Annotated in this window: 43 protein-coding genes and 1 pseudogene (2 of these 44 running past the window's edge); 32 read left to right on the forward strand and 12 right to left on the reverse strand. The window is 70.2% G+C overall.

Annotated features, from left to right (window positions below):
* The 9 genes and pseudogenes from AB0I28_RS10590 to AB0I28_RS10630 form a co-directional block, all read left to right on the forward strand.
* On the forward strand, positions 1 to 601 hold the 3' portion of the coding sequence (locus AB0I28_RS10590) for a tetratricopeptide repeat protein (RefSeq protein WP_357491756.1). It extends 299 nt beyond the left edge of the window; the window shows 601 of its 900 coding nt (coding positions 300-900); its start codon lies off the left edge, out of view; the stop codon is at positions 599 to 601.
* 5 nt (positions 602 to 606) lie between these two features.
* Positions 607 to 1,491 (forward strand): annotated as a pseudogene (locus AB0I28_RS10595) (arginase family protein); the annotation flags it as partial.
* 108 nt (positions 1,492 to 1,599) lie between these two features.
* Positions 1,600 to 6,474, forward strand: coding sequence for an NAD-glutamate dehydrogenase (locus AB0I28_RS10600; protein ID WP_357491758.1), 4,875 nt, complete (start codon positions 1,600 to 1,602; stop codon positions 6,472 to 6,474).
* A 386-nt stretch (positions 6,475 to 6,860) separates the two neighbouring features.
* A complete protein-coding gene (locus AB0I28_RS10605; RefSeq protein ID WP_357491760.1) occupies positions 6,861 to 7,919 on the forward strand; it encodes an N-acetylmuramoyl-L-alanine amidase in 1,059 nt (352 codons plus the stop codon).
* A gap of 146 nt (positions 7,920 to 8,065) precedes the next feature.
* Positions 8,066 to 9,136 (forward strand): glycerophosphodiester phosphodiesterase family protein, encoded by a 1,071-nt coding sequence (locus AB0I28_RS10610; protein WP_357491762.1) that lies wholly within the window; start codon positions 8,066 to 8,068, stop codon positions 9,134 to 9,136.
* Positions 9,137 to 9,429: 293 nt separating this feature from the next.
* Positions 9,430 to 10,299 (forward strand): SCO2525 family SAM-dependent methyltransferase, encoded by an 870-nt coding sequence (locus AB0I28_RS10615; protein ID WP_357491764.1) that lies wholly within the window; start codon positions 9,430 to 9,432, stop codon positions 10,297 to 10,299.
* 18 nt (positions 10,300 to 10,317) lie between these two features.
* Positions 10,318 to 12,165 (forward strand): SCO2524 family protein, encoded by a 1,848-nt coding sequence (locus tag AB0I28_RS10620; RefSeq protein WP_357491766.1) that lies wholly within the window; start codon positions 10,318 to 10,320, stop codon positions 12,163 to 12,165.
* A gap of 3 nt (positions 12,166 to 12,168) precedes the next feature.
* Positions 12,169 to 13,080 (forward strand): SCO2523 family variant P-loop protein, encoded by a 912-nt coding sequence (locus AB0I28_RS10625; RefSeq protein ID WP_357491768.1) that lies wholly within the window; start codon positions 12,169 to 12,171, stop codon positions 13,078 to 13,080.
* The gene (locus AB0I28_RS10630) at positions 13,077 to 14,054 is read left to right on the forward strand and encodes an SCO2522 family protein (protein ID WP_357491770.1); all 978 of its coding nucleotides are present in this window, start codon (positions 13,077 to 13,079) and stop codon (positions 14,052 to 14,054) included. Before AB0I28_RS10625 ends, AB0I28_RS10630 begins: the two co-directional genes overlap by 4 nt.
* Before the next feature lie 6 nt (positions 14,055 to 14,060).
* Here AB0I28_RS10630 and AB0I28_RS10635 read toward each other — a convergent pair whose 3' ends face one another.
* Positions 14,061 to 15,023, reverse strand: coding sequence for a DUF6879 family protein (locus tag AB0I28_RS10635; RefSeq protein ID WP_357491771.1), 963 nt, complete (start codon positions 15,021 to 15,023; stop codon positions 14,061 to 14,063).
* Positions 15,024 to 15,030: 7 nt separating this feature from the next.
* Complete coding sequence (locus AB0I28_RS10640; protein ID WP_357491773.1) at positions 15,031 to 15,978, reverse strand: SCO2521 family protein; 948 nt, start codon at positions 15,976 to 15,978, stop codon at positions 15,031 to 15,033.
* Between the two features lie 189 nt (positions 15,979 to 16,167).
* On the opposite strand from AB0I28_RS10640, the gene AB0I28_RS10645 reads away from it, so the two are divergent.
* On the forward strand, positions 16,168 to 17,268 hold the full coding sequence (locus AB0I28_RS10645) for an FAD-dependent oxidoreductase (protein ID WP_357491775.1): 1,101 nt from the start codon (positions 16,168 to 16,170) through the stop codon (positions 17,266 to 17,268).
* A 9-nt stretch (positions 17,269 to 17,277) separates the two neighbouring features.
* A complete protein-coding gene (locus AB0I28_RS10650) occupies positions 17,278 to 18,264 on the forward strand; it encodes an FAD-dependent oxidoreductase (protein ID WP_357491777.1) in 987 nt (328 codons plus the stop codon).
* Positions 18,265 to 18,308: 44 nt separating this feature from the next.
* Here AB0I28_RS10650 and AB0I28_RS10655 read toward each other — a convergent pair whose 3' ends face one another.
* Positions 18,309 to 19,790 carry a glycoside hydrolase family 3 N-terminal domain-containing protein gene (locus tag AB0I28_RS10655; RefSeq protein WP_357491779.1) on the reverse strand — a complete coding sequence of 494 codons (1,482 nt, stop codon included), beginning with the start codon at positions 19,788 to 19,790 and terminating at the stop codon, positions 18,309 to 18,311.
* Positions 19,791 to 19,935: 145 nt separating this feature from the next.
* Here AB0I28_RS10655 and AB0I28_RS10660 point away from each other — a divergent pair, with 145 nt between their 5' ends.
* Positions 19,936 to 21,111: an ROK family transcriptional regulator gene (locus tag AB0I28_RS10660; protein WP_357491781.1), complete on the forward strand. Its 1,176-nt coding sequence runs from the start codon at positions 19,936 to 19,938 to the stop codon at positions 21,109 to 21,111.
* Between the two features lie 101 nt (positions 21,112 to 21,212).
* A complete protein-coding gene (locus AB0I28_RS10665) occupies positions 21,213 to 22,310 on the forward strand; it encodes an N-acetylmuramoyl-L-alanine amidase (protein ID WP_357491783.1) in 1,098 nt (365 codons plus the stop codon).
* A 52-nt stretch (positions 22,311 to 22,362) separates the two neighbouring features.
* On the opposite strand, the gene AB0I28_RS10670 is transcribed toward AB0I28_RS10665, so the two are convergent.
* Positions 22,363 to 23,379 carry an ABC transporter permease subunit gene (locus AB0I28_RS10670; protein ID WP_357491785.1) on the reverse strand — a complete coding sequence of 339 codons (1,017 nt, stop codon included), beginning with the start codon at positions 23,377 to 23,379 and terminating at the stop codon, positions 22,363 to 22,365.
* Complete coding sequence (locus AB0I28_RS10675) at positions 23,379 to 24,449, reverse strand: ABC transporter ATP-binding protein (RefSeq protein ID WP_357491787.1); 1,071 nt, start codon at positions 24,447 to 24,449, stop codon at positions 23,379 to 23,381. Before AB0I28_RS10675 ends, AB0I28_RS10670 begins: the two co-directional genes overlap by 1 nt.
* An 80-nt stretch (positions 24,450 to 24,529) precedes the next feature.
* Here AB0I28_RS10675 and AB0I28_RS10680 point away from each other — a divergent pair, with 80 nt between their 5' ends.
* Together AB0I28_RS10680 and AB0I28_RS10685 are read left to right on the forward strand one after the other, a co-directional pair.
* Complete coding sequence (locus AB0I28_RS10680; RefSeq protein ID WP_357491789.1) at positions 24,530 to 25,324, forward strand: ABC transporter ATP-binding protein; 795 nt, start codon at positions 24,530 to 24,532, stop codon at positions 25,322 to 25,324.
* 65 nt (positions 25,325 to 25,389) lie between these two features.
* Positions 25,390 to 26,811: an alpha/beta hydrolase gene (locus tag AB0I28_RS10685; protein WP_357491791.1), complete on the forward strand. Its 1,422-nt coding sequence runs from the start codon at positions 25,390 to 25,392 to the stop codon at positions 26,809 to 26,811.
* Positions 26,812 to 26,875: 64 nt separating this feature from the next.
* Here the strand turns inward: AB0I28_RS10685 and asnB are convergent, their stop codons facing one another.
* Entirely contained in the window at positions 26,876 to 28,693 is a 1,818-nt protein-coding gene (asnB, locus tag AB0I28_RS10690) for an asparagine synthase (glutamine-hydrolyzing) (protein WP_357491793.1), read from the reverse strand.
* An 83-nt stretch (positions 28,694 to 28,776) separates the two neighbouring features.
* Here asnB and AB0I28_RS10695 point away from each other — a divergent pair, with 83 nt between their 5' ends.
* The 5 genes from AB0I28_RS10695 to AB0I28_RS10715 are packed head-to-tail and all read left to right on the forward strand — an operon-like array spanning position 28,777 to position 33,290.
* Positions 28,777 to 29,415 carry a helix-turn-helix domain-containing protein gene (locus AB0I28_RS10695; RefSeq protein WP_357491795.1) on the forward strand — a complete coding sequence of 213 codons (639 nt, stop codon included), beginning with the start codon at positions 28,777 to 28,779 and terminating at the stop codon, positions 29,413 to 29,415.
* Positions 29,412 to 30,185 (forward strand): enoyl-CoA hydratase-related protein, encoded by a 774-nt coding sequence (locus tag AB0I28_RS10700; RefSeq protein WP_357491797.1) that lies wholly within the window; start codon positions 29,412 to 29,414, stop codon positions 30,183 to 30,185. Before AB0I28_RS10695 ends, AB0I28_RS10700 begins: the two co-directional genes overlap by 4 nt.
* On the forward strand, positions 30,182 to 31,099 hold the full coding sequence (locus tag AB0I28_RS10705) for a class I SAM-dependent methyltransferase (protein WP_357491799.1): 918 nt from the start codon (positions 30,182 to 30,184) through the stop codon (positions 31,097 to 31,099). The genes AB0I28_RS10700 and AB0I28_RS10705 overlap by 4 nt, the downstream gene beginning before the upstream one ends.
* The gene (locus AB0I28_RS10710; RefSeq protein WP_357491801.1) at positions 31,096 to 31,656 is read left to right on the forward strand and encodes a DapH/DapD/GlmU-related protein; all 561 of its coding nucleotides are present in this window, start codon (positions 31,096 to 31,098) and stop codon (positions 31,654 to 31,656) included. Before AB0I28_RS10705 ends, AB0I28_RS10710 begins: the two co-directional genes overlap by 4 nt.
* Before the next feature lie 23 nt (positions 31,657 to 31,679).
* Positions 31,680 to 33,290, forward strand: coding sequence for an acetolactate synthase (locus tag AB0I28_RS10715; protein WP_357491803.1), 1,611 nt, complete (start codon positions 31,680 to 31,682; stop codon positions 33,288 to 33,290).
* 82 nt (positions 33,291 to 33,372) lie between these two features.
* Here AB0I28_RS10715 and AB0I28_RS10720 read toward each other — a convergent pair whose 3' ends face one another.
* Positions 33,373 to 33,630 (reverse strand): helix-turn-helix transcriptional regulator, encoded by a 258-nt coding sequence (locus AB0I28_RS10720; protein WP_357491805.1) that lies wholly within the window; start codon positions 33,628 to 33,630, stop codon positions 33,373 to 33,375.
* A gap of 78 nt (positions 33,631 to 33,708) precedes the next feature.
* On the opposite strand from AB0I28_RS10720, the gene map reads away from it, so the two are divergent.
* Positions 33,709 to 34,476 (forward strand): type I methionyl aminopeptidase, encoded by a 768-nt coding sequence (gene map, locus AB0I28_RS10725; protein ID WP_357491807.1) that lies wholly within the window; start codon positions 33,709 to 33,711, stop codon positions 34,474 to 34,476.
* Positions 34,473 to 34,982 (forward strand): GNAT family N-acetyltransferase, encoded by a 510-nt coding sequence (locus tag AB0I28_RS10730; protein ID WP_357491809.1) that lies wholly within the window; start codon positions 34,473 to 34,475, stop codon positions 34,980 to 34,982. Before map ends, AB0I28_RS10730 begins: the two co-directional genes overlap by 4 nt.
* On the opposite strand, the gene AB0I28_RS10735 is transcribed toward AB0I28_RS10730, so the two are convergent.
* The 3 genes from AB0I28_RS10735 to AB0I28_RS10745 form a co-directional block, all read right to left on the reverse strand.
* The gene (locus AB0I28_RS10735) at positions 34,942 to 36,018 is read right to left on the reverse strand and encodes a LacI family DNA-binding transcriptional regulator (RefSeq protein WP_357491811.1); all 1,077 of its coding nucleotides are present in this window, start codon (positions 36,016 to 36,018) and stop codon (positions 34,942 to 34,944) included. The genes AB0I28_RS10730 and AB0I28_RS10735 overlap by 41 nt on opposite strands.
* Positions 36,015 to 38,837: a glycoside hydrolase family 3 C-terminal domain-containing protein gene (locus tag AB0I28_RS10740; protein WP_357491813.1), complete on the reverse strand. Its 2,823-nt coding sequence runs from the start codon at positions 38,835 to 38,837 to the stop codon at positions 36,015 to 36,017. Before AB0I28_RS10740 ends, AB0I28_RS10735 begins: the two co-directional genes overlap by 4 nt.
* Positions 38,838 to 39,036: 199 nt before the next feature.
* Positions 39,037 to 40,242: an ROK family transcriptional regulator gene (locus AB0I28_RS10745; protein WP_357491815.1), complete on the reverse strand. Its 1,206-nt coding sequence runs from the start codon at positions 40,240 to 40,242 to the stop codon at positions 39,037 to 39,039.
* A gap of 219 nt (positions 40,243 to 40,461) precedes the next feature.
* Here AB0I28_RS10745 and AB0I28_RS10750 point away from each other — a divergent pair, with 219 nt between their 5' ends.
* The 5 genes from AB0I28_RS10750 to AB0I28_RS10770 all read left to right on the forward strand — a co-directional run bounded on the left by AB0I28_RS10750 (position 40,462) and on the right by AB0I28_RS10770 (position 46,942).
* A complete protein-coding gene (locus AB0I28_RS10750; protein ID WP_357491816.1) occupies positions 40,462 to 42,138 on the forward strand; it encodes an extracellular solute-binding protein in 1,677 nt (558 codons plus the stop codon).
* An 84-nt stretch (positions 42,139 to 42,222) separates the two neighbouring features.
* Entirely contained in the window at positions 42,223 to 43,209 is a 987-nt protein-coding gene (locus tag AB0I28_RS10755; RefSeq protein ID WP_357491818.1) for an ABC transporter permease subunit, read from the forward strand.
* Positions 43,206 to 44,126 (forward strand): carbohydrate ABC transporter permease, encoded by a 921-nt coding sequence (locus AB0I28_RS10760; protein WP_357491820.1) that lies wholly within the window; start codon positions 43,206 to 43,208, stop codon positions 44,124 to 44,126. Before AB0I28_RS10755 ends, AB0I28_RS10760 begins: the two co-directional genes overlap by 4 nt.
* Before the next feature lie 11 nt (positions 44,127 to 44,137).
* Positions 44,138 to 45,115, forward strand: a complete 978-nt coding sequence (locus AB0I28_RS10765; RefSeq protein WP_357491822.1) for an acetylxylan esterase — start codon at positions 44,138 to 44,140, stop codon at positions 45,113 to 45,115.
* 306 nt (positions 45,116 to 45,421) lie between these two features.
* Positions 45,422 to 46,942, forward strand: coding sequence for an MFS transporter (locus AB0I28_RS10770; RefSeq protein WP_357491824.1), 1,521 nt, complete (start codon positions 45,422 to 45,424; stop codon positions 46,940 to 46,942).
* Positions 46,943 to 46,998: 56 nt separating this feature from the next.
* Here the strand turns inward: AB0I28_RS10770 and AB0I28_RS10775 are convergent, their stop codons facing one another.
* Positions 46,999 to 49,350: a TIM-barrel domain-containing protein gene (locus AB0I28_RS10775; RefSeq protein ID WP_357491826.1), complete on the reverse strand. Its 2,352-nt coding sequence runs from the start codon at positions 49,348 to 49,350 to the stop codon at positions 46,999 to 47,001.
* 136 nt (positions 49,351 to 49,486) lie between these two features.
* Between AB0I28_RS10775 and AB0I28_RS10780 the strand changes: the two genes are divergently transcribed.
* From AB0I28_RS10780 to AB0I28_RS10790, 3 genes are all read left to right on the forward strand, one after another.
* Positions 49,487 to 51,475: a beta-galactosidase gene (locus tag AB0I28_RS10780; protein WP_357491828.1), complete on the forward strand. Its 1,989-nt coding sequence runs from the start codon at positions 49,487 to 49,489 to the stop codon at positions 51,473 to 51,475.
* 118 nt (positions 51,476 to 51,593) lie between these two features.
* Entirely contained in the window at positions 51,594 to 52,271 is a 678-nt protein-coding gene (locus AB0I28_RS10785; protein WP_357491830.1) for a hypothetical protein, read from the forward strand.
* 1 nt (position 52,272) lies between these two features.
* Positions 52,273 to 53,688: a cellulose-binding domain-containing protein gene (locus AB0I28_RS10790; protein WP_357491832.1), complete on the forward strand. Its 1,416-nt coding sequence runs from the start codon at positions 52,273 to 52,275 to the stop codon at positions 53,686 to 53,688.
* 60 nt (positions 53,689 to 53,748) lie between these two features.
* On the opposite strand, the gene AB0I28_RS10795 is transcribed toward AB0I28_RS10790, so the two are convergent.
* A complete protein-coding gene (locus tag AB0I28_RS10795; RefSeq protein WP_357491834.1) occupies positions 53,749 to 54,186 on the reverse strand; it encodes a VOC family protein in 438 nt (145 codons plus the stop codon).
* A 218-nt stretch (positions 54,187 to 54,404) separates the two neighbouring features.
* On the opposite strand from AB0I28_RS10795, the gene AB0I28_RS10800 reads away from it, so the two are divergent.
* Both AB0I28_RS10800 and AB0I28_RS10805 read left to right on the forward strand, forming a co-directional pair.
* Entirely contained in the window at positions 54,405 to 56,444 is a 2,040-nt protein-coding gene (locus AB0I28_RS10800) for a BTAD domain-containing putative transcriptional regulator (RefSeq protein WP_357491836.1), read from the forward strand.
* Positions 56,441 to 57,671, forward strand: partial view of a BTAD domain-containing putative transcriptional regulator gene (locus tag AB0I28_RS10805; RefSeq protein WP_357491838.1) — the beginning only. Its footprint extends 1,547 nt past the window's final position; the window shows 1,231 of its 2,778 coding nt (coding positions 1-1,231); it begins with the start codon at positions 56,441 to 56,443; the stop codon falls past the right edge of the window. Before AB0I28_RS10800 ends, AB0I28_RS10805 begins: the two co-directional genes overlap by 4 nt.

Consider the following 57,671-nt stretch of genomic DNA (forward strand, 5'->3'; position numbering starts at 1 on the left):
CGACGTCGACGGCGGGCAGCGGCTCGCCCAGGCGTTCGGTGTTCGCGCCGTCCCGACGGCCATTGCCATCGTCGGCGGCCAGCCTGTCAACGCCTTCGAGGGGCCGCAGCCCGAGCCGGGTCTGCGCCAGTGGATCGCCGAACTCCTCAACGCCGCCGGGGTCGACGCCCCGCAGGCCGAGGTCCCTCTCGACCCGCGCCTGGTCCAGGCCGAGGACAAGCTCGCCGAGGGCGACTACGACGCCGCCGAGGCCGCCTACCGCAAGTACCTCGGTGAGAACCCCGGCGACAGTGAGGCCGAGGCCGGCCTCGCGCAGGTCGGGCTGCTCCGCCGCACCGAGGGCGCCGACATCGAGGCCTCCCTCGCCGCGGCCGAGGCCGCGCCCGGCGACCTGGCGGCCCAGACGCTCGCCGCCGACCTCGAAGTGCTCACCGGCGAGGCCGCCGCGGCCTACGCGCGCCTCATCGCGCTCGTCTCGCGGACCAGCGGCGCCGAACGTGAAATCGTGCGCAAACACCTCGTCGAGCTCTTCGGACTCGCGGCTCCGGACGACCCGGCTGTCGCCAAGGCCCGCAGACAGCTCATGACAGTGCTTTTCTAGTACACATGAGACAGCTCGCCGTGCTCGATGCGCCGTCGAACCTCGGGCTGCGCCCACCGACCCAGACCGCCGTCCCCGGGTGCGCCAAGGCACCCGGGGCGCTGCGCGACCACGGGCTGGTCTCCCGCCTGTCCGCGCACGACGCGGGCTGTCTCACGGCCCCCCGCTACGACCCCGGCGACTGGAAGCCGGGCGACGGCGTCTGCCACGCAGCCGAGATCGCCTGGTACTCCCGGCGGCTCGCCGACCGCGTCAACGCCCTCCTGGACGCCGACTACCGGCCCCTTGTCCTCGGCGGCGACTGCTCGATCCTGCTCGGTACGGCCCTCGCCATGCGCCGGCGCGGCAAGCGCGACGACGCCCGCTACGGCCTGGTCTTCATCGACGGGCACTCCGACTACCGCCACCCCGGCAACTCGCCCTACGTCGGCGCGGCGGCCGGCGAGGACCTGGCGCTGGTGACCGGGCGCGGGCAGCCGGACCTGACCGACGTGGACGGGCTGCGGCCCTATGTGGCCGAGCCCGACGTCGCCGTGCTCGGCATCCGCGACTCCGACGCCCACCGCGTCGAGCTCACCGCCGCCGGCATCGCCTACCGGACCGTTCCGCAGCTGCGGGCGGCCGGCGCCAACCGGACGGTCGAGTGGGTCGGGGAGCAACTCACGCAGGTGGACGGGTTCTGGTTGCACGTGGATGTCGACGTCCTCGATCCGTCGGTCATGCCGGCCGTCGACGGACCCGACCCGGGCGGCATCGCGCACAGCGAACTGGAGCAGCTCGTACGCGAGCTGACCAGCGAGGACAGCTGCCTCGGGCTGGAGGTCACGGTGTTCGACCCGGACTACGACCCGGACGGCCAGCTGGCCGCGGACGTGGTTGACACCATTGTGCGGGCACTCACCTGATCGTCGGCCGAACCCCCCGACGTAGGCTCATGGACGGAGCGGTCCACAACGGTGTGGATCTTCACTCGGACTGGAGACCCGATGTTGCCGATGGTGTCAGACGACGAAGCCTCCGAAGGCAATCTGGACGACGAGGTTCCCAACAGGGAACGGCTTGTCGCCGACGCGGTGGCTTTGACCGAGGGCGATCCCGATCTCGCCGAACTGGTGCGGCTGTACTGGCGGCTGGTGCCCGACGAGGACCTCGTGGGCCGCGAACCGGCCGATCTGGTGGCGATCACGGTCCACCACCGGGAGCTGGCCGCACAGCGCCTGCCCGGTGAGGTGAAGCTCTCGGTCTCGGCGACCGAGCCCGGACCGCCCGAGGCGCTCTACGACGGCGCCCGAACCGTCATCGACCTCGTCACCGACGACATGCCCTTCCTCGTCGACTCGCTGACCGCGCTGTTCACCCGCAAGGACGTCGAGGTGCAGCTCCTCGTCCACCCGCAGGTGAAGGTCAAGCGCCAGGTCATGGGCGCCATGGAGAACGTTCCGGTCGACTCCGACCCCGCGGGAGTCGCCGAGAGCTGGATGCACATCGAGATCGAGCGCCAGCGCGAGACCGGCGACGTCGAGGCCCTCCACAACGACATCCTGAGCGTCCTCACCGACGTCCGCGAGGTCGTCGAGGACTGGCAGAAGATGCGCGACCAGGCCCTGGGCCTCGCCGACGAGCTCAGCCGCGGCGAGCGCCGCCCGCCGGTCCCCGACAAGGACGTCACCGACGCCGTCGACCTGCTGCGCTGGCTCACCGACGACCACTTCACCTTCCTGGGGTACCGCGAGTACCGCCTCCAGGACCGCGAGGACGGCCCGGCCCTGTGCGCGGTCATGGGCACCGGTCTGGGCATCCTGCGCCAGGACCAGGTGGCCCCGAAGGCACTGGCGTCGATGGCGCCCGAGGCCTACGAGAAGGTCCTCGAGAAGCGCCTGCTGATCATCACGAAGGCGAACTCGAAGTCGACGGTGCACCGCAACGCCTACCTCGACTACATCGGGTTCAAGGTCTTCGACGACGAGGGCCGGGCCATCGGGGAGCGCCGCTTCCTCGGCCTGTTCACCTCGGCGGCCTACCTGCACTCGGTGCGGGAGCTGCCGGTCGTGCGCCGCAAGGTCGCCGAGGTCCTCCAGCGTTCCGGGCTGGCCGCGACGGGTCACTCGGGCAAGGACCTCCTCGCCACGATGGAGACCTACCCGCGCGACGACCTGTTCCAGATCAGCACCGACGAGCTGTACCAGACCGTCATGGGCGTGCTGCGCCTGGCGGGGCGGCGGCGCCTGCGGCTGTTCCTGCGCCGTGACGCCTACGGCCGCTTCATCTCGTGCCTGGTCTACCTGCCGCGCGACCACTTCAACACCGACAACCGGCTGCGCATCGAGAAGATCCTCAAGGAGCGCCTCAACAGCGTCGGCGTGGACTACACGACGCGCGTGGGCGACTCGCCGCTGGCGCGCATCCACTACATCATCCACACCGACCCGAAGCGGCCGCTGGGCGAAGTCAACGTCGAGGCGGTCCAGGACGAGCTGACCCAGGCGACGCGTTCGTGGGACGCCGACTTCAGTCTGCTGCTCGACCGCAAACTCGGCGAGGAACAGGCGCACGACCTGTACCAGCGCTACCGGCGGGCCTACTCGCCGACGTACAAGGACGAGCACACGCCCTTCGAGGCGGCCAAGGACATCGCCAAGCTGGAGTTGCTCGACGAGCCCGGCGAGCTGGCGCTGCACCTGTTCCGCCACCGCAAGCGCGACGACGACGTGCGCTTCAAGGTGTTCCGCTACGGCGAGCCGATGATGCTGTCGGCGGTGCTGCCGGTGCTGCACTCCCTGGGCGTGCAGGTCGCCGACGAGCGGCCCTACGAGATCAACCGCGAAGACGACGTCATCTACGTCTACAACTTCGGTCTCAAGCTGCCCGCCGACGTCGAGATCCAGGTCCCGCAGGTGCGGGCGAAGGTCGAGAACGCGTTCTCGGCGGCCTGGCGCGGCGAGTCGGAGGTCGACGGCTTCAACGAGCTGGTGCTGCGCGCCAACATGACCTGGCGGGAGGTGGTGATCCTGCGGGCCTACGCGAAGTACCTGCGCCAGGCCGGGAGCATCCACTCGCAGCGGTTCATGTGGGAGACCTTCCGCAACCACCCGAAGATCGCCGCCTCGCTCGTCGAGCTGTTCCAGACCCGCTTCGACCCCGAGCTCCAGCTGACCGCGCAGGCGCGCGAGGAGGCCGCCGGGGCGATCGCCGAGCACATCCGCGGCGAGCTCGACCAGGTCGCCAGCCTCGACGCCGACCGCATCATGCGCGCGTTCCTGCTGCTGATCGAGTCGACGCTGCGGACCTCGTTCTTCCAGCGCGGCAACGGGCGGCCCAAGCCGTACGTGTCGTTCAAGCTCGACCCGCAGAACCTCGCCGAGCTGCTGCCTGCGCCGCGGCCGAAGTACGAGATCTTCGTGTACTCGCCGCGCTTCGAGGGCGTGCACCTGCGCTTCGGCGCGGTGGCCCGCGGCGGCCTGCGCTGGTCGGACCGCCGGGAGGACTTCCGCACCGAGGTGCTGGGCCTGGTCAAGGCGCAGATGGTGAAGAACTCGGTCATCGTGCCGGTCGGCGCCAAGGGCGGCTTCGTGCTGAAGGACCCGCCCGTCGAGCGCGACGCGCTGTTCAACGAGGGCGTGTCCTGCTACAAGGCCTTCATCTCGGCGCTGCTGGACATCACCGACAACCTCGACCCCTCCGGCAAGGTCGTCCCGCCGGTGGAGGTCGTCCGCCACGACGGCGACGACCCGTACCTGGTGGTGGCCGCCGACAAGGGGACCGCGACCTTCTCCGACATCGCCAACGAGATCGCGATGTCCTACGGGTTCTGGCTCGGTGACGCCTTCGCCTCGGGCGGCTCGGCCGGCTACGACCACAAGAAGATGGGCATCACCGCCCGCGGTGCGTGGGAGTCGGTCAAGCACCACTTCCGCGAGCTGGGCGTCGACACCCAGAGCGAGGACTTCACCGTCGTCGGCATCGGCGACATGGGCGGCGACGTCTTCGGCAACGGGATGCTGCTCAGTGGGCACATCCGCCTGGTCGCGGCCTTCAACCACATGCACATCTTCATCGACCCCGAGCCCGACGCGGCCCGGTCGTTCCCGGAGCGGCAGCGGCTGTTCGAGCTGCCGCGCTCGACGTGGGACGACTACGACAAGTCGCTGATCAGCGAGGGCGGCGGCGTGTGGTCGCGGGCGGACAAGTCCATCCCGCTGTCGCCGCAGGTCCGCCAGGCGCTCGGCCTGGCCGACTCGGTGACGCGGCTGGCCCCCAACGACCTGATCAACGCGATCCTCAAGGCGCCGGTCGACCTGCTGTGGAACGGCGGGATCGGGACCTACGTCAAGGCCGCTTCGGAGACCAATGCCGAGGTCGGCGACAAGACCAACGACACGCTGCGGGTCAACGGCGGCGAGCTGCGCTGCAAGGTCGTCGGCGAGGGCGGGAACCTGGGCCTGACCCAGCTGGGCCGCATCGAGTTCGCGCTCGGCGGCGGGCACATCGCCACCGACTTCATCGACAACTCCGCGGGTGTCGACTGCTCTGACCACGAGGTCAACATCAAGGTCCTGCTGTCGCGGGCGATCACCTCCGGTGAGCTGGATCCGGCCGACCGCGACGAACTGCTGGCCGAGATGACCGACGAGGTCGCCGAGCTGGTCCTGCGCGACAACTACGACCAGAGCAGGGCGCTGGGGGTGGCCGGCGCGCAGGCGCTGACGCTGCTGCCGGTGCACCGCAGGCTGCTGGCCTACCTGGAGAAGCACGCCGGTCTCGACCGCAAGCTCGAAGGGCTGCCGACCGACAAGGAGCTCAACCAGCGCACGGCCTCCGACCGCGGCCTGACCCGGCCGGAGTTCGCGGTGATGCTCTCCTACGTCAAGCTCGACCTGGAGAACGAGATCCTCGACTCCGCCCTGCCCGACGACGTCTGGACGAAGGCGGTGCTGACCGAGTACTTCCCGCACCCGCTGCGGGACCGGTTCGCGCGGATCATGCCCGAGCACCCGCTGCGCCGCGAGATCGTGACGACGGCGCTGGTCAACGAGGTCGTCAACCACGGCGGCACGTCCTTCATCTTCCGCATCATGGAGGAGACCGGAGCCTCGGCCGACGACGCGATCCGCGGCTACGCGATCATCCGGAAGGTCTTCGGCCTCTCGGAGCTGTGGACGGCCATCGAGGCCCTCGACAACGTCGTGCCGACCGACGCGCAGGTCGCCGGGCTGCTGGTGGTCCGCCGCCTGCTCGACCGGGGTGTGCGCTGGCTGGTGCAGAACCGGCGGGTGCCGCTCGACGTCGAGGCCGAGGTGAACCGCCTGAGCGAAGGCGTCGCGGCGCTCCTGCCGAAGATGCCGGAGCTGCTGCTCGGCTCCGAGCGCGAGGCCATGCACGGCTACGCGGCGAAGCTGGCGTCGACCGGTCTGCCGGAGGACCTGGCGGAGCGGCTGGCGTGCCTGATCTACGGTTTCGGCCTGATCGACGTCGTGGAGACGGCGACCCAGACCGAGCGGACCGGAGAGGAGGGCCTGGCCGAGGTCGCCGAGGTGTACTTCACCATCGCCGAGCGCTTCACCGCCGACAGCGTCCTCAACAAGATCTCCGACCTGCCCCGCGAGGACCGTTGGCAGACGCTGGCCCGCATGGCCCTGCGCTACGACCTGTACGCGGCGATCGCGGCCCTCACCTGCGAGGTGCTGACCTCGACGGACTCCGCGGAGTCCCCCGTCGAGCGGGTCGCGCACTGGGAGGAGCAGAACGCCTCGACGCTGGCACGGGTGCAGAACGCGATGGGCGAGTTCATCCACTCACGCGCCGACCTCGCGGCGCTGTCGGTGCTGCTGCGCCAGATCCGGACGCTCGTGCAGGCCTCGGCCTCCGGGAGCTGAGTTCTGACAGCACAAAGGGCCGGCGGCCGGGGGGCGCCGGCCCTTTGTGCTGTGCTCGCCTGGCCGGAGGCCGACGAAACCTCACGCCAGGTAGGGGCTCGGGCTGCGGCGCCTCCTCCGGCGCCGGGTCCCCGGCCGGGGTTACGTGTGAACTTGCGGGTGTCCGGCGTGGGTACTGCTTCGCCGCCGTTCCTAAAGTCCGCCTTAACCCTGAACATCCGTGTCCACCGGCTCCACCAGCCGACCCTCCACTGTGTCACCGCCCGGCGACCGAGGACATCTTCCCCGCTCAGGCAAGCGCATGGTAGGAAGACTCCTCAAGTGGCGAGCTTCCGGTAGGAAAGCTCCACCAAGCGGAGGTGCGTCGGATGTCCCCTGATCCATTAATGTCCCGCCGGAACATCTTCCGGGGGGCCGTGGTGCTCGGCGCCGCGGCCACGGTCGGAGGCTTCACCGTCACGACGGCCGGCGCGGCCGTGCCCAACCCGGGCATCGCGAGCTGCTCGACGTGGGGCGCCCGCTCGGCGAGCGGCCTCTCGCAGATCGCCACCGACGCCAACAAGATCATCATTCACCACACGGCGACGGCGAACCAGGCCGACGTCACCCAGGCCGCGGCCTACCGGCTGGCGCGGTCGATCCAGAACTACCACATGGACTCGCAGGGCTGGGCCGACACCGGACAGCACTTCACGGTCAGCCGCGGCGGGTACGCCATGGAGGGCCGCCACTACAGCCTCTCGCACCTGAGCAGCGGCAACGGCATGGTCGTCGGCGCGCACTGCCCCGGCCAGAACAGCCAGGGCATCGGCATCGAGAACGAGGGCACCTACACCTCGGCGACGCCGCCGGACGCGCTGTGGGCCAAGCTCGTCGACCTGTGCGCCTACATCTGCCAGCAGTACGGGATCGCGCCGACCAAGATCTACGGCCACCGCGACTACGTCTCCACCGCCTGCCCCGGCGACAAGCTGTACAGCATGCTGCCCACGCTGCGCACGGCCGTCGCCGCGAAGCTCAACGGCGGCGGGACACCGTCGTTCCAGGTCGTCATCGACAACGGAAGCGCCGGTTTCACCGCGGGGGCCAACTGGGCGGTGTCGACCTACTCGGCACAGCGCTACGGTTCGAACTACCACTACGCCGACCCGGCCGCCGTCTCCGACGGCGCCTACTACCGCGCGACCCTCCCGGCCGCCGCCGACTACAAGGTGGAGACCTGGTACCCCGGCGACGCCGGCTACAACGCCAGTACCCCCTTCGTGGTGTTCGCCAGTGGCGGCAACAAGACCGTCACGGTCAACCAGCAGTCGAACGGCGGCAAGTGGGTCGACCTGGGGACGCACGCCTTCGGGTCGGGCGCGCGGGACATCCTCGCGGTCAGCCGCTGGAGTTCCGGTGCGGGCTATGTGATCGCCGACGCGGTGCGGGTGACCCGCGTCTGATGGACTCGGTCCCGTCGGGCGCCGTCGCCAGGGCCCGGCGGGACCGGTTAGTCTGCTGTGGACGTTCTACTGCCGGACTCCGGCCGTTCGCCGGGGATTGGCACGGAACCGATTGGGTGGGCCCAAGTTCACTCCAGGAGGTATCCATGCGACGCCGCACTCTCGTCACCGGAACCCTGTCCGCGGCGGCGGCCATCGTCGTCACCGGCACCGGTTCCCCCGCCCAGGCCGAGGAGAAGTCCTTGAGCAACGGCCGCCGGCCAAGGCACCGGGTCCAGATCGTCGGCCACCGCGGCTCCTGCGGTTACCGGCCCGAGCACACTCTGGAGTCGTACCGCCTGTCGATCGCCCAGGGCGTCGACATCATCGAACCCGACCTCGTGCCGACCAGCGACGGGGTCCTCGTCGCCCGTCACGAGAGCGAGATCGGCGGCACCACCGACGTCTCGGCCCGGCCCGAGTTCGCCGGCCGCCGGACCACCAAGGTCATCGACGGCCGCAACGTCACCGGCTGGTTCACCGAGGACTTCACCCTCGCCGAGATCAAGTCGCTGCGCGCCAAGGAGCGCCTGCCGCAGCTGCGCCCGGCCAACACCGCCTACGACGGGCTCTACGAGGTCCCGACCTTCGACGAGATCGTGAAGCTGCTGCTCGCCGAGCGCCGCCGCACCGGCCGCGACATCGGGATGTACCCCGAGACGAAGCACCCGACCTACTTCCGCTCGATCGGCCTGCCCCTTGAGGACACGCTCGTGCGGACCCTGCGCAAGAACCGGCTCGACGGCCGCCGGTCTAACGTCCTCCTCCAGTCCTTCGAGCAGGACAGCCTCCAGCGGCTGGCGCGCAAGGTCGACAACCGCCTGCACTGGGCGACCGAGACCACGCCCACCCCCGAGATCCTCGACGCCTACGCCGAATGGGGGCACGGCATCAACTTCACCAAGAACCTGATCATCCCCCGTGACGCCGCCGGCAATCTCGGCGCGCCGACCACGGTGGTCGCCGACGCCCAGGAGCGCGGACTGAAGGTCCACGCCTGGACCTTCCGCAGCGAGAACAACTTCCTGCCCACCGATCTGCGGATCGGCACCGATCCCGCGGCCTGGGGCGACTACCGCGCCGAGTACGACGCCTTCCTCGCCACCGGCATCGACGGCCTCTTCACCGACTTCCCCGACAAGGCCATCGAAGCGCGCGACGCGGCTTGCGAGGACTGAGGGCCGGGCACGACGGCACCGGGCTCGCCCGGTGCCGTCGGACAAAGGAAATCTCCGGCTCGTCGGCCGTTCCGTGCGAGCCGCAGATTGTCAGAAGTCCGACACGAGGTCCCCGAGCGCATGCCTTGTCCCTGGCAACGGCGGACGAAGTTGCGGGAACCGGTTAGCGCAGCTCAGTGGTGCCGACAAGACACTCGCACGGGCCGAACGCGCGCCGCTGTCTACTAAGGGTGGGCGGAGTTGGGCGCAAACTGCCAACTAACGCAACTCGCGATCGTCTACGGTACTAGAGCATGAATCCCTTACAGCATGATTCCAGCGAGAATGAGTTCGACCCGACGAGAAGCGCCGGGGAGGACCGTCACGTATTCAACGAGGACTTTCCCTGGGACAGCTTTGACTCCGAGTGGTATCACGGCCTGAACTACGCCAGCCTCCGTTCGGATGACCGCGAGATCCTCTGCATCGTCCGCGACTTCTTCGCCGAGGCGTATGCACGGGACAAACCACCGACCGCATGGGGCGGCATAGATGTCGGCGCCGGCGCGAACCTTTACCCGTCTCTGTGCATGCTGCCGTTCTGTGAACGCATTCGGCTCCACGAGTTCTCCGTGACCAACGTCGCCTGGCTCAAGCAGGAGATCGGCGGAGGGTATCGGGCGAGCTGGGACCCCTTCTGGCGGGCTTTGACCGAACGCGAGGCGTACGCACGGGTCGCCGATCCGCGTGAGCGACTGCAGCGGGTCGCCGACGTCCGTCAGGACAGTGTCTTCCGGCTCCCGGATCGTGACGAGGGCGGTTCGAGGGACGTCTTCAACGGATTGGCCTCCCGTGCCTGGGACGTCGGCACCATGTTCTTCGGGGCTGAATCGATGACGACCGATCTCGAGGAGTTCAAGAAGGCGATGTGGCGCTTCATGCACGCCCTGCGCCCAGGCGCGCCATTCGCGGCGGCGTTCATGATGGACTCCAAGGGATACACCGTCGGCGAGGTCGAGTTTCCGGCCGTTGCGATCAAAGAGCACGATGTGACAGAGTGTCTGGATGGTCTCGCCTATGGGGTGGAAGTCAAGGTGACGGGCCTGGAAGCCACGTTGCGCAAGGGCTACGGCGGGATGATCGTCGCCACCGGGAGGGTCAGCGACGACGGCGGCAAGGCATGAGGGGGTAGGTGAGGCTCCATGAAGATCCAACCGCGTCGTAACGTGCTCGATCTGTGGAAAGCCGTGATCGGCGTCAGTTACCAGGACGGCAAGTGGAAGTGGGACGGTGAGCCGGGGCTCGATTCGGTCTCCGAGGCGCAGCAGTTGCTGTGCATCATGGGTCCTGCCGTGGACCTGTCGATGCTGCGGCTCGAACGTCCGAATGAGACGGATGCGGGCGTGCGCGCCGCCTTGCGGCCTTTAGGCAGCGCCGGCGAGATCCCAGTCGTCCTCACCGGGATCTTGACCGACTACCTCGTTCGGCACAGCGACGGCGACGGCAACCCGACGTTCGCTGGCGGAAGCTACTTCGTCCCGTTCAAAGACCCTTCCGCCCTGGTGAAGGACGAGCAGGAGTCCCTTGAGGTCACGGAGTCCTACGCGCTCTCGGTGACGCTCACTTTGGCGATGCTCGGTTTTGTGAAGACCTTTCGTGCAGAGGTGAAGAACAACCAGACGAAAGCCAGGCTCGACAAGCTTGAAGATCTCGCGAGTCGTCGGCTCACCGGCGCGATGATCGGGCTACTGCGCAGTTTCAGTGTCTTTGCGTTCGACGTCGACGATCCCGAGGGGATAGTCCGCATCGATACCCTCCGCCAGCGCGACAATGCCAGCAGCAGCGCCATCGCCAAGCGTTTGCGCAAGAGCATGGAGCCGATCGTCGCCGGCCTCGGCGACCTCAAAATCGGTTCCGGCCGCAACGCGGATCTGGAGGCGGCCGGTCGACTGTTCGAGTGCGGGTGGTCGTGGGGCGTGGTCAAAGACGCGCCCACCATCGACGGAGTCGAGCAATCGGGCCCGCAAGCGCCCGGACTCGCGCACAACGCGCCCTACCTGTACTTCACGACGGTCGCCCTCGACGGTGTCGCCGACCTGTTCTCATCCCGGACGCGCATTCTCGGTCTGCTGAACGACGACCAGGCCCGCTTGGCCAACGCCCTCCAACTGCGGTGGGACGTCACGCAGCGATATTGGGCGACGCTGGCCACCTTCGGCGAGCAGAGCTGGCTGCTCGAAGACCCGCCGTGGCGGACGACCGACGGAGTCGGCTCCGATTACTTCAGTCTCATGGTGTCGGCCATCTCCACCCGGGACATGGCCTCGCGTCGTGCGGCGGACTCCGAACTGAGCAGACTCGGCGGGGTGCTCTCCGAGCTCGCTAAGCGAAGTCGCATCACCCGTCGCCCCGACGACACCGCTCACCCCGCCATCGCGATGCACCACCCAGGGTTCCGCGCCGAACTTGACGGTAGCGACCTCGCCGGGGGCCCGGTGCTGAGCTGGACCAACGCCGACTTCTCCGCCGTGCTCCTCAAGCGCACGATCGGGATCGCGACCTATCTGCGCGACGTCGAGCAGCGCGCGAGTGTGCTGGACCTCGTCGACAGTCTGTGGGATCACCTGACAGACCGGCGCTTCGAGACCGGGCCGGCCGAGGGGCTGTGGGACGCGCCTGAGAACGTTTTCCCGGTAGAGGTCAGTCGAGAACCAGGGTATTCGTCCCCGTCATGGCAGCAGACCGTACGTGTGGCGGAAAGTCTTGTAGCGGCTGCGCGGCTCCTCGACGAGGACCCACCCTTCGACGAGGAGATCGCCCGAAGGGCCCGCTCGGCGCTCAGCGAAGCCGAGCACATCTACGACCAGGAGCTGTTGCGTCCCAGCGGGGAAAGCCTCGCTGCGACTCTGGATCTGATCAAGGCAAAACTCGCACACGCGCGCCGGATCCTCGACACTCGTCCATCGACGGCTTTGGCGCACGCGCAGACCACCCTGCTCGAACTCGATCAACTCGTGGCCGCCCGAGACGACGCCAAACAGCAGAGGTGACCGGTGCTGGTATTCGCGACTTCCGACAAGGGCGGCACCGGACGGTCGGTGACCAGCAGCAACATGCTCTACCGGCGTGCACTCCAAGGCAGCAACGTGGCCTATCTGGACTTCGACTTCGGCTCTCCGACCGCCGGAGCGATCTTCAACATCGAAGACTCCATGCGCGGGACGAGAAAGGGTGGGCTGCACAGGTACCTGCGCAGCGAGATCGCGCTGCCGACCAAACTGGACGTGTGGCGGGAGTCGGCACGGGGGAGCCTGCGCGGTAAACCGGATGGTGCGGGCAAGCTCACGCTCTTCCCCGGAGACGAGGGCGGTGGTGAGTTCATCAAATGGCACAAGGACATCGTCGGTCGCTGCGTCGAGTTGTTCTCGCGGCTCGAGGAGGAGTTCGCGATCTCGCTGGTCGATCTGAGCGCCGGCCGTTCCTTTGCCACCGACCTGGTTCTGGAGGCGACCTCACCCAAGAACCTTCCCAACATCACCTCACGCTGGCTGGTCTTCCACCGCTGGACCCGCCAGCACGTCTATGCGGCCAACGGTCTGGTGTACGGCGATCGCGGGATCATCGACTCAGGTGCCAAGCGGGGGCATGATCGAGAACAGCTGCGCCGCAACATCCGTTTCGTGCGAACTGCCGTGGTCGATCCTCGTGCACAGACGCAGGGCCTTCAGCCTCCGCAGATCGCGTGGCTCACCGACGTCAACGAGGATCTTCGGGAGCTGGCGGGGCAGCTTCGTATCGGCCGGATGAACATGCTCGGATCGGTTCCGCTCGACCCGGTACTCCAGTGGCGAGAGCAGTTGATCTCCGATACCGACACCATCACCCGGCAGATCGCCAATCCCGCGACGGTCGACGCTTTCGTGACGCTGGCCAAGAACCTCACGGAGAAGTGGACCGAGTTGTGAGCCCCGGAGAGGCGACGTTCACGGAGTACAGCGCCCAACCGAAGACCGCCTCCACGCCGCTGGCGCATCTGTCGATCGAGCTCGGCCATCTCTATGCCGAGGACATCCAAGCTGGTCCCGAACGCCTTCGCACGCATTTCAAGCGCGTGAAACCATGGCTGGCGGCCGCTGAGAACCAGGTTCGAGATGAGCTTGCGGGCCGGACGCCGCGGATCAGTACATGTTTCATGCTCGACGACTACTTCACGCCGCTCGATCCCCCGGCCAAGCTCATCCCACAGATCTTGGAAGCCGCGGAGGACAACGACGTACGTATCGACTACCTGGCGCACGAAGCGGGTTGCGCTCGCTCCGGCGAGATCTCGCCGGCGAAGCTGGTCGAGGCGCGATTGGTGGAGGACCCCACTCCAGGCACCAACGGCGGTTTCCGGCCGACGGTGAGCGAGGTGGGCTGGCTGTCCAATGGAAGCCGAAGCCCCACCGGTGCCGATGAGGCGATGCAGCAACCGGCCGACTGGGCGCCACCGCGTGAGAACGCGGTCATTCGCCATTCGGTCTTCCTCGATGTCGAACTATGGACCGGCACTCCCGCGAATAGGGAGTGGTCCTGTCCGTTTCTGGCGGCTGTGTGGCAGCTCCTGCGTCTCGGTTTACTCCGGGACAAGGGCGCCGCGGTGGTCCCACCGAGAGTGTGGACCCCGACGCCCTCCGACACCTGGTCTGAGGTTCCCACCGTCATCGAAGTCAACCCCAAGGCCCAGCCCTTCTCTGCGTATCGGACCTTTTCGATCCTTGACGCCCGCTTCCTGCACATAGAGCACGCCGTCCGCACGATCGTGGGACAGGTCGCCATCGAGGGCATCGTCGCCGAAATGGTCGCGGGCCGTGCGGCCGGTGAGAAACTCGCCCATCCCGGCGAGGCCGTCAACCGGATGGAGTATGTGTTCACCGGGCGGCCGTGGCCGCTGAGTTGAGCACGATCAGGCGGCCGTAGGCCCGGCGATCTCGCGACGGATGGGCACGGCGGCCTCCCAGAGCGCGTTGAACATCTCGATCCGTTTACCGACGCGCTCGGGCTTGAGCAGCAGGCGGGTGTTGACGATGACCGGACTCTCATCGCCGGTCTGCTGCGAGGCGGGTGTGGTCTCGTAACTCATCACCTGATCGAAGAGCACGAAGTCGATCAACGCGTCGTGCCGGGCGGGGTTGAGGATGCGGACCTCGATGCCGACGTCCAGTTGGCGCTGGCATATTTCGTGCAAGGTGTCCTCATCCGGGTTCTGTGGGTCCAGCACGTGAATGCGCCGGATGTGCACCCCACGGCCGATCGCTTTGGCCTGTTCGGAGATATAGCGGCGGCCGAGGTCGCTCAGCAGGAAATGGCGGCCGCCGACATCGACGGTGTGCAGCGAAATGGCGTTGATCGACGAACGGGAGCTCTCGGTCAGAGCCAGCAGCCAGTCTCGGTCCTCGCCCTCATAGGTGGTGTCCTTGTTGTGATTGATCTCGTCGAGGAAGGTGATCAACCTGTGGACCTCGACCACCGCCAGCCGGTACACGAGGCCGGGCACGGATTTTTCGATCTGAGTAGTGCTCCGGATCAGGTGGACGATCGTCTCGATGGGTAGCGCGCCGTTCTCCATCCTTTCGTACAATCCCGATGCCTCGTTTATCTTCGCAAATTCTGCGCGCATTATCTGATGACTGTTCACCGCCTCTGTTCGATAGGTGAACTCGACCGAGTCGAGTCTCCTTTCAACGTCCACTAAGAACTGGGTTACGAAGGCGGCCGAGCCGAGAAATATGGAGGCCATCCAAGATGATTCCCCGTTCTGCAGGATCAACTCGGTCAGGCCGAACCCGAGGGCGCCGATGACGGCGGTGACGAGCACTTTCCGCAAGATGGTGGACTTGTGCTTGCGTGGGGGCTCCGGAACGTCCATGTGCACCTCACATGGTCGGTCGCGTCCAGCTGTCGAGGCTCGAATCGCCGCTCGGTGAGGCGATCGTGGCGAGCATCAGCTGGTCGCGGATGCGGGCGATGAGGGTGTTCCACTGGCGGCTGAAGCCTGGTCGGCGCTCAAGGCTCTCCCACAGCTCGGACAGCGATGGATGCAGCCGGGCGGCGGGCATCCAAAGGTGCAGGATGTGGTCGATGAGGGGGCGCAGGCCTTTGATGACTCCGTCTCGCCCCTTGGAGCCGATGCCCACCTTTTCGACGAAGGCGAGCGTGGTGGTCAGCAGCCAGTCGTGGACGGCGATGTCCGCTGCCAGTTCGGCCAAGACGGCCGGCTCTTGGTTCCCGGCCGGAAATCGAGCGGTGCGGTGGTGCTCGGCATCGATACTGAACATGAGGCTGTTGTGCTGATCGCCCTCCACGGCAACCCAGCGCAGCCGGGTGCGTTCGGACTCGATGGGCTTGTCGCGATCGGTCTTGGCCTGGACGGCGTCGATGGTCCGGCCAGAGATCGAGCCGAGATCGATGATCGACTCGGTGCCCGCGATGGGATTGCGGAAGCCGTCGGCGAGCTGCTTGATGTCGGCCTTTCCCACCGCCTCGATGATCCCGGGCTGGGAGAGATAGTGCGACCAGGGCATTCGCCGTGTGTGGCGGCTTTTCACCACGTGTCCATAGGTCGATCCCTGAAGGATGCGTCCGCCGGTGAGGAGGGCTCTGGTGGTGACCGTGCCGATGCCGCGCACGTGGGCGCCCCCGGCGGTGGGGAGTGTGCAGTCGATTCCGGTCAGAAGTTCGGGCGAGGCCGCGTAGGCGATCGGACGTTCAGAAGTGCGTACCCGGTCGCCGATGACAAGATCGAGCAGTTCGCCGGCGCGATCGAGGTGCGCTGCTGCCGAATGCTGCAGGAGCGCGGTGTGGACCTCCCCGACAGTGATCACCCTTCGACGCCCTCCCGCTGGGTGGTGAAGAAGCTCAAGGTTACCTGGGCGTGCCCTGTTGTGGATACTGTCGGATATCGGCGACTGTACGCGCACGTGCTCGACGACCGTTCGAGAAATGATCTCGCATTCACCTGTCGCGGCCGGGGTTGCAACGTATTGAAGAGGCTGGAGCGCTATCGTTATTGAATGACGCCTTCAACGCCGACTGCGGCTGTGGTCATTGGTGCGGGCATTTCCGGCCTCACCACCGGAGTCGTGCTCGCTGAGGCGGACGTGAAGGTCAGGATCATTTCCGCCAGTCGCCCGGACCAGACCGATTCGGCTAAAGCCGGGGCGAGCTGGGGACCGTACATGGTCAGTCACGACAGGGTGACGGCGTGGAGCGCCGAGACGTACAAAGAGCTTGAAAAGATCGCCGGGCACCGCGGTTCCGGCATCCGTCTCCTGCCTGGAGTCGAGGCGTTCACAGAGGACGGCTACCGGGCGTGGAGCAGCCGCACGGCGGTTCCGCCCGCCTGGGCGACGCAGATCCCCTCCTTCGAGGAGCGGCGGCGCGGCGGTGACGAGCGTGGCCTGCCGCGAGGCTACTTCTATGGCTGGCACTACACGATCCCGATCGTGAACATGCCGGCCTACCTGGAGTACCTGACGCACCGGTTCAAGGCGGCGGGCGGCGACTTGATCACCGGCAGTGCGGTGGAGTCGTTCGATGGCGCACGTGAGTTGGCCGGTTTCTCCGATCGGGAGGCCGTGGTGGTGAACTGCTCCGGCCTCGGTTCGTACGAGCTGGTCCCGGATTCGACGATGGCGCCCACGATGGGCCAGCTGGTGATCGTGCGAAACCCGGGCATCGGTGAGTTTTTCCAGGACAACCCGGTGCCGGGCGAACTCGAATCCACGCACATCTTCCCCCAGGGCGACATCGTCGTCATCGGAGGGTGTGACCGCCTGTTCCAGCCTGGTGACCCCTGGATCGCCGCCGAGCCGGATCCGTTGATCCGCAAGAGGATTCTTGAGCGCGCCGAGGCGATCCGGCCCGAGTTGCGCGGTGTCGAGGTGCTCGCGGAGCGGGTGGGCTTGCGCCCGGTGCGGACCGACCAGGTCCGAGTGGAGTGGGATCGACGCCGTTCCCTGAGGCTCATTCACAACTACGGCCACGGCGGGGCCGGCGTGACGCTGTCCTGGGGTTGCGCTCTGAAGGTCGGCCGCCTCTTCGGAGTGCTGTCTCCCTCCGACGAGTCGGAGGCCGTCGGCATGCCGACTCTCGGCGGGGTCCTCGCCGGTTAGCGTGGCGGAATGGCATTAGGGCAGCTGCACGAGGTCGTGGTCGTGGGGGCCGGGCTCTCCGGACTGACCACGGCCCTGGTCTTGGCCGAGATCGGATTTCCGGTGCGGATCCTCTCCGAACGCGAGCCGTCCAGGACCGGTTCGGCAAAGGCCGGCGCGAGTTGGGGCCCGCACCCTGGCTTCAGGCGGCCCGTTTTGCGTTGGTGCGCGGAGACTTTCGGCGTTCTGGCCCGGCTGGCCGCTGAGCCCGGATCCGGTGTCCGCATGATCCCGGGCACCGAGGCGTTCGAGGAGGAGGTCCAGCCGCCGAGCTGGGCAGCCCGGGTGCCTGACTTCGTCAGAGGCCTCCCGCCAGGCCTTCCCGCCCGCTATCGAGACGGCTGGCGCTACACGATTCCCATCGTGGACATGCCGATGTACCTGGACTACCTCGCCGGTCGCTTCGTCGGCGCCGGTGGCACCATCGAGATCAGCCCGGCGGTCACCCGGCTCGGGGATGTCTCCACCGTCCACAGCCGGGGGACGGTCGTCGTCAACTGCACCGGTCTCGGCTCGCGGGCGTTGGTGCCCGACACCGATCTGAGGGCGGTGCGAGGGCAACTGGTGATGGTCGAGAACCCTGGGATCGGCGAGTTCTTTCAGGACAACCCGCACGGTGACGACCTGACTTACATCTTCCCGCATGAGGATTACGTGGTGCTGGGGGGACACGCGAGCAGCGAAGTGACTCGGATGCGGCCCGATCCCCACATTGCCGCCGGCATCCTCGATCGCTGCCAGGAGATCGATCCGCGCCTGCGCGGCGCGCGGGTCATCGGCCATCGGGTGGGGCTGAGGCCGCAGCGGCCGACGGTGCGTGTGGAATGGGATGAATCCGCCGGGTTTCCTCTGGTGCACAACTACGGGCACGGCGGGGCGGGCCTGACGCTCTCGTGGGGATGCGCCTTCGAGGTCGCGAACCTGGTCGGAGAGGGTGGACCCGCCCGCCCCGCCTGACTTCCGCGGTGCCGGGACATCGTTGCCCCGGCACCGCGACGGACTCACCGGCCGAGCAACGCCTCCGTGGCCGCCTCGGCGTTGACGGGGGCCGCCCCGTAGGTCGCGACGTAGGCGGCGGCGCCGGCGGGACGCCAGTGGGCCGGCCAGCCCATCTCGACCAGCACGGTCGGGATACCGGAGGCGGCCACCCCTTCGACGAGGTTGCGCGAGCGCAGGTGGCGGTGGGTGTCGCGGGCGACGACGACGACGGAACGGCCGTCGGCGCGCGCGGTGACGGCGGAGGTGTCGGCCGTGTCGTGGTCGAGGTAGAGCGTCTCCGACTCGGCGAGTCGCTTGGCCAGCAGCGGCGTCACACCCCAGGGGACGTCGCCGACGGCGATGTTGCCCGGCGTGTCGATGTGCACGATCAGCGCGTCGGTCAGGTTCGGCACGATGCCCTCGACGTGCACGGCGCGTCGGGCGGCGTCGGGCCCGACACTGGCGGCGGTGTGGGCGCCGTTCCCGTTGCCCTGCGCGCCGATCAGCCACGAGCGCAGGTCGTCACCGCGACGGGCGGCGTCGTACAGGCGCTCCTCGGGCAGTTCGCCGGCCTTCACGGCACCCATGATCGCGTCGACGGTGGCGTGCACCAGCTCGGTCATCGGCCCCTGCTTCTGGGTCTCGCCGCCGAAGCAGATCAGGTCGCAGCCGGCGCCGATCGCCTGCGCGATCGCGGCGGGGATGCCGCGTGAACCCGACACGCCCCGCATCTCGACCGCGTCGGTGATCACCGCGCCGTCGAAGCCCAACTCGCCGCGCAGCAGCGTGGTCAGCGCGGCGGGGGAGAGGGTGGCCGGCAACTCGCCGGTCAGCGAGGGGACCCGGATGTGACCGGTCATGACCACGCGCGTCCCGGCCGCGATGGCGGCGGCGAAGGGGACCAGCTCGCGCTCGCGGAGGGTCGAGAGCGGCACGTCGACGGTCGGCAGGGTGTGGTGGGAGTCGTCGACGGTGGCTCCGTGGCCGGGGAAGTGCTTGGCACAGGCGGCCACGCCGGCCTCCTGGAGCCCGGCGACGGCCGCGGCGGCGTGCCGGGCGACGAGGTGGGGATCGCGACCGAAGGAGCGCGTGCCGATGACGGGGTTGTCGTCGGCGACGTTGATGTCCACGGCGGGGGCGCAGTTGAGGTTGACACCGACGGCGTGCAGCTCGTCGCCGATGGCGCGGTGCACGGCGCGGGTCAGGTCCACGTCGTCGACGGCGCCCAGAGCGGCGTTGCCCGGGTACGGGCTGCCCGCCGCGTGATGAAGACGGGTGACGTCGCCTCCCTCCTCGTCGGCGCCGACGAGGGCGTCGGGCCGAACGGCCCGCAACTGCGTCGTCAGCTCCGCGACCTGAGCCGGGTCGGCGATGTTGTAACCGAAGAGGACGTAGCCGCCGATGCCTTCCGCGAGGAGATCGAGTGCCCACCGGGGAGCGGTAGTACCGGAGAATCCCGGCAAAAGCGTACGAAGTGCTAGGGAGCGCAGGTCCTGATCGGTCATAAGGGACACCATTCGGGAGGGGTATTCGCAGGAAACTTGCCAATAAGAATAGACGGTCGGCGCCACTCCGCGCCTCCGTGGACCCGGTACGCAAAGATGCTGGTAAGAACCCAGCCCCTACGACCATGACGAAGGGCGACCACTCATGGCGACTCGCCGTTTCCCAGGCATTCCCAGCCTGTTGCGCGTACTGAACGACCGGGCGGCACTCGAACTGCTGCTGCACAACGGCCCGATGACCAGGGCGGAGCTGGCCGCCGAGACCTCGCTGTCCAAGGTGACCGCCTCGCAGATGGTCGAACGGCTGGAGGCGCGCGGACTGGTCACGGTCGTCGGCAGCCGCCCCGGTGGGCGCGGACCCAATGCGACCGTCTATTCCGTGGTTCCCGGATATGCCTATGTCGTCGGCGTCGATGTCGGCCCCCGGACGGTGACGGCCGCGATCGCCGACCTCACGGGCTCGGTCTGCGGACGGGTGCGCATCGACACCGGCGACGGCGACGACCCCGTCCAGGTGGTGCACCGGGCGGTGTTCGACGTGGTCGAGGCCGCCGACGTGCCCCAGGACCGCATCCGCCGGATCGTCTGCGGCACGCCCGGCCTTGTCGAGCCCGACAGCGGCGACCTCGGCTTCTCCTGGGAACTGCCCAGTTGGCACCACGGTCTGCGCGCGGCCCTCACCGAGGACCTCAAGCGGCCGGTCGTCTTCGAGAACGACGTGAACCTCGCCGCCGTCGCCGAACACCGCGACGGCGCCGCCGACGGTGTCGACGATTTCGTCTACGTGTGGTTCAGCCGGGGTCTCGGTGTCGGTGTGATCCTCAACGGGCGCCTGCACCGGGGAGCGACCGGCGGTGCCGGCGAGATCGGCTACCTGCCCGTCCCCGGCGGCCCGCTGCCCGCGGGTTCGGTCGCCCGTCGCGCGAAGGGCTCCTTCCAGCAGCTCGCCGGCGCCGACGTGGTCCGCACTCTCGCCCGCGACTTCGGCTTCGACCGCGTCAACGGCGCCAAGGCCGTCAAGGCCGCCGTCGCCGCCGGTGCCGATGGTGAGGCCTTCCTCGACGAGCTGGCCTCCCGCATGGCCCTCGGTGTCGCCTCGGTGAGCGTCGTGCTGGACCCGGGCCTGGTGGTTCTCGGCGGGGCCGTCGGCTACGCCGGTGGCGAGGCGCTGGCGACGCGGGTAGCCGCGCAGGTCGGCAAGCTCGCGCCGGTGCGTCCGCGCGTCGTGGTCGGCACCGTCCCGGAGGACCCGGTGATGCGCGGGGCGATGTTCGTCGGTCTCGACGCGGTGCGCGAGGAGATCTTCGACGAGGAGTCCTGACGCCGGGGCCGGGCGGCGCCCGGCCCTCACCGGTCACCCGTTCGGGCGCAATCCGGCATATCTCCGGCGCATATGACCGAGTTTCACCTAAAGTGCCGGTTATGCGAGTTACCCCTGTTGTTCGTGCGCTCAGCGTGGCGGTCGCGACCGGTGCGATCCTCGCCGCCTCCTTCCTGCCGGCCGCTTCGGCCGGCGCCCATGATGGCGACGGTCCCGGCGACCCCGGTGGCTCCGGCCTGGAGGATCCGCCGTCCGCCCTGCCGGGGGCTCCGGCGGATCCCGAGGCGGCCGCCGTCGACTACCGGTCGGCCGACTGGGCCGCCGCGAGCGCCGAGAACTACACCGTCGCCGACCGGCCGAAGGACCACCGGATCCGCTACGTGGTCGTCCACGTCATGCAGGGCACCTACGAGGGCACCAAGGCCTGGTTCCAGAACCCGAAGGCCCAGGTGACCACGCACTACATCATGCGGGCCAAGGACGGGCACGTCACGCAGATGGTGCGGGAGAAGAACATCGCCTGGCACGCCGGGAACTGGGACGTCAACACCGAGTCGATCGGCATCGAGCACGAGGGCTGGGTGAACGAGAAGAAGTGGTTCACCGACACCGTCTACAAGTCCTCGGCGAAGCTCGTGCGCGACATCGCCGCGCGCCACAAGATCCCGCTCGACCGGGAGCACATCATCGGCCACGTCGAGGTTCCCGGCGCGGACCACACCGACCCCGGCCGCTACTGGGACTGGAACAAGTACATGCGCTACCTGCGCGCCGGCGACGATGACGACGAGGATCCGGGTGTGGTCGTCGACGACGCCACCGAGGGCCGCGTCAGCGCGAGCGCGAACTGGAAGACCGACTCGATGAACGGCCAGTACGGCAAGTCCGTGCGGGTGGCCGGCCCGGTCGCCTCCAGCGACCCGCTGTGGTTCAAGGCCAAGCTGCCCTCGGCGGGCTCCTACCGCGTGTACGCGCGCTATCCGGCGGCCGAGGGCAACAACTCCAAGGCGCCCTACATCGTGCACACGAGCGGCGGGAACGTGTCCGTCTACGTCGACCAGCGCACCGGCGGCGGGCAGTGGCACTCGCTGGGCGTCTTCGACTTCGCCTCGGGCGACTACGACGCCGTGGCGGTGAGCCGGTGGACCGGCGGCAAGGGCCGGATCGTCGCCGACGCGGTCAGACTCGTGAAGCAGTAGAAGACACGACGACGCCCGGCCGGGAGATCCCGGCCGGGCGTCGGCATGTCCGCTAGTTGCTCGCGACGTCCCGGCGCTTGAACACCAGCGCGGCGAGGCCCACCAGGGCCGCCGTGAACAGGACGAGGACGCTGATCCCGCCGAGGGTGTCGATGTTGATCCCGGCCGGCATGTCGTCGTAGGACGAGCTGTCGTAGTAGTACTCGCTGCTGCGGATGAAGTACTCGCCGTCGAGCCAGGCGATGACGTACGGCGACAGCAGCGCCGCCTCCAGGTAGTACAGGCCCGGCAGCAGCTGCGCGAGCAGCCGCATGCCGAACTCGAACACCACGGCGTACCCGGCGAGGGCGCCGAGCGCCGCGGCGGTCCGGCGGCCGAGCATGGCGATGGCGAAGCCGATGAGCGTCAGCAGGATCGGCAGCACCGCCATGCGCAGGCACTGCTCGACGAAGTTGGCCAGCCACGCCCCGCTGAAGTCGCCGACGTAACCGCCCACCGAGGTGATCACCCACAGCAGGAACAGGAAGATCGCGCTCAGCCCGACCGCGCCCGCGGTCACCGTGATCACCGAGGCGGCCAGCTTGCTGAAGAAGACCTCCATGCGCCGCGGCTTCCACAGCATCAGGTTCGTCATGCCGCCGCTGGGCCACTCCGCGCCGATGAACGACGCGGCCGTCACCAGGCCGGCCAGCGCGATGAGCGACCCGAAGGCGTACATCAGCGGCGGGGCGTCCTGCGTGAAGGTGATGACGCCCGAGAGGTAGTCGGCGGTGTCGACCAGGCCGGGGTCGTAGACGTCGCAGTCCTCGCCGGAGAAGTAGTTGTACTCGCCCTGTACCTCGCGGGGCAGGTCGGTCATCCGCAGGCACTCGGCCTGCTCGACCTCGGCGTCGGCGCGGGCGCGGTTGGCCTCGGCTTCGGCGTAGGCGATCTCGGAGTCGGTGGGCTTGTGCGAGTTGGCCATCGAGATGACCAGGATCGCGCCCATGACGCCGACGGTGGCCAGGGACATGACCAGGCCGAAGCGGCGGGTGAAGAAGCGCCGCACTTCCACCAGGAGCAGTCGCATCAGGTGTTCTCCTGTCCCGGAGCGGCCGGCGGGAGGGGCTGGACGGACAGGTCCGGCGGTGGCGCCTGACCCGGCACGGCCGGCGCGTACGGTGGGGGCGGCGGGCCCGGCACGGGGACCCGGATCGAGTCGTCGACCTGCGGGTAGCGGCCGTCGACCGGCGCGGTCCCGGTGAGCTGGAGGAACACCGTCTCCAGGTCGGGACGCAGCTGCACCAGCTCCGAGACCCAGATGTCGCTCCCGCCGAGGGTGCGGGTGACGAAGGCGGGGTCGTTCATGCGCGGGACGATGATGTGCTCGTTGACGCGGTGGGCTTCGAGCCCGGCCTCGGCGAGGACGCCGATCGCGGCATCGGGGTCGGGAACCAGGACCCGGACGTCCCCTGTGGACTGGGAGGCGATGACGTCCTTCACCTTGCCGGTGTGGACACGGCGGCCGCGCGACACGATCGTCACGGTGTCGCACAGCTGCTCGACCTCGGCCAGAAGGTGCGAGGACACCAGTACGGTGACCCCGTTGGCGGCCAGGCCCTGCATCAGCTCGCGCATCTCGCGGATGCCGGCCGGGTCGAGGCCGTTGGCGGGCTCGTCGAGGATCAGCAGCTCCGGCTTCTTCAGCAGGGCCGAGGCGACCGCCAGTCGCTGCCGCATGCCGAGCGAGTAGGCCTTCACCCTCTGCGCGGCCCGGTCGCGGAGGCCGACGATCTCCAGGACCTCGTCGATGCGCTGCCGGGGAATGCCGACCGAGCGGGCGAGCAGGTCGAGGGTCTGGCGTCCGGTGAAGTTCCCGAAGAAGTTGGGGGCCTCGACGATCGCGCCGATCCGGTCGACGACCTGCGGCAGCCGATGCGGAACCTGCTGCCCCAGTACGGTCATCATGCCCGCGTCGGCGCGGACCAGGCCCAGCAGGGCGCGCAGGGTCGTCGTCTTCCCGCAGCCGTTGGGGCCGAGGAATCCGTGCACCTCGCCCCGCTGCACGACGAGGTCGAGCCCGTCCACGGCCACCACGGGACCGCGGCGCAGTGTACGGAATTCCTTGCGGAGTCCGCTGATTTCGCAGACGACTGTCACCTGCATCACCTCCGGTGGCACACCCTACGTTGTACGCACCACTTCCCGCGCTCCCCGAATGGTCGTGATTGGATTAACCCGTGCCAGAGCCGACTGATCTCGTCATCTCCGTGGACTCCGCCGTCGTCCGGCGCGGCCGCAGCCTTCTCCTGCGCGATGTGAGCTTCCAGGTCGAACTCGACGAGCGCTGGGTGGTCCTCGGACCCAACGGCGCCGGGAAGACGACCCTGCTCAACCTCATCTCGGGGCGCATGCACCCGACCTCGGGAACCGTCGAGCTCCTCGGCGAGCGACTGGGCAAAGTGGACATCTTCGAGCTGCGCCCGCGTATCGGCCTGGCCACCGCGCAGCTCGCCGAGCAGATCCCCGGCGACGAGACGGTCGTCGACGTCGTGGTCACCGCCGCCTGGTCGGTCCTCGGCCGCTGGCACGAGGAGTACGACCCGGTCGACGAGCAGCGCGCCCGCGCCCTGCTGGAGCAGCTGGGCATGGCCGAGCTCGCCGACCGGACCTACGGGACGCTGTCGGAGGGCGAGCGCAAGCGGACGCAGATCGCCCGCGCGCTGATGACCGACCCCGAGCTGCTGCTCCTCGACGAGCCCGCCGCCGGTCTCGACCTCGGCGCGCGCGAGTCGCTGGTGAAGCGCCTTTCGGAGCTCGCCTACGATCCCGACGCTCCGGCGCTGGTCCTCGTCACGCACCACGTCGAGGAGATCCCGCCCGGGTTCACCCACGCCCTGCTCCTCAGCGACGGCGGCGTGGTCGCGGCGGGCCTGCTCGACGAGACGCTGACCAGTGAGAACCTCACCAAGACCTTCGGGGTGAAGCTCGAACTGAGCCGCAACGCCGACCGTTTCACCGCCCGCGCGATCTGAACGCCGCAAAAGGGATCAATGATCAAAGCTGCCGAGTTGCGTCGCGGCGGTGTTATACAGGCTAGGTGAGCACTTGGCGGGAGCGACTAGAGGCGAATCTGCGGCTGACGGTGCTCCTGGTGCTCGCGGCCGTTTCGGTGGCGACGATCCCGGGTCTGGTCTACCCGATCGACTCGGCCTCGCCGGTCGGCGCCGATCCCGCCGACGACGTGGCCGGTTCACCGTTCGACACCGTGCCGCGCGATCTCATCGACATGCTGCTTCCCTCGACGGTGGGCGCGCTTGAGCCGGTCGAGGCGTCCTACGCGGTGGCCGCCGACCCGGAGCTGTCGGTCGCGGCCGTCGAGCGCGACCCGGCGAGTCTGCCCGACGATCCTTTCGCCACGGCGATCAGCCTGCTGTCGCACGCCGACACCGAGGCGTCCTCGGTCCGGCGCTTCTTCTCGGCGATCTCGGCCGAGGTCGCCGACTGGGCCGCGGTGCTGTTCCCCGACTCGATCGGCAACCTCGACGGTGCTCCCTATTCCTCGCGGATCGCCGCCAACCGCATCCGCGTCACGGCCGAGTCGAACGTGAGCACCCGGCTCCCGGTGCCGGTCTGGGCGCCGCCGTCGGAGCTGGCCGCGCTGCCTTACCGGGACTTCTTCACCGCGGCCAACGCGCGCGGCCATGACCTCATCTACTTCGATCCCGGTGCCAACAACGGGCAGGGGAGCTGGGTGGAGCTGATCGGGGACCTCGACACCGCCGACCGCGTCGGCATCATGGTCCCCGGCGGCAGTGCGTCGGTGGTCAGCGACAACTTCGTCCGCTATGCCCTGCGCGCCAAGAGTTTCGTCGACGCGCCGGAGGCGGGCGAGAAGCTGGCCGTGATCGTGTGGGCCGGCGCGGAGTTCCCCAGCGGCTGGGCCCAGGAGGGCATGGCGACCTACGCCCAGCGCGCCGCGCCGAGGCTGGCCGCCTTCAGCGAGGACCTGCGGACCCGGCTCGCGCCTTCGACAACCGTGGTGGCCGTCGGGCACTCCTACGGAGGCCCGGTGGTGGGCCTCGCCGAGACCGAGGGCCTGTCGGCCGACGTGGTCCTGCACCTGGCCTCGGCCGGTTCGGGGCACGGCGTGAGCGGTCCCGAACAGCTCGACGACCCCTGCCGTCCCCGCTACTCGATGACCGCGCCGGCCGACCTGATCGGCTACGTGCAGGGTTCCGGTGACGCGCTGGGGATCGGGCACGGCCTCGATCCCGACCTGATGCCCGGGACGATCCTTCTCGACAGCGGCTTCCACCTCGACGACCCGAACGCCGTCGACGACATCGGCCGCCCGCTAGGGCCCTTGGCGGGGACCGAGATCCGCGGTATCCACGCACACAGCGAGATCTTCAACCCGGGTTCCGGCGGCTGGCGCAACGTGCTCGCCGTGCTGACCGGCGGTTCGGTGGTGCTGGAGGCGGGCGCACAGCCTCCCGTCGTGCCGGGCTGTGCGCCTTAGGGCGTGTCCGGGTGATCACTGCGGGGCCCGCACCCACAAGATCACCAGGACCCGCCCCCAGGGCTCAAGCGATCCGCAGCCTGGGCGAGTAGGTCTCCAGGCACAGGCCGAGGTCGAGGGCGAGTTCCAGGCCCAGTCGCGCGCCGATCTCCAGCGGGCCGTCGCCGTTCGCGATGGCGGTGAGCCGGTCGCGGTCGACGAGACCGAACAGCCGGTGCGCCGGGTCGTCGAGGTAGCGGCGGGCCTGCTCGCGCAGCGCCCTGGAGTATCCGGCCTCCTGCGTCTGCGGGTAGTGGCTCTTGACGCGTTCGACGACGGACTTGGGAAGGATGTCGGCGACAGCGGCCCGCAGCAGGCTCTTCTCGCGCCCGTCGAAGGTCTTCATCGCCCACGGGACATTGTGGACGTACTCGACGAGCCGGTGGTCGCAATAGGGGACGCGCACCTCCAGCCCGCCGACCATGCTCATCCGGTCCTTGCGGTCGAGGAGGATCGGCAGCAGGACCGTCAGGTGCAGATGCGAGCCCTCGCGCATCCGCCGCTCCAGACCGCTCTCGCCGTCGAGCCGCGCGACCTTGGCGAGCGCTTGTTCGTAGCGCTCGCGGACGTAGGTCGGCAAATCCAGCTCCTTGCGCGCCTCGGGGGTCAGCACGTCGTCGCGGGGAGGGACGAGCGCCAGCCACGGGAAGGTCTCGGTCGCCCGCTCGGCCGACCAGTGCGTCCACCGGTATCCGCCGAAGACCTCGTCGGCGGTCTCGCCCGACAGCGCGACCGTCGAGTGCTCGCGGACGGCCTCGAACAGCAGCAGCAGCGACCCGAAGGCGTCCCCGCCGCCCATGGGGGTGTCCGCGGCCCGAAGGACGCGCTCGCGGAGGGCGGGGTCGGCCAGGCCGGCGGTGTCGAGGTGGATCTCGTGGTGCTCGGTGCCGGCGTGGGCGGCGACCTCGCGGGCGAACTCGGTGTCGGAGGTGGCGCGCAGGTCGTCGGCGATGAACTCGCCGAAGCCCATGGCGAAGGTCGACAGCCGTCCGGGGGTGACCTTGGCCGCCAGCGCGGTCAGGGCGCTGGAGTCGAGGCCGCCGGACAGCAGTGAGCACAGCGGGACGTCGGAGACGAGCTGGCGGGCGACGATGTCCTCCAGCAGGTCGCGGATGTTCCCGACGGTCGTCTTGAGGTCGTCGGTGTGCTCGGCGGCCGGCAGCGACCAGTAGACGTCGGTGCGGATGCCGGCCTGGCTCACCGTCACGACCGTCCCGGGCTCGACCTCGGCCATGCCGGACCAGAAATTCCCGCCGGGCGTGCTGATGAACGACACGACGTCGCGCAGCCCGTCGGTGTCGACGGCCGCCTCGACGAGCGGGTTGGCCAGGATCGCCTTGGGCTCGGAGCCGAAGAGGACGCCGTCGGCGGTGGGCAGGTAGTGGAGCGGCTTGACGCCGAGCCGGTCGCGGACCATCACCAGCTTGCGCTCGCGCCCGTCCCAGACGGCGAAGGCGAACATGCCGTTGAGGCGCTCGGCCAGGGCCGGCCCCCATTCGAGGTAGGCGCGCAGGACGACCTCGGTGTCGGAGGAGGTGGTGAAGGCGTGGCCGCGGTGGCGCAGTTCGCCGCGCAGTTCGGTGAAGTTGTAGGTCTCGCCGGCGTACACCAGTACGACCGGGCCGTCGGGGGTGTCGGCGCGCATGGGCTGGGCGCCGCCCTCGATGTCGATGATCGCCAGGCGGCGGTGGCCCAGGGCGACGTGCCCGCCGCCGGACTCGTCGATCCAGACGCCGGCGTCGTCGGGACCGCGGCAGGACATGGTGGCGGTCATGGCGTCGACGGTGTTCCGTGCCCGGGCGAGATCTCGCTCGTAGGACACCCAGCCGGTGAATCCGCACATGGGCTCGCTCCTTCGAAGTTGACTGAAGTGACTACAAAAATGTAGCAGCTTCAATTAGGTAGTCGCTGTAGTAGAGTCACCGCATGAGTGAAGAAGCCGGGCAGGGCATGCGCGAACGCAAGAAGCAGCGGACCCGGCGGGTCATCATCGAGACGGCCTACCGCCTCTTCGGCGAGCACGGCTACGAGGAGACGACCGTCAACCAGATCGCCGCCGCCGCCGACGTCTCGCCAGGGACCTTCTTCAACCACTTCCCGGCCAAGGAGGACGTCGTCTTCTCCGAGCCCGATCTCCTCGACCTCGCCGTGCGCCGCATCGCCGAGCGGGAGCCCGGCGAGGCCCCCGTCGACGTCCTCGTCCGCACCATCGCCGGCCTGCTCACCGGCCCCCGCGACCCCGGCGACGAACTGGAGGTGCTGCGGCTGAGGCTCACCATGACCGTCCCGGCGCTGCGGTCCGCCGTGCTCCAGCGCCTCTTCGACGCCCAGGAGCGCTTCGCCGACGCCCTGCGCGCCACCCGGCCCGGCGAACTCGGCGAGATCGAGGCCCTCGCCCTCATCGGCGCGGTGATCGGGGCGATGATGGCCGCCGCCAGAGGCGCCCTTGTCAGGGACCTGCCGCTCCCCGAGGCCGTCGACACCGCCCTCGCAGGGATCGCCGCGTCCCTGCGTCAACAGCCCCGGCCGGAGCGGACCGACTCCCCGGTAACATCCCCTGCATGAGCGAGTTCGTACGCCTCGAAGTGACCGCCGGCATCGGCGTGATCCGCCTGTCGCGCCCCCCGATGAACGCACTCAACACGCAGGTCCAGGAGGAGCTGCGCGCCGCGGCCCACGAGGCGAGCGCGCGCCACGAGATCCGCGCGGTCGTCCTCTTCGGCGGTGAGAAGGTCTTCGCCGCGGGCGCCGACATCAAGGAGATGTCGGACATGGACTACGTCGACATGACCGCACGCGCGCGCGACCTGTCGAGCGCCTTCGACGCCGTCGCCCGCATCCCCAAGCCCGTCGTCGCGGCGATCACCGGCTACGCCCTGGGCGGCGGCTGCGAGCTGGCGCTCACCGCCGACCTGCGCGTGTGCGCCGACGACGCCAAGCTCGGGCAGCCCGAAATCCGCCTCGGCATCATCCCCGGCGCCGGCGGCACGCAGCGGCTGCCGCGGCTCGTCGGCCCCGCCAAGGCCAAGGACCTCATCTTCACCGGCCGCATGGTCGACGCCCAGGAGGCCCTCGCCATCGGCCTGGTCGACCGGGTCGTCCCCGCCGCCGACGTGTTCGACACGGCAGTGGAGATGGTCAAGTCCTACGCGACCGGCCCGGCGCAGGCGCTGCGCGCTGCCAAGGCCGCCATCGACGGCGGCATGGAGATGGACCTCGCCAACGGCCTCAACTGGGAGTCGCAGCTGTTCGCCGGGCTGTTCGCCACCGAGGACAAGAACGTCGGCATGAAGGCCTTCATCGCCAAGGACAAGCCGGAGTTCACCGGTCGATGACCCTCTACGACGAACTGCGCGACGACCCCAAGGCCGCCAACATCGCCTACCACGACTGGGAGGCGGAGACCTACGACGAGAAGTGGTCGATCTCCTACGACGACCGCTGCGTCGACTACGCCCGCGAGCGTTTCGCGCTGATGGCCGGGCGCGAGAACTGGCCCTACGGCGACGCCCTCGAAGTCGGCTGCGGCACGGGCTTCTTCACCCTCAACCTCATGCAGGCCGGGGTGATCGAGCGCGGGCACGTCACCGACATCTCCCCGCGCATGGTCGAGACCGCCTGCGCCAACGGCAAAGCCCTCGGTCTCGACGTCGGCGGCCGTGTCGCCGACGCCGAGGAGATCCCCTACGAGGACGCGTCGATGGACCTCGTCGTCGGGCACGCCGTCCTGCACCACATCCCCGACGTCGAACTCGCCTTCCGCGAGGTCCTGCGAGTTCTCAAGCCGGGCGGGCGCTTCGTGTTCGCCGGCGACCCGACCCGCGTCGGCGACTTCTACGCCCGGCGCCTGGGGCGGCTCACCTGGTGGGCCACCACCAACCTGACGAAGCTGCCCGGACTGGAGGGCTTCCGCCGCCCGCAGGTGGAGCTCGACGAGTCCTCCGAGGCCGCCGCGCTCGAATCGGTTGTAGACCTGCACACCTTCGTGCCCGGCGAGCTGCGCGACATGGCCGTTGCGGCCGGCGCCGCCGAGGTCGAGGTCAAGACCGAGGAGCTCACCGCCGCCATCTTCGGCTGGCCGGTGCGCACCTTCGAGGCGGCCGTGCCGCGCGAGCGACTCGGCTTCGGCTGGGCCGACTTCGCCTACCGGAGCTGGCAGGCACTGTCGAAAGTGGACGAAGTGCTCACCGGGGTACTGCCCCGCGACATCTTCTACAACGTCCTCATCACCGGCACCAAGCCGCGATGAGCCGGTGGCGGCGACTGGTCTGGGCGCTGCGCTACGCGCGCGTGCGCCTGACCGCGCCCCACCTGCGGATCGCCTGGCCCGTCTACATCGGACGCGGCGTGCGCCTGCACGCGCGCCGCGGCCACGGGCGGCTCATCATCGAGCCGGGCGTGCACATCGGCGACGGTACGGCCGTCCGCGCACATGAGGGCACGGTGCGCATCGGCGCCGAGACCGTCCTGGCCACCCGTGTCACCGTCAACGCCTACCTCGACGTGCGCATCGGCGCGTCCTGCCTGCTCGCCGACGAGGTCTACGTCATCGACTTCGACCACCGCGTCGCCGACCTGACGGTCGACATCAAGGACCAGGGGATCGTGAAGTCCCCGATCGACATCGGCGACGACTGCTGGCTGGGCACCAAGACCGTCGTCACCCGCGGAGTCCACATAGGATCCGGAGCCGTGCTCGGCGCCGGCGCGGTGGTGACCCGCGACGTGCCGCCGCTGGCGATCTTCGGCGGTGTTCCGGCGCGCGGGATCGGTCACCGCGCACCGCGGGAGGCTACCGGCGCGTAGGCTGCGGGGTCAGGAGGTCCACGATGGAAGGCACCGGTGGAGACCTGGCCCTGGCGACCCTGCGGGGTCACGGTGTCCGGGAGATGTTCACCCTGTCCGGCGGGCACGTGTTCCCGCTGTACGACGCGGCCGTCAAGCAGGACGTGCCCATTTACGACGTGCGCCACGAGCAGACGGCGGTGTTCGCCGCCGAAGCCGTCGCGCGCCTGACCAGACGTCCCTCGCTGGCGGTGCTGACCGCCGGTCCCGGTGTCACCAACGGGATCTCGGCGGTGACCACGGCGAAGTTCAACGGCTCGCCGGTGGTCGTGCTCGCCGGGCGGGCGGCGATGTGGCGCTGGGGTTCGGGCAGCCTTCAGGAGCTCGACCACGTACCGATCCTGGCGCCGGTCACCAAGCACGCCGCGACCGTCACCGACACCGCCGCCGTGGTGTCCGATGTGGATGGAGCGGTGCGCGCGGCGATGAAGCACCATCGCGGCCCGGTGTTCCTGGACCTGCCGCTGGAGGTCGTGTTCTCGCGCGCCGAGTCCGAGATCCCCGAGGCCGGGGCCGCCGGCGTCCACGAGCCCGATCCCGACGAGGCCGCCAAAGCCGCGGCGCTGCTCGCGCGCGCCGAGCGTCCGGTGATCATCGCCGGTTCCGACGTCTACGCCGCCGACGCCTTCGCCGCGCTCCGCGAGTGCGTCGAGGCCCTGCGGATCCCCTTGTACACCAACGGCATGGGCCGCGGCGCCCTGCCGCCGGCGCACGAACTGGCCTTCGCCCGCAGCCGCCGCACGGCGATCAAGGGCGCCGACGTCGTCGCCGTCATCGGCACGCCGCTGGACTTCCGGCTCGGGTTCGGTGACTTCGGTGACGCCCAGGTCGTGCACATCGTCGACGCCGACACCCAGCGCGCCACCCACGTCAAGCCCGCCGCCGCGCCCTACGGCGATCTGCGGCTGGCCCTGACGCAGCTGGCCTCCTACGCCGGAGTGCGCGCCGACCACGATGTCTGGATCGCGTCGCTGCGCACCGCCGAGGACGCCGCGGCTCACAAGGCGGGCGAGGAGATGTCGGCCGACACCGACCCGATCCGCCCGGCGCGCGTCTACGGCGAACTGCGCAAGGCGCTCGACCCCGACGCGATCACGATCGGCGACGGCGGCGACTTCGTCTCCTACGCCGGAAAGTACCTCGAACCCTCCCGGCCCGGCAGCTGGCTCGACCCCGGCCCGTACGGGTGCCTCGGCACCGGCATGGGCTACGCGATGGGCGCCCGGGTCGTCAATCCCGGGCGGCAGATCTGCGTGCTCCTCGGCGACGGCGCCGCCGGGTTCTCGCTGATGGACGTCGAGTCGCTGGCGCGGCAGAAGCTGCCGGTGGTGATGGTCTGCGGCAACAACGGCGTCTGGGGGCTCGAGAAGCACCCCATGAAGGCGATGTACGGCTACGACGTGGCCGCCGACCTCCAGCCCGGGCTGCGCTATGACGAGGTCGTCGGCGCGCTCGGCGGCGCGGGGGAGACCGTCGAGAAGGCCGCCGACCTCGGCCCGGCGCTCAAGCGCGCCTTCGACGCCGGCGTCCCCTACCTGGTCAACGTGCTCACCGACCCGGCCGACGCCTACCCGCGCTCGGCGAACCTGGCCTGACCTGACGCGCGGGCCCGGTCCGTCCGGGTCCGCGCTCCATTGCCGCCCGCGCCGCGCCCTCACCGCCATTGGGCGTGGGACCTCAAGCCGCCCGGCTCTCCTCGCCGCAGTTGCCGGCGAGGACGTCCATCGACAGGCCGAGCGTCGCGGCCAGCCCGGCGATGGTGAAGAAGGCGGGCGTCGGGATCCGCCCGGTCTCGATCTTGCGCAGCGTCTCCACCGAGATCCCGGCGAGCGCGGCGACCTCGGTCGCCCGTCGTGCGCCTCTGGCCTGCCGCAACAGCAGGCCGAGGCGCACGCCGCGCTGCCGTTCGGACTCCGTCAACCTGTCGCGTACCATGATGCGATAATAATACCGGTATTTGAATTCGTGTCGCCGACGCCCGGAGCGGACGGCGGGCCGGGAACGGAGTGGACCGTGGTCGAACTGAAGACCCCCTCGCAGATCACCGCCATGCGGGAGGCCGGCCGCGTCGTCGCGCAGGCCCTCGCGGCCGTCCGCGCGCACGCCGCCGTCGGGGTCTCACCGCGAGAACTCGACGACGTCGCCGGCAAGGTCATCGCCGACGCGGGCGCCACCCCGGCCTTCCTGAACTACCTTCCCGGCTTCGCCAAGACGCCCTACCCGGCCGTGACCTGCATCAGCGTCAACGACGCCATCGTGCACGGCATCCCCGGCGAGGATCCCCTCGCCGAAGGCGACCTGGTGAGCGTCGACTGCGGCGCCTTCGTCGACGGCTGGTGCGGCGACTCGGCGGTCACCTTCGCCGTCGGCGAGCCCGCCCCCGCCGACGCCGCGCTCATGGAGGCCACCGAGCGGGCCCTCCACGCCGGCATCGCCGCGGCCGTCCCCGGCGCCAAGATGGGCGACGTCTCCGCCGCCATCGGCGAGGTCTGCCGAGCCGGACGCTTCGGCCTGCTCGCCGGTTACGGCGGACACGGCATCGGCCGCCGCATGCACGAGGACCCGCACGTGCCCAACGAGGGCCGCGCCGGACGCGGCCTGCGCCTGCGTCCCGGCCTGGCCATCGCGATCGAGCCGATGTTCAACATCGGCGGCCGCGACGACTCGCGCCTGGACGCCGACGGCTGGACCATCCGCACCGTCGACGGCACCCGCGCCGCGCACTTCGAACACACGATCGCGATCACCGAGGACGGTCCGCGTATCCTTACCGCCCTATGAGCGACATCCACATCCGGCTCGCCACCGAGGCCGACATCCCCGCCATCCTCAAAATGGGCGACGAGGCCGTCGCCTGGCTCGCCGAGCGCGGCCGCACCGGCCAATGGGGCACCAGGACCTGGACCGGCAACGCCGCCACCGAGGAGCGCATGGTCAAACGGCTGACCAGCTGCGAGTTCTACATCGCCGAGATCGACGGCGAACCCGCCGGCGCCCTCGCCGTCGGCGACCACGGGCAGGAGTACGTTCCCGCCGCCGACGAACCCGAGCTGTACGTGCACTTCCTCATCACCGCCGGCGCCTTCCACGGCCGCCAGGTCGGCGCGACCCTCCTGGCCCACGCGCGCGAACGCGCGATCGCCTGGGGCGTCGAGCTCGTACGCGTCGACTGCTACGGCGGCGACGACCGAAAACTCGTCGCCTTCTACACCTCGCAGGGCTTCGAACCGATCCAGACCTTCACGGTCAAGGACTGGCCGGGCCAACTGCTGGGCTACCGGCTCTAGGACGCGCCGAACTCTCCCGCACCGTCAGACGCGGCGCCAGCAGCGTCTCCCGCGGCACCGCGGCACCCTCCAGTTTGGACATCAACAGCGAGACCGCGCGCTCGCCCAGGTCCTCGGCCGGGATCAGCACCGAGGACAGGGCGGGCGCGGTCCGCTCGGCGACGTCCTCCGGGCAGATCGCCACCACCGCGGTGTCCTCGCCGACCCGCCTGCCGAGCGCGCTCAACGCGCTCAGCACGTGCCCGACGGCGGCCTCGTTGTGCACCGCGATCCCCGTGGTCTCCGGATGGGCGGCGAGCAGCTCGCCGACCGCCCGGGCCGCCGAGCCCGCGTCGTCCTCGCACGCGACGGCCACCGCGTCGGCGCCGCGCGCGGCGGCGCGCTCCAGGAACCCCGCGCGGGTCCTGCGGGCGAAACCGGTATCGCGCCCGTAGACCACAGCCGGAGCGCCGAGCAGGGCCACACTCGTGTGGCCCAGCTCGGCCAGGTGCTCCGCGCAGGCCGCGCCCGCGGCGGCGAAGTCGAGATCCACGCAGGTCACCCCCGTGCTGTCCGACGGGATCCCGATCAGCACGCTGGACAGGTCCAACTCGCGCAGCAGCGGGACCCGCGGGTCCTCCCACTCCACGTCCATCAGGATCAGGCCGTCCACCATGGACCCCGCCGCGAGCCGCCGAAGGCCCGCGGGGCCCTCGTCGGCCGTCACGAGAAGAACGTCGTGATCGTGCTGGCGCGCGGTTATCGCCACGGCCGTCGCGAAGCGCATCAGCACCGGCAGATGCATGCCCGAACGCAGCGGCAGCACCATCGCGATCACGTTCGACCGCTTGCTCGCCAGCGACCGCGCACCCGCGTGCGGGTGGTAGCCGAGCACGCGGATGCTCGCCAGGACCCGCTGCCGGGTCGTCTCCGAGATCATCCGCTTGCCGCTGAGCACATAGGACACCGTGCTCACGGCGACGCCGGCGTGCCCGGCGACGTCGGCGATGGTCACCGAACCGGGACGCTGCGCCCGCCTTCGGCCGGGTTCGGTCATGTGTTCTCCGAGCTGAAACTCAGGCGGCCGACCACGACGGCGGCCGCGCCGTACACAAGGTACAGATCACCGGCACCGGGAACCGCCGGGATCGGCGAGTCGACCGCCACGAACTCCTGCGGACCGCCGGTCGGCGGCACCGTGAAGACCGCCAGCACCGGACCGGTGTGGGGATCGAAACGCCGCAGGGACAGTGTCGCGGGCGCCTCCGACGGATTCGCCGCAAGGACCCGGCACGCCCTGACCCCGGCGTCGAACACCACGTCATGGAAGGCCGCCCACGCACCATCGCGCACCGCCGCGACCGCGTCGCCCGCCAACGGCGTCTCCGGCACCAGCAGGGTGCCGCAGTAGTCGTCGTGGTCGGCGGCGACCAGCTCACCCGACAGCACGCGCGGCACCGGAGCCTCCCCGCGCACGTCCAGGGTCGCTGAGAGCTGGATGTCGGTCGCGGCCCGGCCCACCTGGAGCCGATGCCTCGCCGAGGGCACGAACCAGCGCCCGGCGCCGACGTCCCAGTGCCCCAGCTCGGAGGCGTGCACCCGCATCGTCACCGAGTGCGGTTCGCCCGGATCCAGCCGCAGCTTGGCGAACGCGCGCAACTGCCGCAACGGCGTGGGGATCCGCGACCGCGCGCGATGGCTGTACAGCTGCACGACCTCGACCGCCGGGCGCTCGCCGGTGTTGACCACGACCACCTCGACGTCGACGAAACCGTCGGCGTCGACCGTGTCCGCCGAGAGCCGGATCCGTTCGTACTCCACCGTTGCGTAGCTCAGGCCGTGCCCGAAGGGGTAGAGCGGCGTGCCGCGGAAGTACAGGTAGGTGGCCTCGTCGGCGATGATGTCGTAGTCGAGGAGATCGGGCAGGTCGGCGGCGTCGCGGTACCAGGTCTGCGTCAGCCGGCCGCCGGGTTCGGCCTCGCCGTAGAGGACCTCGGCCAGCGCGTGCCCGTACTCCTGGCCGCCGTGCGCCGACCACAGGATCGCCGGGAGCTCGGCCTGCGCCCACGTGACGGAATAGGGATAGCTGCTCTGGAGCACCAGGACCGTGCGCGGATTGGCCGCGTGCACGGCCTCCAGGAGCCGCTGCTGCTGCGCGGGCAGGGCGAGGTCGGCGCGGTCCTCGGTCTCGCGACCGTTCACCAGCGGATGGTTGCCCAGCACGACGACGGCCACGTCGGCCTCGGCCGCCAGCCGCGCCGCCTCGGCGACGCCGTCGGTGAGCAGCTCGACGGTGAACACCCCCGCCTCGGCCTCACCGGCGTCGGCGCGCAGGACACCGTCGTCGCCGGCCCGCAACCAGCGCCCGGAACCGTGATGGCACAGGCGAAGTGTGCCGTCGGAACGGAAGTCGGGCACGAAGATCTCGCGCACGACCCACTCGTGCGGGCCGGGGGAGTCGTCGTGGAGGGCGCCGCCCTCGACCACGGTCACGTAGCGCCCGCTCACCGTCGACAGCAGCGTCCACTGGCCGCCGCCCCAGTCGTAGGCCGTGAAGCCGCTGCCCTCGCCCTCGGCCAGCCGCAGCGGACCGTCCCCATCGGACACCACGGCCTTGCCCCCGCACAGCAGCGCGACGGTGTCGGCGCCGTCGGCGGCGGTGACGTTCTCCGCGCCGATCCTGGCGGCCAGCCCCTCGCGCGCGGTCACCGCGTAGGGGAGCGTGCCGCTGTACCAGTCGGTCAGCTGCCGGTCGCCGAGCGGCCCGAGGACCGCCACCCGCGACGCCCGCTGCGGCGCCAGCGGCAGCAGCCCGCACTCGCGCTTGAGCAGCACGATCGAGTCGGTGGCGGCCTCGCGCGCCAGCGCGCGGTGCTCGGGCGAGTCGATGACCTCGGCCGGGATCGCCGTATAGGGGTTCAACTCGGGCGGGTCGAACTCGCCGAGACGGAAGCGCAGGAGGAGCAGCCTTCGCACCGCGGCGTCCACCTCGGCGTCACCGATCAGTCCCTTGTGGACCGCCTCGGTCACCCGGGCGATCGTCGGCGCGGTGTCGGCGTCGTTGTCGGTGAAGCTGTCGATCCCCGCGATCAGGGCGGCGGCGTGGGAGTGGGCGTGGTCGTCGAAGTAGTGCTGCGGATCGACCAGATTGGACGGTGCCAGGGCGTCGCTGACCACCACCACGTCGGGCTGCCACTCGCGCAGGACCTCGTTGATCAGCGGCGACACGTGCGCCGGACGCCCGTTGACCAGGTTGTAGGAGGCCATCACCGCCACGGCCGCGCCTTCGAGGAGCGCCGCGCGGTAGGCGGGCAGCTCGTACTCGTGCAGGACGCGCCGGCCGAGGTTCGACGACGTGGTGCAGCGGTCGGTCTCGTTGTTGTACGCCAGGAAGTGCTTGAGGGTCGGCGCGGTCTTGAGATAGACGGGGTGGTGGCCGCGCAGCCCGGCGGCATAGGAGGTGGCCATGACCCCGGTGAGCCACGGATCCTCGGAGTGGCCTTCCTCGTTGCGGCCCCAGCGGGGGTCGCGCAGCGGGTTGACCACCGGCGCCCAGACGTTGAGTCCGCCGCGGCCGGTCGAGTGGTGGAAGGCGCGCACCTCGTCGCCGACGGCGGAGCCGACCCGCTCCATCAGCTCCGGGTCCCAGGTGCTGGCGAGGCCGACGACCTGCGGGAACACCGTCGCCGAACCGAGCCACGCCAGGCCGTGGGCGGCCTCGGTCCCGGTGGTGAAGGCGGACGTGCCCAGACGCTCGACGGCGGGCTGGTGCTGGTGCAGGAAGGCGACCTTCTCCTCGAAGGTCAGCGCGCCGAGCAGTGCCTCGACGCGCTCGGACAGTGGCCGCGTGTGATCCAGGTGGACGGTTGCGTTCATCGACGGTCCTTTGCCTGTGTCGAAGCGCTTCGACGACCGGCCGGAGAAGGCGGCCGAGGGATTTGTCGAAGCGTTTCGACGAATGTCCGGTGAGGTTTCGGTGCTGTTGCGGCGGCGGTGCATTGAGGCTGGCACCGCGACGAGGCGGCGGTCAAGGCCGCCGAAGGTCTCGTTTCGGTAACGCGTCGGGGACCGTTTTCTAGACGGAGAGTTTCGCGTAGTCGACGGCGTCGAGCACCGAGGCCGCGCCGCCCGAGGCGGCCGCCGAGTGCGCCAGTTCGGAGACGGCGAGGCGGGCGCCGCCGGCGTCGGGCGCCAGGACCCTCTTGGCGAGTTCGGCCTGGGCGCTGGGAAGCAGCCACTCGGCGAGCGGGACGTAGTGTCCGCCGAGGACGATCAGCGAGGGGTTGAGGACGTTGGCCAGGATCGCCACGCCCTTGCCGAGGTGGCCGCCGATCTCGTTGAGGGCCGCGACGACCACCTTGTCGCCCGCGCGGGCGCGGCGCGCGATCTCGGCGACCTCCGGGTCGAGGTCGCGCAGGGCCTCGTCGGTGTTGTCGGGGTCGATGCGGCGCACGATCGCCGCCGTCCCGGCGACGGCCTCCAGGCAGCCGCGGCGGCCGCAGCCGCACAGCGGCCCGTCGGGGACCACCTCGACGTGCCCGATCTCGCCGGCCGCGCCGCTGCTGCCGCGCACCAGCCGGCCGCCGATCAGGATCCCGGCGCCGAGGCCGAGCTCACCGGTCAGGTAGGCGAGGTCGGGATGTCCGGCGGCGACTCCGTAGCGGTACTCGGCGATCGCGCCCAGGTTGGCGTCGTTCTCGACGGTGACCGGGTAGGCGGGGTTCCCCAGTGCCGAGCGCAGCGCTCCGGTGAGGTCGACGTCGGACCATGCCAGGTTGGGGGCGTTGGCGACCACCCCGGCCGGTGTGACCAGGCCGGGAACGCCGACGGTCAGGCCGATGATGCGCCGGTCCTGCCGGGAGATGCGGGCGGCGGCCCGCCGCGCCAGCGCGGCGATCGCGGTGGCGGCCCGGGACGCGGTCGAGTCGAGGCCGTCGAAGGAACGGCGCCAGGACAGCACGCGGGCGCCGCCCAGGTCGATGGCCGAAAGGGACAGGTAGTCGGTGTTGACCTCGATGCCGAGCGCCACGTAGGGCTCGCCGTCGAGCACGAGCATGGTCGCCGGGCGGCCGATCCGGCGCTCGGTCAGACCGGTCTCGCGCAGCAGGCGCCGGTCGATGAGGTCGGCGACCAGGCTGGAGACGGTCGCCTTGTTCAGGCCGGTCTCGGCGGCGATGTCGGCACGCGAGCAGGGGGCGTTGGCGTGGACGTGTCGCAGCACGACGGCCAGGTTGGTGGCTCGTACCACGGCGAAATCGGCCGGGTTGGGACCGGTCGGCATGAGGGCGTACTCCGTTCGCGATGGTGGCCGGCGCCCCGCTGCGGGACCCCGCGTTCATCATGCCGTGCCGACGCCGGGCGCACCGCGCGCGTACCCGGCCGACACGGCCTTGTGGCCTCCGCCACCATGGACTAGTTTGTTTAGACGATAGCCCAACTAATTCTACCGAGGCGTCCTCACACGCCATCCGGTGACACGCTTCGAAAGGAGCGACCAGACGTGAAACGACCCCTCACCGAGGCGGCGGTCGACCGGCGCGGCTTCCTCTCCCTGCTCGGCGTCGGCGCCCTCGCCACCACCTCGGGCGGACTGCTCGCCGCCTGCGGCTCCGGGGGCGGCGCCGGTGACCAGGGCACCGCGACCCAGACCGACAAGCTCCTCCAGCTGATGCCCAGGTATCAGCCGGTCGAGCTGATCCCACCGGACCTCCCCGGTGTCGGCGGTGCCCCGCACGGGTACCTCAGCTACCCGAAGAACCTGGTCCAGGCGATCACCGAGACGCCCGGGACCAGCGGCAAGGAGATCGCCGCGATGGCCCCGCACTGGGGCACCGTGCCGCCCGCCCTGGGCAGCAACTCCTACTACGACACGGTCAACACCCGTCTCGGCGTGCCCGTCAAGTTCTCCCTCCAGGACGGCGTCACCTACTTCGAGAAGCTCAACACCATCCTCGGCGCCAAGGACGTGCCGGAGGTCTTGTGCATCCCCTCGTGGAACGTCGCCGGACTCGCCCACTTCAGCGACGCCGTGTCCGCGCTCTTCGCCGACCTGACACCCCACCTGCAGGGCGACGCCGCCCTCAATTACCCGATGCTGGCGAACCTGCCCACCAAGTCCTGGCTGGAGTGCGTCTGGGGCGGCAAGATCATGGCCGTCCCCTACCCGTCCGACGGCTACCCCTGGGCCTTCTTCTACCGCAAGGACATCTTCACCGAGCTCGGTGTCGCGCCGCCCACGACCGCGCAGGAGCTCTACGACCTGGGCAAGGCCGTCACCGACGCCAAGGCCAAGCGCTGGGCCTTCGGCAGCATCATCTGGGAGGTCGAGCGGCTCTTCGGCTCGCCGGGCTCGCAGGAGGGCTGGCGCAAGAACGCCGACGGCACCGTCGTCAACAAGATCGAGACGCCCGAGTACGCCGCGGCGGTCGAGTTCATGACGAAGCTGTTCGCCGACGGTCTCGTGCACCCCGAGATGATGTCCAACACCGGCGACGCCAAGCAGCTGTTCAACAGCGGCGAGATGCTCATGACCACCGACGGCCTCGGCGGCTGGGAGGGCTCCCTGGCCACCCAGACGGCCATCGATCCCAAGTTCGACATGCAGCCGGTCTACCCCTACTCGCACGACGGCACCACCACGCCGATCATGCGCGGCGGCGGCCGGGTCGTGTTCTACAACTTCATCCGCAAGGACCTCGGCGACGACCGGGTCAAGGAGATCCTGCGGGTCCTGAACTGGTGCGGCGCGCCCTACGGCTCGCAGGAGGCCGAGCTGATCCTCTTCGGTGAGGAGGGCAAGCACTTCACGCGCGGCGCCGACGGCACCCCGGTGAAGAACGACCTGGGCAACACCGAGGTCGCCGGACCCTACGCCAACATCAGCGGAGCCCCGCCGGTCATCACGCCCGCCAAGTACTTCGGTCAGGTCCAGTCGCGCGTCGACTGGAACAACGCCGTCACGCCCCTCCAGGAGAAGGACCCGTGGGAGGGGATCCGGCTGGAGATCCCGTCGAAGGTCGCCGCGCTCAAGCAGCCGACCGAGGACAAGATCAACGACATCCTGCGCGGCCGGACGGCCCTGTCGGAGCTGGAGACCATCAAGAAGGAATGGCTGCAGAAGGGCGGCGAGGAAGGCCGCGAGTTCTACGCCAAGGCCCTCAGTGACAACGGCCGGTGAGTCGGTGTCCACAGTGAACACCCGGGGATCCGGCGCCCGCCGGATCCCTTCGGGGTCGTCCCGCCGTCTCGCCGGGAGAACGCGATGCCCACGATTACCGGCGAGCGGTCCTCCGCGGGCGTGACGCCTGCGCCGCCCGTCGCGCGACGCAAACCCCGCCGCACGCCACTGGCCGCAAGGCTTCGCCGCGACTGGCCGCTGCTGGCGATGACGCTGCCGGCGGCGGGCCTCCTGGTGGTCTTCCACTACATCCCGACCCTGTGGAACGCCATCGCCTTCCAGGACTACAACCCCTACGCGGGCGCCGCGGGCAGCGAGTGGGTCGGGCTGGGCACCTTCCAGCGCATGCTCGGCGACCCCGGCTTCTGGGACGCCACGGTCAACACCCTGGCGCTCACCGGCTTCCAGCTGGTGTTCTTCTTCCCGATCCCCATCGCGCTGGCGCTGCTGCTCAACTCGGTGCTGTCCCGCCGCATCCGCAAGATCATGCAGAGCATCGTCTACCTGCCGCACTTCTTCTCGTGGGTGCTGGTGGTGTCCTTCTTCGAGCAGATGCTCGGCGGTGCGGGCCTGCTCGCGCAGGAGATGCGCGAGCTCGGGCTCGAACCGCTCAACATCATGAACAACCCCGAGGGCTTCCCGCTGCTGGTCACCGCGCAGGCGGTGTGGATGGACGCCGGCTGGGGAATGATCGTGTTCCTCGCGGCCCTGTCGGCGATCAACCCGAGCCTCTACGAGGCCGCGGCCAGCGACGGAGCCGGCCGGTGGCGCCGCCTGTGGCACGTGACCCTGCCCGGACTTCGGCCGGTGATCGTGCTCCTGCTGATCCTCAAGCTCGGCAGCGCCCTGTCGGTGGGCTTCGAGCAGTTCCTGCTCCAGCGCGACGCGGTCGGGGCAGGGGCGGCCGAGGTCCTCGACACCTACGTGTACTTCCAGGGAATCATCGTCGGCGACCTCAGCTACGGCGCGGCCGCCGGAATCTTCAAGGGCGTGGTCGGCCTCGTGCTGATCCTGGTGGCCAACCGGGTGGCGCACACACTCGGCGAGCAGGGGGTGTACTCCAAAGAATGACGACCACGACGATCAAGCGAAGGCATCCCGAGCGTCCCGTCTGGGAAGAGGAGCCGACGGTCGCGGGCAAGGGCCTCAAGGCCGTCGCGCTCACCGCGATCGCACTGGCGATCGTGCTGCCCATGTGGGTGGTGTTCGTGACGAGCGTGTCCTCGGAGAAGGCCATCAACGAGGCCGGCGGTCTCGTGGTCGTTCCCGGCGAGCTGTCGCTGCGGGCCTACGAGCAGATCCTGTCCGGCGGGACCGTGACACGGGCGGTGCTGGTGTCGACGGGCGTGACGCTGGTCGGCACGGCTTTCAGCGTCGTCCTTTCGGTGCTGGCCGCCTACGGCCTGTCCCGGCGGGGGTCGGTGCTGCACCGGCCGCTGCTGTTCGTGTTCCTGCTGACCTTCCTGTTCGGTCCGGGGCTGGTGCCGTCGTACCTGATGGTCACCGGACTGGGCCTCAAGGACAGCTACTGGGCGCTGATCCTGCCCAGTGCCATCAACGCGTTCAACCTGGTGGTGCTGCGGGCGTTCTTCATGGCGATCCCGCAGGAGCTGCTCGACTCGGCGCGCATGGACGGCGCCGGGGAGGTGCGGATCCTGACCCGGATCGTGCTGCCGCTGTCGAAGGCGGTGACCGCGGTCGTGGCGCTGTTCTACGCCGTCGGGTACTGGAACGCGTTCTTCAACGCCGTGCTCTACATCGACGACAACTCGATGTCGCCGCTGCAGATCCTGTTGCGCAGCATGGTCCTCCAGGGCACCAATCCCACCGGGTTCGCCGGGCCGACGCCCGGAACCGCCGTCGTGGCACCGAATCTGGCCATCAAGATGGCGGTCGTGATGCTGGCCGTCGTGCCCGCGCTGCTGGTGTTCCCCTTCGTGCAACGGCACTTCACCAAGGGTGTCATCACCGGCGCGGTCAAGGGATAGGCTCTGTCACCATGTGGTTCGACCTCTCGCCCGAGAAGCTGCGCGATTACCGCCCCGACCGTGAAGAACCCGCCGACTTCGACCGTTTCTGGCTGGACACCCTCGCCGAGGCCAGGACCCACGAGCTCGCCGCGGTCTTCGAGCCCTTCGACACGCTGCTGGCCACCGTCGACGTCTTCGACGTGACCTTCGCCGGCTATGCCGGAAACCCCGTTCGCGGCTGGTTCATCGTCCCCCGGGGACTGCCCGATGAGCCTCTGCCGTGTGTGGTGACCTACATCGGATACGGGGGCGGTCGCGGCAAGCCGCACGAGCACCTGTTCTGGAGTGCGGCCGGTTACGCCAACTTCGTCATGGACACGCGCGGCCAGGGTGGTCGCGGCCACGGTGGCGGCGGCGCGACCGGTGACCCCGACCCCGTCGGCGCATCGGCCAACGACGGGTACATGACCCGCGGCATCGAGAGCCCGGAGACGTACTACTACCGGAGGGTGTTCACCGACGCCGCCCGCGCGGTGGAGGCGGCCCGTTCCCACCCCCGCGTCGACTCCGCGCGCATCGTCGTCGCCGGTGGAAGCCAGGGCGGCGGGATCACCCTCGCCGCCGCCGGGCTGGTGCCCGACGTCGCCGCGGCATTGCCCGACGTGCCGTTCCTGTGCCACTTCCGCCGCGCGACGACCCTTGTGGACGAGGCGCCGTACAACCAGATCGGCAACTACCTGCGCAGCCGCCGCGATCTCGTCGACACCGCCTACCGGACGCTGTCCTACTTCGACGGCATGAACTTCGCCGCGCGGGCGACCGCACCGGCCTTGTTCTCGACGGCACTGGGCGACCAGGTGTGCCCGCCGTCGACGGTGTACGCGGCCTACAACCACTACGCGGGGCCGAAGGACATCAAGGTGTGGCAGTTCAACGGGCACGAGGGCGGCGGTCCGTACCAGGCGGAGGCGCAGCTGGAGTTCCTGGTGAAGTCGGGGATTCGGTGAGGGTGGGGGAGTGCGCCGGCGTGTGAGCGCCTGAGCGCCGAAGTACTGGAGAAGTCCGAAGGCCGTCCCATCGGGGCGGCCTTCGGCGTGCTCAGCCGGGGGTGCCGTTGCCACGCTGCCGGACACGTACCCCAATCTAGCCATTGACAAGTTGCTTCTCGTCCTCTTACTCTCGAACTTCGCGCCGGAACTTGTCATCGTCAAGTTTCCGGTTCGTTCGGCCCTCGAAATCCCTCGCGAAAATCACCCAGACCCCCGCGCCACTTAGGACCGAAGCTGTCCGCAACCCCTCGTAGATTGATGCTCATGACCAACTCCCCCGCCCCGAATCACTCCCGCCCCCTCGACTCCCGGCTCCCCGCCCGGCTCCGCGTCCTCGGCCTGGCCGCGATCATCTCGGCCTGTGTGATGGACCTTCTCGACTCCACCGTCGTGCAGCTCGCCGCCCCCTCGATCCGCGGTGAGATCGGCGGCTCCGAGGCGAGCCTCCAGTGGATGACGGCCGGCTACACGATGGCGATGGCCGTCGCGCTTCTCGTCGGCGGCCGGCTGGGCGACATGTTCGGGCGGCGGCGGGTGATGCTCGTCGGGATCGCCGGCTTCACGGCGGCGTCGCTGCTCTGCGCGCTGGCGTGGAGCCCGGAGTCGCTGATCGGCGCCCGGGTCCTGCAGGGTGCGTTCGGCGCGACGATGCTGCCGCAGACCTTCGGTCTGATGCGCGAGCTCTTCCCGCCCTCGGAGATGGCGAAGGTCTGGGGCGTGTTCGGGCCGGTGATGGGCCTGTCCGCCCTGCTCGGGCCGATCCTGTCCGGTGTGGTCATCGACGCCGACATCCTCGGCACCGGCTGGCGCGCGATCTTCCTGCTCAACCTCCCGGTCGGCCTCTTCGCCCTCATCACCGGCGCGCGCTGCCTCCCGAAGTCGGCCGCGACCCTGCGCGGCGCCCGCCTCGATCTCGGCGGGATCGTCTTCGCCGCCGTCGGCATCTTCCTGCTCGTCTTCCCACTGGTCCAGGGCCGCGAGCTCGGCTGGCCGCTGTGGGCGAAGGCCTCGCTGGCGCTGTCCCTGCCCGTCCTCGCCGCCTTCGGCCTCCACCAGGTCCGCCGCAAGCGCGCCGCCCGCGTCACGCTCGTCGAGCCCAGCGTCTTCAAGAAGCGCCCCTACACCTTCGGCGCGATCGTCGCGGTCGCCTTCACCGCCGCGATGGGCGGCACCATGCTGATCCTCTCCCTGCTGATGCAGGTCGGCCTCGGCTTCTCACCGCTGCGGGCCAGCCTGAGCACGCTGCCGTGGGCGCTCGGCACGGTCATCGGCACCATCGTCAGCGGGCAGCTCATGGCCCGCTTCGGGCGCCGGCTCCTGCACGTCGGCCTCGCCGTGATGGCCACCGGGCTGCTCGCGCTGCTCGCGGTCTTCGAGATCGCCGGCACCGGGATCAACAGCTGGCACTTCGTGCTCCCGACCCTGCTCGGCGGCATCGGGATGGGGCAGGTCTTCGGCCCGCTCTTCGACATCATCACCGCCGGCGTCGACGACCGCGAGGTCGGCTCGGCCTCCGGGATCCTCCAGTCGGTGCAGCAGGTGGGCATGTCTCTCGGGATCGCCGTGCTCGGCACGATCTTCTTCGGCCTCGCCGAGACCGGGCCGGTCGCCGACGCCGAGTCGCACCGGCGGGCCTTCCTCGACGCGGCGAGCGCGACCGGGCTCATCACGATCGGTCTGCTGGCGCTGGCCTTCGTGCTGGCCTTCCTGCTCCCGAAGAAGGCGCGGGCGCAACAGGCCCCGGAGTCCGCGCCGGTCGAGACCCGCGAGCTCGTCGACGCCTGACGAGCACGGCGAAGGCGCCCGTCCCCGATCGGGGACGGGCGCCTTCGCGCACCCGGCTACTCCGGCAGCGTGGCGACGAGCCGGCCGTCGACCAGGTCGAGTACCGCCTTCGTTCCGTTCAGCGACACCGACGCCGGCCGCTGTCCGCCTTCCACAGCGGCGAACACCAGCCTCCGCACCAAGGCGGGCCCGGACGTGCGCAGGTCGAGGTGCGCTCCGGCGGAGGTGACGGTGATGTCGGTGTCCCCGTCGACGTCGCGCAGCAGGAACCTGCCGCTCACTCCGCCCCAGGTGACGACCGTGAGGGGGCCGAAGGGGCCGTCGCCGACCTTGTCCCCGACCTCGGCGGTGGGCACCACCGCGCCGTGCCGCACGAAGAGCGGGATCCGTTCCAGGGGAACGGTCACGCTGATGTAGCGCTGTCCATGGTGGACACGGCCGGTCCAGTAGTCGACCCAGTCGCCGGCGGGCAGGTAGACCTGCCGGGTGCCGTCCGGGTCGGTCATCGGCGCCACCAGCAGGTCGCGGCCCAGCCGGTAGGCCAGGTCCTCGCCCCAGGCGGCGGGGTCGGCGGGGGAGTCGACCAGCAGCGCCCGCATCATCGGCTCGCCGGTCCGCGCCGACTCGACGGCGGCGCTGTACAGGTAGGGCATCAGCTCGTAGCGCAGCCGGAGCGCCTCGGTCACCGGCTCGGCGACCTCGGGGAAGTCCCACGGGAGCCTGCTCGTGGTGCCGTGGAAGCGGACCAGCGGCGACAGCGCGCCGAACTGCGACCACCGCAGGTACAGGTCGTCGCTGGGCCGGCCGGTGAACCCGCCGGCGTCGTGGCTCCAGAACGGGATCCCCGACAGCCCGTGCGACAGGCCGCCCCGGATCGTGCTGCCCAGTGAGGGGTAGCTGGTGTTGGTGTCGCCGCTCCACTGCGCCGAATGCCGCTGCCCGCCCAGGAACGACGAGCGCGCCCACACCAGCTCGTGCCCGTTCACCTCCCGCGTCACCTCGACGGTCAGGTCGTTGTAGAGCAGCGTGTAGACGTTGTGCAGCTCGGCACCGGTCATGCCGTTCGACGCCACCGCGTCGGTGGGGACGCCCTCGGCGAAGTCGGTCTTGAAGGTCGCCACGCCCTGCTCCAGCAGGGGCCGCAGCAGTCCCCGGTACCAGTCGCAGGCCTCGGCGTTGGTGAAGTCGATGATCCCGCCGGCCGCGTAGTTCCCGTGCCAGACGTCGGCGACGTAGACCTCGCCGTCGGCGCGGCGCAGGAAGTAGCCCGCCTCGGCGCCCTCGGTGTACACCGGTGAGTTGACGCTGACGTAGGGGTTGATCCACAGGCAGACCTTGAAGCCCATCCCGTCGAGGTCGGCCAGCATGCCGCGCGGGTCGGGGAAGTTCTCGGCGTCCCAGCGAAAGTCCGACCAGTTGCCGGCCACCTGCCAGTAGCAGTCCAGATGCATGACGTCGGCGGGGATCCGGTCCTCGCGCAGCCGCCGCGCCCGCGCGATCACCTTCTCCTGGGTGTCCACATAGAACCCCGAGGAGACCCAGGTCCCGAAGGCCCACTTCGGCGGCAGTGAGGGTCGCGAGGTGAGCCCGTTGTAGCGGTCGAGGATCTGCCCGGGCGTCGGCCCGGCGATCACGTAGTAGTCGATGAGGTCGTCGGGGACAAGGATCTGCACCACCGAGTGCGTCGACTGCGCCAGGTCGAACTCCGCGGCCGTCCCGGAGTCCACCAGGACCCCGTAGCCGCGGCTCGACAGGTACAACGGCACGTTCTTGTAGGCGCGATCCGACTCGCCGCCGAAGGCGTCGAAGTTCCACATCAGCGCGCGCTGACCCCGCTTGTCGAGGGGCGTGAAGCGCTCGCCGAGACCGGCGAAGCGCTCGTCGGCGCGCGCGTCGAAGCTCTCGTGGTAGGCGACCGGCACCGAGTCCACAAGGGAGCGGCCGAAGGGCAGGTTGCGCTGCCGGCCGCTGATGTCGGCCTCGCCGCGGTTCTGGGCGAGCAGGACGCGCCCGGCGACATTGGTGAAGGAGATCCGGAAGGGGTGCAGCTCGACCTCGGCGATCAGCGCTCCGGCGTCGATGCGGACACCGCCTTCGACGAGGGTCACCTTCGCGTCGGTGAAGGTCCCCGGGCGCACCAGCGAGATCGCCGCGGCGCTCCGGCTGGACGCTTCGGGCTCGGCGGACAGGCGCACCCGCACGACTCCCTCGCCGGCGACCGCGACGCGCGCGAACAGCGTCTCGCCGGCCGAGGTCTCGGCCTTGAGGGACAGCTCGCCGCCCTCGGCGGCGAGCACCTCGGCGCGCGAGATCGCCGATAGTCCCTGCTCACCGGGTGCGCGGACGGGAAGCTCCGGCGGGTCGGCGACGAAAGTCTCGTGGGGCACCAGTGGCGGGCGGTAGATCATCGGCGGATCCTTCGCTGACTCGTCGGACGGGCGGGCGGGGCGCCCGGCCCGGACACCGTACCCTTAGTTTGTTTGTAATCCCAACGAAAGTCAACGCATCCCCGGAGGGGACGCGCACCGCGGAAGGCGGGCCGCCATGACGCCGAACCCGAGCCCGGGAGACCTTCCCGGACTGCCCGAACTCTGTTACGGCGGCGACTACAACCCCGAGCAGTGGCCGCCGAGCGTGTGGCGCGAGGACGTCGAGCTGATGCGCCGCGCCGGCGTCAACCTGGTCAGCCTCGGCGTCTTCTCCTGGTCGCGGATCGAACCGACCGAGGGCGAGTACGACTTCGCCTGGCTCGACGAGGTCCTCGACCTGCTCGCCGCCAACGGCGTCGGCGCCGCCCTCGCCACCCCGACCGCCTCGCCGCCGCCCTGGTTCTCCCTCGCGCACCCCGACGCGCTCCCCGTCCGCGCCGACGGCGTCCGCCTCACCCACGGCAGCCGCGACACCTACTGCGTCTCGGCGCCCGCCTACCGCCAGGCCTGCGCCCGCATCGCCGAAGCTCTCGCCCGGCGCTACGCCGACCACCCCGCACTGCGCCTGTGGCACGTCCACAACGAGTACGGGACCTGGTGCCACTGCGACCACACCGAAGCGGCCTTCCGTCGCTGGCTCGCCGGCCGCCACCAGACCCTCGACGCCCTCAACGACGCCTGGACCACCGCCCACTGGGGACAGATCTACTCCGCCTGGGAGCAGATCAACTCGCCGCGCGCCACCCAGTACCTGCACAACCCCGCCCAGCTGCTCGACTTCCGCCGCTTCCAGTCCGAGGAGATGCGCGCCGCCTTCACCGAGCAGAAGGAGATCCTGCGCCGCCTGACCCCCGGCATCGGCGTGACCACGAACTTCGTCCTCGGCGACTGGGTGCCCGTCGACCACGCCCGCTGGTCGCCCTCGGTAGACCTCGTCGCCGTCGACCACTACCCGGGAGACGCCGGACGCGCCGCCGAGGAACAGACCGCCATGTACGCCGACCTCTCCCGATCCTGGGCCGGCGGCGGTCGCTGGCTGCTCATCGAGCAGGCCCCGAACCTCATCTACGCCGACGGCCGCGCGCTGGCCAAGGAACCCGGCCGGATGACCCGGCACAGCCTCTCCCACATCGCGCGCGGCTCGGCCGGCGTGATGTTCTTCCAGTGGCGCGCGCCGCGCGGCGGATCCGAACGCTGGCACTCCGCGATGGTCCCGCACGCCGGCGCCGACACCGCGGTATTCGCCGAGGTCGCCGCACTGGGCGCACTGCTGCCCGGCCTCACCGGCATCGCCGAAACGCGCGTGACCGCCGAGGTCGCGATCGTCGCCGACATCGAGTCGTCCTGGGCGCTGTCGGGACCGGGCATGCCGAGCTCCGACCTGTCCTACGAGGCCGCGCTCGCCCAGGCGCACCGGGTCGCGGGGAGAGCCGGGTACACCGTCGACTTCGTGGCGCCCGGCGCCGACCTGTCGCGCTACCGCCTGGTCCTCGTCCCCAGTCTCTACCTGGTGAGCGACGCCGACGCGGCTAACATCGCCGCCTACGTCGAGGGCGGCGGGCACCTGCTGGTGTCCTGCTTCTCCGGTGTGGCCGACGAGCACACGCGGATCCGGACCGGCGGCTACGCCGGCGCCTTCCGGGAGCCGCTGGGGATCAGGGTCACCGAGCTTCGGCCGCTCGCGGGCGGGGAGAGCGTCGTCCTCGACGACGGCCGCACCGGCACGCTGTGGTCAGAGGAGGTCGGGCTCACCGGCGCCGAGGCCACCGCCCGCTACGCCGACGGCACGCCCGCGCTGACACGCAACTCCTACGGCGAGGGCCTGGCGCGCTACCTGTCGACCCGCCTCGACGACGCCGGCTACGCCGCCGAGTTCACTGCGGCGGCGGCCGAGGCCGGTGCCGAGCCCGTCCTGGCGGACCTGCCGGACGACGTCGAGGTGGTGCGCAGGACCGGGCCCGCAGGCGCGCTCCTGTTCGTGTTCAACCATTCCCGCGAGGAGCGCCGGATCGAGGGAGTCTCCGGCGAGGAGATCCTGTCGGGCGAGACCGCCGACGGTGTGCTCGTCCTCAAGGCGGGCGGTTGTGCGGTCGTGCGCGAGTAGCGGATTCCCGATCGATCACGAGAAGCGGTCGCATCCCGGCGCCGACGGCCTCGACACCTGCTCTTACTTCGTACGTTGGGACGCCAAACTATTGACTCGACTCGCCACCCTGGAGGGCATGAGACTGCGAAACTCAACCGCCGGCGCGGCGGTCGCCGCCGTGCTGGTCGCGACCGCCGCGCTGGGCCCGCCGGCCGCCGTCGCCGAACCCGTCTCGGGTGATCCGTCCGCCTCGGCCGCCTACACCTGGCGCAACGCCGAGATCGTCGGCGGCGGCTTCGTCCCCGGGATCGTCTACAACCGCGCCGAACAGGGACTCGTCTACGCCCGCACCGACATCGGCGGCGCCTACCGCCCGAACAACACCACGAAGCGCTGGGTGCCGCTGCTCGACTGGGTCGGCTGGGAGGACTGGGGCTGGACGGGCGTGGCGAGTCTGGCCACCGACTCGGTGGACCCCGACCGCGTTTACGCCGCCGTCGGGACCTACACCAACGGCTGGGATCCCGACAACGGCGCGATCCTGCGCTCGGCCGACCGGGGCGCGACCTGGCAGGTCACCCGCCTGCCCTTCAAGGTCGGCGGGAACATGCCGGGCCGCGGCATGGGCGAGCGCCTGGCCGTCGATCCGCACAACAACAACGTCCTCTACTTCGGCGCGCCCAGCGGTCAGGGCCTGTGGCGCAGCACCGACAAAGGCGTCACGTTGGCGGAGGTGACCGCTCGACGAGGCGAACCACGACCTCTACCTGGCGACCAGCCACACCGGCGGCCCCTACGACGGCGCCAAGGGTGACGTGTGGCGCTTCAACACCGTCACGGGCGTCTGGACGCAAGTCAGCCCGATCCCTTCGAGCAGCGCCGACGACTGCTTCGGCTACAGCGGCCTGACCGTCGACCGGAAGAGGCCGGGGACGCTGGTGGTGGCCACCCAGGTCTCCTGGTGGCCGGACGTGATGTTCTTCCGCAGCACCGACTCCGGCGCGACCTGGAGCCGGATCTGGGACTGGAACGGCTATCCCAACCGCACCAAGCGCTACAGCATGGACACCAGCGGCGCCCCGTGGCTGAACTGGGGCGGCGCGGGGACGGCGCCGGAGGACCAGCCGAAGCTGGGCTGGATGACCGAGTCGGTGGAGGTCGATCCCTTCGACTCCAACAAGCTCATGTACGGCACCGGGGCGACGAGCTACGGCACCGACAATCTGACCGCGTGGGACACCGGCGGCACGGTGAACATCTCGGTGCGTGCGCAGGGGCTGGAGGAGACGGCGGTCAACGACCTGGTCAGCCCGCCCGCGGGCGCTCCGCTGGTCTCGGCGCTCGGCGACATCGGCGGTTTCCGGCACGACAGCCTCACGACCGTTCCGGCGCGGATGCACATCAGCCCGACGATCGGCTCGACGACGAGCGTCAACGGCGCGACGAGCTTCACCGCAGCCGCGACGGGCGTGCCGGCGACGGGCAACGTCCGCTTCGGCGCGGTTCCGGGGATCGCCGGCGACGTGTGGCTTGCGGGTGGCGCGGACACCGGGGCCTACGGGCTGTGGCACTCGACGAACGGCGGAACGAGCTTCACCAAGCTGTCGACGGTCGCCGAGGCCGACAGCATCGGCTTCGGGAAGGCCGCTCCGGGCAAGACCTACCCGGCCCTCTACAGCAGCGCCGCGATCGGCGGGGTGCGCGGGATCTTCCGTTCCGACGCCTCCGGCGCGACCTGGACGCGCATCAACGACGACCAGCACCAGTGGGGCTGGACGGGCGCGGCCATCACCGGCGACCCGCGCGTCTACGGGCGCGTCTACGTCAGCACCAACGGGCGAGGGATCATCTACGGCGACGACGGCGGCGGGCCCACCGATCCGGACCCCGATCCCGATCCCGACCCGGTCGGGAACTGCTCGGTCGCCTACGAGGTGACCGGTCAGTGGCAGGGCGGCTTCCAGGGCCGCGCGGTGGTCACCAACACCGGCAACACACCGCTCGACGGCTGGAGCCTCGGCTGGTCCTTCGGTGCCGGACAGGTCGTCAGTCAGATGTGGGGCGCCGCCCACAGCCAGTCCGGGGCGTCGGTGACCGCCGTCGGTGCGTCCTGGAACGCCGTCATCGCACCGGGTACCGGGCGCGAGGTCGGCTTCATCGCCAGTTGGCAGGGGAGCAATCCCGAACCGACGGCCTTCACCCTCAACGGATCGGGCTGCTCGGTCGGCTGAGCACGGTCCACCGGGGAACGGGCCGGGTCGGTCCACCATGGATGGACCCGGCCGCTCACGTCAGGGCAGGCGCGGCCTGCCGTCGTCGCCGATCGGCCATCCAGGGTTGTACGCGATCTCCCACAGATGCCCGTCGGGGTCGGCGAAATAGCCGGAGTAGCCGCCCCACTCGGTGTGCTCGGGCGGCTTGGTGATCGTCCCGCCGGCCTCGCCGACGGTCGCGAAGGCCTCGTCGACCTCCTTCTCGGACCCGACGTTGACGGCGAGCGCGAGTCCCCGGAAGCCGGGCGGGCCGCCGGGGTTGTCGACGGCGGCGTCGCCCGCCAGGGCGTAGGCGCCCCACAGCGCGAGCAGGCCGCCCTCGGTGTTGAAGAAGGACACCTCCCCGGGCACCGAGGCGCTGGACAGGGGCCAGCCGAGGGCCTGGTAGAAGGCCGTGGCACGGTCGAGATCGGCGACGCCGAGCGTCGCCAGGCTGATGCGGGCCGGTACGGACATGGTCGAAAAACACCTCCGGGCCCGATCATCGCAGGGACCTGGGCCGCGGTGGGCGGTTTCCGCGGCTGCGGGCGGGCACCGGTGGACCCCCGTCGGTCCCACCGAGGCCGCCGCGGCGAAAGCTAACCGGGCCCGCGCACATGAACGCGCACATGCGCGCGGGGAGAAGGTCGCCCTCTGGGGGTAACGTCCGAGTCATCTACCCCGGGGGTGAGCGGATGCGTTTTCGGCTGTTCGGGCCCGTCGAGGTCCGCGTCGACGGCGTCGCCGTGCCCGTCGGGGGCCGCCGTCAGCGCGCGGTGCTCGCCGCGCTGCTGCTCACGCCCGGCGAGGTGGTCTCCACCGAGCAGCTCGTCCACCGCGTGTGGGACCGTCCGCCCGGCTCGGCGGAGTCGAACGTGCGGACCTACATCGCCCGCCTGCGCAGGGTTCTCGGCGAGCGTCTGTCCACACACGACAACGGCTACCGGATCACCGTCGCCGAGGGCGAACTCGACGCCGGGGTCTTCGCCGCGCTCGTCGAACGGGCCGAGTCGGCCTCCGGCCCTGCCGAGGCCGCCCGCCTGTACGCCGAGGCTTTAACCCACGCCCGCGACGAACCGCTCCTCGGCGTCGAGCTGGAGGCCGCGCTGCGTTCGCAGGCCCTTCGGCTGCGCGAGCGGCGGCGTCTGGCGCTGCTGGGCGAGCTGGCCGCGCGCCTGGCGTCGGGGGAGCACCACGAGGTCACCGGCCGCCTGCGCGCGCTGCTCACCGCCGAACCGGGCGCCGAGCGCCCCACCGAGCTGCTGATGCTGGCGCTGTTTCGCTCCGGCCGCCAGATCGAGGCCCTCGACGCCTACGCCGCCCTGCGCACGCACGGCGTGCGCCCGTCGCCCGAACTGACCGCCCTGCACCGCCGCATCCTCAACCACGACCAGGCCCTGCTCGCCGAGCGTCCCGCCGTGAACGCGCACCACGGCCTGCCCACGCCCCCGCCGGAGTTCACCGGACGGACGGGCCTGGCCGCCGCCGCGCGCGACCTCATCGCCGCCGCACCACCGCACGCCCCGGCGATCCTGGTCTTCAGCGGCATGCCCGGCGCGGGCAAGACCGCCCTGGCCGTCCACATCGGACATCTGCTCGCCGCCGACGGTGCCGGCCGCGACGGACACCTCCACGCCGACCTCAACGGCTTCACCTCCGGAACCGCGCCCGCGGACCCGCACGCCGTCCTCGGCGCACTGCTCACCGCCCTCGGCCTGCCTGAGGGTGACATTCCCGGCGACACCACCGCCCGCTCGGCCCTCTACCGCGAGCACACGGCCGGCCGCCGACTGCTGATCCTGCTCGACAACGCCGCCGGCGCCGCACAGGTCGTCCCGCTCATCCCCGCCGGACTGGGCACGGTCGTCCTGGTCACCAGCCGCCGCGAGCTCCTCCTCGACGGCGCCGGCAACCTCACCGTCGAGCCGCTCACCGAAAGCGAGGCGCTCGGCCTGCTCGCCCGGCTCCTCGGCGCGCAGACGGTCGAGAGCGCACCCGAGGCCGCGCTGACGATCGCGCGCCGCTGCGGCAACCTGCCACTCGCGCTGACCCTGGCCGCCGGTGGGCGTTCGGGCCGCGACCTCGCCGTACTCGCCGCCCGACTCGACCGCGAACCGCTCCCCGGTGAACTCTCCCGCGCCTTCTCGGTGTCCTGCGCGGCCCTCGCCCCCGGCCCCCGCAGGCTCTTCCGCCTGCTCGGCTCCGCCCACTGCGAGGACGTCACCGCCCAGACCGCCGCCGCGCTCTGCGGACGCCCGCCCGAGGAAGTCGACGGCGACCTGGAGGCCCTGCTCGACGACCACCTCCTCACCCAGACACAGCCCGGCCGCTACCGCGTCCACCGTCTCCTGCGCCGCTACGCCGCGTCCCTCGCCGAGGAGACCGCCGGCGAACGCGACGAGGCCGTCACCCGCCTCTACGACTGGTACCTGCGCCGGGCGCGGCGATTCGCGGCCGAAGCGGCACCCGCCCCCACCGCCTCCGCCTGGTTCGACGCCGAGCACCCCAACATCCTCGCCCTCGTCCGCGCCGCCGTGCGCGAAGGCAAGGACGCCCGCGCCCTCGCCGAACTCGCCCGCACCGAGGACGAGCCCGCCGCCCGCGAACCCGCGGACCCCGCCAGAGTCCGCACCGCGCAACGGCTTACCGAAGGCTGCGGCGCCCACCACACCGTCGCCGAGGCCCGGCGCGCCCAAGGAGGACGCGACACCGCCGAGGGCGAGCTCGCGCGATGATGGAGTTTCGGGTCCTCGGCCCGCTGACCGTGCTCCACGACGACCGCGAACGACACCTCGGCGGTCCCCGCCAGCGAGCCGTGCTCGCCGCGCTCCTCCTGCGCGCCAACGAGTCGGTGACCGCCGAACGGCTCGTGCCGCTCGTCTGGGACGACCCGGTGCCGGCCGCCGAGTCGAACCTGCGCACCTACCTCACCCGGCTGCGCAAGACCCTCGCCGACCCGCGGGACGGCGACTCGCGGCTCACCCGCGACGGCGACGGCTACCGCCTCACCGTCCACGACGGCGAATGCGACCGCGACGTCTTCACCGACCTGGCCGAACACGGCGACCGCGCCTTCCACGACGGAGACCACGCCACGGCCGCCGACCGCTACCGCCGCGCCCTGGCCCTGTTCCGCGGCGAGCCCTTCGGCGGGGCCGCCGCCGAGTCGGCGCTGTCGGCGGCGGCCGTCGCCCTCACCGAACGCCACCGGACGGTTCTGGAACGCCGCATGGAGGCCGGACTCGCCCTCGGCGAGCACCGCGAACTGCTCGGCGACCTGCGCCGGCTCGCCGAGCGCTCACCCGAGCGCGAGGCCTCGACGCGCCTGCTGATGCTCGCGCTCCACCGCGACGGCCGCCGCGAGGAGGCACTGGCCGCCTATGCGGCGCATCGGGCCCGGCTGGTCGCCGAACTCGGCGTCGAACCGGGCACCGGGCTGTCCGCGCTGCACGCCCGGATCCTCGCCGGCGACCCGTCGCTGGCCGCGCGGCCCCCGGCTTCCTCGGGACCGGTCACGTCCTTTCGGCAGCTGCCGCCCGACATCGCCGACTTCACCGGCCGCGAAGATGAACTGGCCCGCATCGCCGAGGCCGCCGGCGCCGCCGCCGACGGGCCGGCGGTGGTCTGCCTGAGCGGCATGGGCGGCGTCGGCAAGACCCGGCTCGCCGTCCGCGCGGCCTGGTCGCTGGCCGCCTCCTACCCCGACGGCCAGCTCTTCACCGATCTGCGCGGGTACGACCCCGAACTTCCCCCGGCCGACCCCGCCGCCGTCCTCGCCGGCTTCCTCGGCCTGCTCGGCGTCGGCCGCGCCGAGATCCCGCGCGGCCTCGACGCCCGGGCCCGCCTGTTCAGCGAACGCCTCGACGGCAGGCGCGTCCTGCTCGTCCTCGACAACGCCGCCGACGAGGCGGCCGTCCGGCCACTCCTGCCCACCGCCACCGGATGCCTGGTGCTGGTCACCG

The organism is Phytomonospora sp. NPDC050363 (assembly GCF_040655735.1).
Lineage (GTDB): Bacteria > Actinomycetota > Actinomycetes > Mycobacteriales > Micromonosporaceae > Phytomonospora.

Coding starts and splice junctions, on each gene's coding strand:
- AB0I28_RS10605 (WP_357491760.1), top strand. CDS start 6,861: ATGTCCCGCCGGAACATCTTCCGGGGGGCCGTGGTGCTCGGCGCCGCG.
- AB0I28_RS10610 (WP_357491762.1), top strand. CDS start 8,066: ATGCGACGCCGCACTCTCGTCACCGGAACCCTGTCCGCGGCGGCGGCC.
- AB0I28_RS10615 (WP_357491764.1), top strand. CDS start 9,430: ATGAATCCCTTACAGCATGATTCCAGCGAGAATGAGTTCGACCCGACG.
- AB0I28_RS10620 (WP_357491766.1), top strand. CDS start 10,318: ATGAAGATCCAACCGCGTCGTAACGTGCTCGATCTGTGGAAAGCCGTG.
- AB0I28_RS10635 (WP_357491771.1), bottom strand. CDS start 15,023: ATGGACGTTCCGGAGCCCCCACGCAAGCACAAGTCCACCATCTTGCGG.
- AB0I28_RS10645 (WP_357491775.1), top strand. CDS start 16,168: ATGACGCCTTCAACGCCGACTGCGGCTGTGGTCATTGGTGCGGGCATT.
- AB0I28_RS10650 (WP_357491777.1), top strand. CDS start 17,278: ATGGCATTAGGGCAGCTGCACGAGGTCGTGGTCGTGGGGGCCGGGCTC.
- AB0I28_RS10655 (WP_357491779.1), bottom strand. CDS start 19,790: ATGACCGATCAGGACCTGCGCTCCCTAGCACTTCGTACGCTTTTGCCG.
- AB0I28_RS10660 (WP_357491781.1), top strand. CDS start 19,936: ATGGCGACTCGCCGTTTCCCAGGCATTCCCAGCCTGTTGCGCGTACTG.
- AB0I28_RS10665 (WP_357491783.1), top strand. CDS start 21,213: ATGCGAGTTACCCCTGTTGTTCGTGCGCTCAGCGTGGCGGTCGCGACC.
- AB0I28_RS10670 (WP_357491785.1), bottom strand. CDS start 23,379: ATGCGACTGCTCCTGGTGGAAGTGCGGCGCTTCTTCACCCGCCGCTTC.
- asnB (WP_357491793.1), bottom strand. CDS start 28,693: ATGTGCGGATTCACCGGCTGGGTGTCCTACGAGCGAGATCTCGCCCGG.
- AB0I28_RS10695 (WP_357491795.1), top strand. CDS start 28,777: ATGAGTGAAGAAGCCGGGCAGGGCATGCGCGAACGCAAGAAGCAGCGG.
- AB0I28_RS10700 (WP_357491797.1), top strand. CDS start 29,412: ATGAGCGAGTTCGTACGCCTCGAAGTGACCGCCGGCATCGGCGTGATC.
- AB0I28_RS10705 (WP_357491799.1), top strand. CDS start 30,182: ATGACCCTCTACGACGAACTGCGCGACGACCCCAAGGCCGCCAACATC.
- AB0I28_RS10710 (WP_357491801.1), top strand. CDS start 31,096: ATGAGCCGGTGGCGGCGACTGGTCTGGGCGCTGCGCTACGCGCGCGTG.
- AB0I28_RS10715 (WP_357491803.1), top strand. CDS start 31,680: ATGGAAGGCACCGGTGGAGACCTGGCCCTGGCGACCCTGCGGGGTCAC.
- AB0I28_RS10720 (WP_357491805.1), bottom strand. CDS start 33,630: ATGGTACGCGACAGGTTGACGGAGTCCGAACGGCAGCGCGGCGTGCGC.
- AB0I28_RS10730 (WP_357491809.1), top strand. CDS start 34,473: ATGAGCGACATCCACATCCGGCTCGCCACCGAGGCCGACATCCCCGCC.
- AB0I28_RS10735 (WP_357491811.1), bottom strand. CDS start 36,018: ATGACCGAACCCGGCCGAAGGCGGGCGCAGCGTCCCGGTTCGGTGACC.
- AB0I28_RS10740 (WP_357491813.1), bottom strand. CDS start 38,837: ATGAACGCAACCGTCCACCTGGATCACACGCGGCCACTGTCCGAGCGC.
- AB0I28_RS10745 (WP_357491815.1), bottom strand. CDS start 40,242: ATGCCGACCGGTCCCAACCCGGCCGATTTCGCCGTGGTACGAGCCACC.
- AB0I28_RS10755 (WP_357491818.1), top strand. CDS start 42,223: ATGCCCACGATTACCGGCGAGCGGTCCTCCGCGGGCGTGACGCCTGCG.
- AB0I28_RS10760 (WP_357491820.1), top strand. CDS start 43,206: ATGACGACCACGACGATCAAGCGAAGGCATCCCGAGCGTCCCGTCTGG.
- AB0I28_RS10765 (WP_357491822.1), top strand. CDS start 44,138: ATGTGGTTCGACCTCTCGCCCGAGAAGCTGCGCGATTACCGCCCCGAC.
- AB0I28_RS10770 (WP_357491824.1), top strand. CDS start 45,422: ATGACCAACTCCCCCGCCCCGAATCACTCCCGCCCCCTCGACTCCCGG.
- AB0I28_RS10775 (WP_357491826.1), bottom strand. CDS start 49,350: ATGATCTACCGCCCGCCACTGGTGCCCCACGAGACTTTCGTCGCCGAC.
- AB0I28_RS10780 (WP_357491828.1), top strand. CDS start 49,487: ATGACGCCGAACCCGAGCCCGGGAGACCTTCCCGGACTGCCCGAACTC.
- AB0I28_RS10785 (WP_357491830.1), top strand. CDS start 51,594: ATGAGACTGCGAAACTCAACCGCCGGCGCGGCGGTCGCCGCCGTGCTG.
- AB0I28_RS10795 (WP_357491834.1), bottom strand. CDS start 54,186: ATGTCCGTACCGGCCCGCATCAGCCTGGCGACGCTCGGCGTCGCCGAT.
- AB0I28_RS10800 (WP_357491836.1), top strand. CDS start 54,405: ATGCGTTTTCGGCTGTTCGGGCCCGTCGAGGTCCGCGTCGACGGCGTC.